General features: G+C 36.0%; 52 protein-coding genes, 2 pseudogenes and 1 riboswitch (1 of these 55 running past the window's edge). Of the genes and pseudogenes, 15 read left to right on the forward strand and 39 right to left on the reverse strand.

Features of this window, described 5'->3' with window-relative positions:
- Positions 1–151: 151 nt before the first annotated feature.
- A complete protein-coding gene (locus G4D61_RS07355) occupies positions 152–1036 on the reverse strand; it encodes a fumarylacetoacetate hydrolase family protein (RefSeq protein ID WP_025731301.1) in 885 nt (294 codons plus the stop codon).
- 347 nt (positions 1037–1383) lie between these two features.
- Here G4D61_RS07355 and G4D61_RS07360 point away from each other — a divergent pair, with 347 nt between their 5' ends.
- Positions 1384–2244: a methyl-accepting chemotaxis protein gene (locus tag G4D61_RS07360; protein WP_025731300.1), complete on the forward strand. Its 861-nt coding sequence runs from the start codon at positions 1384–1386 to the stop codon at positions 2242–2244.
- 258 nt (positions 2245–2502) lie between these two features.
- Here G4D61_RS07360 and G4D61_RS07365 read toward each other — a convergent pair whose 3' ends face one another.
- The 4 genes from G4D61_RS07365 to G4D61_RS07380 all read right to left on the reverse strand — a co-directional run bounded on the left by G4D61_RS07365 (position 2503) and on the right by G4D61_RS07380 (position 9261).
- The gene (locus G4D61_RS07365) at positions 2503–4542 is read right to left on the reverse strand and encodes a PAS domain S-box protein (protein ID WP_163173590.1); all 2040 of its coding nucleotides are present in this window, start codon (positions 4540–4542) and stop codon (positions 2503–2505) included.
- A gap of 224 nt (positions 4543–4766) precedes the next feature.
- Complete coding sequence (locus G4D61_RS07370) at positions 4767–6539, reverse strand: sensor domain-containing phosphodiesterase (RefSeq protein WP_163173592.1); 1773 nt, start codon at positions 6537–6539, stop codon at positions 4767–4769.
- Between the two features lie 641 nt (positions 6540–7180).
- The gene (locus G4D61_RS07375; protein WP_025731297.1) at positions 7181–8767 is read right to left on the reverse strand and encodes a sensor domain-containing diguanylate cyclase; all 1587 of its coding nucleotides are present in this window, start codon (positions 8765–8767) and stop codon (positions 7181–7183) included.
- A gap of 218 nt (positions 8768–8985) precedes the next feature.
- Positions 8986–9261, reverse strand: a complete 276-nt coding sequence (locus G4D61_RS07380) for a Parvovirus coat protein VP1-like protein (RefSeq protein WP_081750085.1) — start codon at positions 9259–9261, stop codon at positions 8986–8988.
- Between the two features lie 294 nt (positions 9262–9555).
- Here G4D61_RS07380 and G4D61_RS07385 point away from each other — a divergent pair, with 294 nt between their 5' ends.
- The gene (locus tag G4D61_RS07385) at positions 9556–9756 is read left to right on the forward strand and encodes a cold-shock protein (protein WP_025731296.1); all 201 of its coding nucleotides are present in this window, start codon (positions 9556–9558) and stop codon (positions 9754–9756) included.
- Between the two features lie 571 nt (positions 9757–10327).
- Here the strand turns inward: G4D61_RS07385 and G4D61_RS07390 are convergent.
- Positions 10328–10525, reverse strand: a pseudogene (locus G4D61_RS07390) (multidrug ABC transporter ATP-binding protein); the annotation flags it as partial.
- Positions 10526–10615: 90 nt separating this feature from the next.
- On the opposite strand from G4D61_RS07390, the gene msrA reads away from it, so the two are divergent.
- The 4 genes from msrA to G4D61_RS07410 all read left to right on the forward strand — a co-directional run bounded on the left by msrA (position 10616) and on the right by G4D61_RS07410 (position 14964).
- Positions 10616–11140: a peptide-methionine (S)-S-oxide reductase MsrA gene (msrA, locus tag G4D61_RS07395; protein ID WP_025731294.1), complete on the forward strand. Its 525-nt coding sequence runs from the start codon at positions 10616–10618 to the stop codon at positions 11138–11140.
- 411 nt (positions 11141–11551) lie between these two features.
- Positions 11552–11845, forward strand: coding sequence for a phasin family protein (locus G4D61_RS07400; protein ID WP_035355982.1), 294 nt, complete (start codon positions 11552–11554; stop codon positions 11843–11845).
- 22 nt (positions 11846–11867) lie between these two features.
- Positions 11868–13544 carry an ABC1 kinase family protein gene (locus G4D61_RS07405; protein WP_163173594.1) on the forward strand — a complete coding sequence of 559 codons (1677 nt, stop codon included), beginning with the start codon at positions 11868–11870 and terminating at the stop codon, positions 13542–13544.
- Between the two features lie 211 nt (positions 13545–13755).
- Positions 13756–14964: a CynX/NimT family MFS transporter gene (locus G4D61_RS07410; protein WP_052137953.1), complete on the forward strand. Its 1209-nt coding sequence runs from the start codon at positions 13756–13758 to the stop codon at positions 14962–14964.
- A 143-nt stretch (positions 14965–15107) separates the two neighbouring features.
- Here G4D61_RS07410 and G4D61_RS07415 read toward each other — a convergent pair whose 3' ends face one another.
- The 7 genes from G4D61_RS07415 to G4D61_RS07445 are packed head-to-tail and all read right to left on the reverse strand — an operon-like array spanning position 15108 to position 20036.
- Complete coding sequence (locus tag G4D61_RS07415; RefSeq protein WP_035355985.1) at positions 15108–15923, reverse strand: urease accessory protein UreD; 816 nt, start codon at positions 15921–15923, stop codon at positions 15108–15110.
- On the reverse strand, positions 15920–16534 hold the full coding sequence (ureG, locus tag G4D61_RS07420) for an urease accessory protein UreG (protein WP_035355988.1): 615 nt from the start codon (positions 16532–16534) through the stop codon (positions 15920–15922). Before ureG ends, G4D61_RS07415 begins: the two co-directional genes overlap by 4 nt.
- Positions 16535–16548: 14 nt before the next feature.
- Positions 16549–17235: an urease accessory protein UreF gene (locus G4D61_RS07425; protein WP_025731288.1), complete on the reverse strand. Its 687-nt coding sequence runs from the start codon at positions 17233–17235 to the stop codon at positions 16549–16551.
- Positions 17225–17674 (reverse strand): urease accessory protein UreE, encoded by a 450-nt coding sequence (gene ureE / locus G4D61_RS07430; protein ID WP_025731287.1) that lies wholly within the window; start codon positions 17672–17674, stop codon positions 17225–17227. The genes G4D61_RS07425 and ureE overlap by 11 nt, the downstream gene beginning before the upstream one ends.
- An 11-nt stretch (positions 17675–17685) precedes the next feature.
- Complete coding sequence (gene ureC, locus G4D61_RS07435) at positions 17686–19395, reverse strand: urease subunit alpha (RefSeq protein WP_025731286.1); 1710 nt, start codon at positions 19393–19395, stop codon at positions 17686–17688.
- A 6-nt stretch (positions 19396–19401) separates the two neighbouring features.
- The gene (locus G4D61_RS07440) at positions 19402–19716 is read right to left on the reverse strand and encodes an urease subunit beta (RefSeq protein WP_025731285.1); all 315 of its coding nucleotides are present in this window, start codon (positions 19714–19716) and stop codon (positions 19402–19404) included.
- A 17-nt stretch (positions 19717–19733) separates the two neighbouring features.
- The gene (locus tag G4D61_RS07445) at positions 19734–20036 is read right to left on the reverse strand and encodes an urease subunit gamma (protein WP_025731284.1); all 303 of its coding nucleotides are present in this window, start codon (positions 20034–20036) and stop codon (positions 19734–19736) included.
- Positions 20037–20392: 356 nt separating this feature from the next.
- Between G4D61_RS07445 and coaA the strand changes: the two genes are divergently transcribed.
- On the forward strand, positions 20393–21316 hold the full coding sequence (gene coaA, locus G4D61_RS07450; RefSeq protein WP_025731283.1) for a type I pantothenate kinase: 924 nt from the start codon (positions 20393–20395) through the stop codon (positions 21314–21316).
- 471 nt (positions 21317–21787) lie between these two features.
- Here coaA and G4D61_RS07455 read toward each other — a convergent pair whose 3' ends face one another.
- From G4D61_RS07455 to G4D61_RS07465, 3 genes are all read right to left on the reverse strand, one after another.
- Positions 21788–23923 (reverse strand): SpoIID/LytB domain-containing protein, encoded by a 2136-nt coding sequence (locus tag G4D61_RS07455; RefSeq protein ID WP_163173596.1) that lies wholly within the window; start codon positions 23921–23923, stop codon positions 21788–21790.
- A gap of 168 nt (positions 23924–24091) precedes the next feature.
- Positions 24092–24388, reverse strand: a complete 297-nt coding sequence (locus G4D61_RS07460) for a YxcD family protein (protein ID WP_035355374.1) — start codon at positions 24386–24388, stop codon at positions 24092–24094.
- Positions 24389–24391: 3 nt separating this feature from the next.
- Entirely contained in the window at positions 24392–24832 is a 441-nt protein-coding gene (locus tag G4D61_RS07465) for a hypothetical protein (protein ID WP_025729405.1), read from the reverse strand.
- Between the two features lie 260 nt (positions 24833–25092).
- On the opposite strand from G4D61_RS07465, the gene G4D61_RS07470 reads away from it, so the two are divergent.
- Positions 25093–25866 (forward strand): DUF1836 domain-containing protein, encoded by a 774-nt coding sequence (locus tag G4D61_RS07470; protein ID WP_025729402.1) that lies wholly within the window; start codon positions 25093–25095, stop codon positions 25864–25866.
- Positions 25867–25914: 48 nt separating this feature from the next.
- Here the strand turns inward: G4D61_RS07470 and hisIE are convergent, their stop codons facing one another.
- Genes hisIE through G4D61_RS07510 form a run of 8 tightly spaced genes read right to left on the reverse strand, consistent with a single transcriptional unit; the run spans position 25915 to position 32262 of the window.
- The gene (hisIE, locus tag G4D61_RS07475) at positions 25915–26589 is read right to left on the reverse strand and encodes a bifunctional phosphoribosyl-AMP cyclohydrolase/phosphoribosyl-ATP diphosphatase HisIE (RefSeq protein ID WP_025729400.1); all 675 of its coding nucleotides are present in this window, start codon (positions 26587–26589) and stop codon (positions 25915–25917) included.
- Complete coding sequence (gene hisF / locus G4D61_RS07480) at positions 26570–27340, reverse strand: imidazole glycerol phosphate synthase subunit HisF (protein WP_163173598.1); 771 nt, start codon at positions 27338–27340, stop codon at positions 26570–26572. The genes hisIE and hisF overlap by 20 nt, the downstream gene beginning before the upstream one ends.
- A complete protein-coding gene (gene hisA, locus G4D61_RS07485) occupies positions 27337–28041 on the reverse strand; it encodes a 1-(5-phosphoribosyl)-5-[(5-phosphoribosylamino)methylideneamino]imidazole-4-carboxamide isomerase (RefSeq protein ID WP_025729395.1) in 705 nt (234 codons plus the stop codon). The genes hisF and hisA overlap by 4 nt, the downstream gene beginning before the upstream one ends.
- A complete protein-coding gene (hisH, locus tag G4D61_RS07490) occupies positions 28038–28649 on the reverse strand; it encodes an imidazole glycerol phosphate synthase subunit HisH (protein WP_025729393.1) in 612 nt (203 codons plus the stop codon). The genes hisA and hisH overlap by 4 nt, the downstream gene beginning before the upstream one ends.
- The gene (hisB, locus tag G4D61_RS07495) at positions 28646–29233 is read right to left on the reverse strand and encodes an imidazoleglycerol-phosphate dehydratase HisB (RefSeq protein ID WP_025729391.1); all 588 of its coding nucleotides are present in this window, start codon (positions 29231–29233) and stop codon (positions 28646–28648) included. Before hisB ends, hisH begins: the two co-directional genes overlap by 4 nt.
- On the reverse strand, positions 29230–30522 hold the full coding sequence (gene hisD / locus G4D61_RS07500) for a histidinol dehydrogenase (RefSeq protein ID WP_025729389.1): 1293 nt from the start codon (positions 30520–30522) through the stop codon (positions 29230–29232). The genes hisB and hisD overlap by 4 nt, the downstream gene beginning before the upstream one ends.
- On the reverse strand, positions 30519–31139 hold the full coding sequence (gene hisG / locus G4D61_RS07505) for an ATP phosphoribosyltransferase (RefSeq protein WP_025729388.1): 621 nt from the start codon (positions 31137–31139) through the stop codon (positions 30519–30521). The genes hisD and hisG overlap by 4 nt, the downstream gene beginning before the upstream one ends.
- The gene (locus tag G4D61_RS07510; protein WP_163173600.1) at positions 31129–32262 is read right to left on the reverse strand and encodes an ATP phosphoribosyltransferase regulatory subunit; all 1134 of its coding nucleotides are present in this window, start codon (positions 32260–32262) and stop codon (positions 31129–31131) included. The genes hisG and G4D61_RS07510 overlap by 11 nt, the downstream gene beginning before the upstream one ends.
- A 181-nt stretch (positions 32263–32443) precedes the next feature.
- On the opposite strand from G4D61_RS07510, the gene G4D61_RS07515 reads away from it, so the two are divergent.
- Positions 32444–33616 (forward strand): alanyl-tRNA editing protein, encoded by a 1173-nt coding sequence (locus G4D61_RS07515; protein ID WP_163173602.1) that lies wholly within the window; start codon positions 32444–32446, stop codon positions 33614–33616.
- A 170-nt stretch (positions 33617–33786) separates the two neighbouring features.
- On the opposite strand, the gene G4D61_RS07520 is transcribed toward G4D61_RS07515, so the two are convergent.
- The 9 genes and pseudogenes from G4D61_RS07520 to allC all read right to left on the reverse strand — a co-directional run bounded on the left by G4D61_RS07520 (position 33787) and on the right by allC (position 45520).
- Entirely contained in the window at positions 33787–34725 is a 939-nt protein-coding gene (locus G4D61_RS07520) for a magnesium transporter CorA family protein (RefSeq protein ID WP_025729381.1), read from the reverse strand.
- Positions 34726–34796: 71 nt separating this feature from the next.
- The gene (locus tag G4D61_RS07525; RefSeq protein WP_163173604.1) at positions 34797–36980 is read right to left on the reverse strand and encodes a DNA topoisomerase III; all 2184 of its coding nucleotides are present in this window, start codon (positions 36978–36980) and stop codon (positions 34797–34799) included.
- A gap of 151 nt (positions 36981–37131) precedes the next feature.
- Positions 37132–37950: a LysM peptidoglycan-binding and 3D domain-containing protein gene (locus tag G4D61_RS07530; protein ID WP_025729377.1), complete on the reverse strand. Its 819-nt coding sequence runs from the start codon at positions 37948–37950 to the stop codon at positions 37132–37134.
- Between the two features lie 198 nt (positions 37951–38148).
- A pseudogene (locus G4D61_RS07535) lies at positions 38149–39671 on the reverse strand (FAD-dependent oxidoreductase).
- A gap of 66 nt (positions 39672–39737) precedes the next feature.
- On the reverse strand, positions 39738–40202 hold the full coding sequence (locus G4D61_RS07540) for a CBS domain-containing protein (protein ID WP_025729373.1): 465 nt from the start codon (positions 40200–40202) through the stop codon (positions 39738–39740).
- Between the two features lie 444 nt (positions 40203–40646).
- Positions 40647–41240: an energy-coupled thiamine transporter ThiT gene (gene thiT, locus G4D61_RS07545; RefSeq protein WP_025729371.1), complete on the reverse strand. Its 594-nt coding sequence runs from the start codon at positions 41238–41240 to the stop codon at positions 40647–40649.
- Between the two features lie 46 nt (positions 41241–41286).
- Positions 41287–41385: riboswitch (TPP riboswitch) on the reverse strand.
- Positions 41386–41525: 140 nt separating this feature from the next.
- Positions 41526–42905: an allantoinase gene (locus G4D61_RS07550; protein ID WP_163173606.1), complete on the reverse strand. Its 1380-nt coding sequence runs from the start codon at positions 42903–42905 to the stop codon at positions 41526–41528.
- Between the two features lie 37 nt (positions 42906–42942).
- Positions 42943–44184 (reverse strand): (S)-ureidoglycine--glyoxylate transaminase, encoded by a 1242-nt coding sequence (locus tag G4D61_RS07555; protein WP_163173608.1) that lies wholly within the window; start codon positions 44182–44184, stop codon positions 42943–42945.
- A gap of 94 nt (positions 44185–44278) precedes the next feature.
- Positions 44279–45520 carry an allantoate deiminase gene (gene allC, locus G4D61_RS07560; RefSeq protein ID WP_163173610.1) on the reverse strand — a complete coding sequence of 414 codons (1242 nt, stop codon included), beginning with the start codon at positions 45518–45520 and terminating at the stop codon, positions 44279–44281.
- Positions 45521–45740: 220 nt separating this feature from the next.
- On the opposite strand from allC, the gene G4D61_RS07565 reads away from it, so the two are divergent.
- From G4D61_RS07565 to uraH, 3 genes are all read left to right on the forward strand, one after another.
- Positions 45741–47396 (forward strand): PucR family transcriptional regulator, encoded by a 1656-nt coding sequence (locus tag G4D61_RS07565; protein WP_163173634.1) that lies wholly within the window; start codon positions 45741–45743, stop codon positions 47394–47396.
- Between the two features lie 196 nt (positions 47397–47592).
- Positions 47593–48102 carry a 2-oxo-4-hydroxy-4-carboxy-5-ureidoimidazoline decarboxylase gene (uraD, locus tag G4D61_RS07570; protein WP_025729361.1) on the forward strand — a complete coding sequence of 170 codons (510 nt, stop codon included), beginning with the start codon at positions 47593–47595 and terminating at the stop codon, positions 48100–48102.
- A gap of 117 nt (positions 48103–48219) precedes the next feature.
- A complete protein-coding gene (gene uraH / locus G4D61_RS07575; RefSeq protein ID WP_025729359.1) occupies positions 48220–48570 on the forward strand; it encodes a hydroxyisourate hydrolase in 351 nt (116 codons plus the stop codon).
- A gap of 110 nt (positions 48571–48680) precedes the next feature.
- Here the strand turns inward: uraH and G4D61_RS07580 are convergent, their stop codons facing one another.
- From G4D61_RS07580 to G4D61_RS18325, 4 genes are all read right to left on the reverse strand, one after another.
- Entirely contained in the window at positions 48681–49865 is a 1185-nt protein-coding gene (locus tag G4D61_RS07580) for an amidase (RefSeq protein WP_163173612.1), read from the reverse strand.
- A gap of 130 nt (positions 49866–49995) precedes the next feature.
- Positions 49996–51576: a gamma-glutamyltransferase gene (ggt, locus tag G4D61_RS07585; protein ID WP_025729355.1), complete on the reverse strand. Its 1581-nt coding sequence runs from the start codon at positions 51574–51576 to the stop codon at positions 49996–49998.
- Between the two features lie 81 nt (positions 51577–51657).
- Entirely contained in the window at positions 51658–52455 is a 798-nt protein-coding gene (locus G4D61_RS18320; protein WP_367613766.1) for an MFS transporter, read from the reverse strand.
- Positions 52410–52889 (reverse strand): MFS transporter, encoded by a 480-nt coding sequence (locus G4D61_RS18325; protein ID WP_268978345.1) that lies wholly within the window; start codon positions 52887–52889, stop codon positions 52410–52412. The genes G4D61_RS18320 and G4D61_RS18325 overlap by 46 nt, the downstream gene beginning before the upstream one ends.
- A 452-nt stretch (positions 52890–53341) precedes the next feature.
- Between G4D61_RS18325 and chrS the strand changes: the two genes are divergently transcribed.
- From chrS to chrA, 3 genes are read left to right on the forward strand one after another with little or no spacing between them, the layout of a single operon-like run.
- Positions 53342–53821 (forward strand): chromate efflux transcriptional regulator ChrS, encoded by a 480-nt coding sequence (gene chrS, locus G4D61_RS07595; RefSeq protein ID WP_025729351.1) that lies wholly within the window; start codon positions 53342–53344, stop codon positions 53819–53821.
- Positions 53822–53835: 14 nt separating this feature from the next.
- Entirely contained in the window at positions 53836–54438 is a 603-nt protein-coding gene (chrB, locus tag G4D61_RS07600; RefSeq protein WP_163173614.1) for a chromate efflux transporter ChrB, read from the forward strand.
- On the forward strand, positions 54435–54974 hold the full coding sequence (chrA, locus tag G4D61_RS07605; RefSeq protein ID WP_025729347.1) for a chromate efflux transporter ChrA: 540 nt from the start codon (positions 54435–54437) through the stop codon (positions 54972–54974). Before chrB ends, chrA begins: the two co-directional genes overlap by 4 nt.
- A 703-nt stretch (positions 54975–55677) precedes the next feature.
- On the opposite strand, the gene G4D61_RS07615 is transcribed toward chrA, so the two are convergent.
- Together G4D61_RS07615 and G4D61_RS07620 are read right to left on the reverse strand one after the other, a co-directional pair.
- Positions 55678–56982, reverse strand: coding sequence for a nucleobase:cation symporter-2 family protein (locus tag G4D61_RS07615; protein ID WP_163173616.1), 1305 nt, complete (start codon positions 56980–56982; stop codon positions 55678–55680).
- Between the two features lie 258 nt (positions 56983–57240).
- Positions 57241–57671: the 3' portion of an SOS response-associated peptidase gene (locus tag G4D61_RS07620; protein ID WP_163173618.1), read on the reverse strand. The gene runs 244 nt beyond the window's last position; 431 of the gene's 675 nt are visible here — the last part of the coding sequence; its start codon lies off the right edge, out of view — the gene reads right to left on this strand; the stop codon is at positions 57241–57243.

Consider the following 57671-nt stretch of genomic DNA (forward strand, 5'->3'; position numbering starts at 1 on the left):
AAAAACGATTAAACGGCCTTAGCCCGATGGAATATAGAGCTAAAGCCGCTTAAATCATTTTTATTATTTCCACTGTCTACTTGACAGGGGGCAGTTCAATTGCTAGCGGGGTTCCTTTCTGCCCGTAAATCATCGTCGAAATGACCGATGATCAAACGAGTACATTTGTCAATGTGCCGATATGTTCAATGCTAACTTCGATTTTATCATTTGCCTGCAGCCATTTCTGCCGTTCTGGCGGATATCCTAATATAACCCCATCTGGAGTGCCTGTAAAGATGATATCCCCCGGATTCAACGTCATATGTTTCGAAGCATAGCTAATAATTTGCGCACAATTAAAAATCATATTTTTCGTATTATTATGTTGGCGGGTTTCCCCATTTACCTTACATTCAATCACTAGATTATTACAATCAATTTCATCTTCTGTCACAATGTAAGGACCAATAGGAGCAAAACGATCTAATGATTTTCCAAGTAGCCATTGGCCTGTTTTAAATTGAAGATCTCTAGCTGATAGATCATTCCCAATCGTATAACCGAACACATACGACAATGCTTCTTCTTCACTTACATTTTTTGCTGTTTGTCCAATGACCAAAACTAGTTCAGCTTCATAATCACATTTCTCCGTAACTTCCGGAATAGGGATTGGTTCTTTATGGGCTGCTAATGCATTATTAAATTTGCTAAATAAAATAGGTGAAGTAGGAAGATCCATCTTTGATTCATTTGCATGGTCAACATAATTGAGGCCAACACAAATAATTTTTCCAGGTTGCTCAATCGCTGGACGATATTGAATGTCATCTTCATCAAGAAAATAAGTGGATTCTCCACTTTCATTTACAATCTTCTCTACGAATCTTTTAAGTGATCGGATTCCATCTTTTCCTTGCAGCACTAAATCATGCATCTTTTCAGGCTGTCGTTCACGAAATCCTTTCGCTGCTTCTGCAACATCTAATATACCACGAGCAGTTTTAACCCCTAACTTTGTTTGTTGATTTTTGATAAATTGCAGTAATTTCACTCTGTTCTCCCCTTTATTAGATAGCATTTATTAAAACAAATGACATTGTTTTCAAATTAGAAGATTCATAATATGAATATGTATGAAATTTAGATGGCACTTATTCTGATTCTTCTTATTATTTTACATCGAAAGGCATTCTTTTCCAATGATTTCATCCTATTGATGTTTCTAACTCTTCATCAATAAGAATCATTAATTTGACATTTTTCTACATTATTCATCTTTATTCAGGTAATTTTTACATAAATCACCATAATATTATAGTAATAAATTACTATATAGTATATAATATTGTTATTTCGAGTACACCTTAATATTAGAAATAAGCGAAGAGGGGATAATGAATGAACGTCGAACAAAAAATTGATGAAAAAGCAATGTTTACAGCAATTGAAGATTCTTTTGCGATGATACTATTTGACCCGTATGGAAAGATTTTATGGGCAAATGATAAATTTACAAATGTCCTAGGATATGATGTTACTGAACTAGTGCAAATGCACCATAGACAACTATGCTTGCCAGAATTTGTAAACAGCAATGGATATAAAGAATTTTGGGACCATCTTCGAGCAGGAAAACCATTTCATGATAAAGTTCAGCGTATGAGAAAAGACAAACATATTCTTTGGCTTGAAGCTTTCTACACACCAGTATTCGATGAAAACAAGCAAGTACAGTCTGTTGTGAAAATTGCCATGGACATTACCGATCGCCAAAATCTTTTGGAAAATAGTACGAATGAGTTTATTGCCGTTGTAGAGGAAATGACAGCTGCTACTAATGAAGTGCATCAAGCTTCTGAATCGATCGTTGAGAGTATCAGTGTATTAAACAAACAGTCAGAAATTGTAAAAATGGATGTTGAAAATATTCAATCTGTTATTTCTTATGTAAAGGAAATCTCCACTCAATCCAATTTACTTGGACTAAACGCTTCAATCGAAGCTGCTAGAGCTGGGAGTTCTGGAAGAGGATTTGCCATCGTTGCTAATGAAATAAGAAAGATGGCTGATAAAAGCAAAGATTCTGCCAATGATATTTCGAAGCAGTTAGAAGAAATCATCACTTCTGTAAATGTCATGATGGAAATGATCAAAAAGGTAACAGAAAAAATTGATAATAATTCAGAATCGATTGAAGAACTAAAAAAAGCTTATGAACATATCGCCAATACTGCTGAAAATCTTGCCACTATTATTTAACTTGGATTCATTCATAAATACATTCACTAGTACCATCAAATAATGTAAAAACGGGCTCGCTTCAACTGCACTCACAATCTACACTGCTGGAAGTGAGTCTGACTATGGTATTCCCCCTATATATTTTTTTGTTATGAAATTCAGCAAAATGAACCTAAAAAAGCTTGCCACAAAGTGTTGGATACTTTGAACAAGCTAAAGAATTCAATATTAATCGAATCAAGTTTATAAAATATCCTCTAGAGTATTGTTCTCGATTCATGTTGATCGTTTCATTGAGCGATACGTTTTTACATTGTTTCGGCCTGCTCGCTTTGCTTCATATAGGGCAAAATCTGCATGTTGCAACAATTTATGGCCGGTTACTCCGTCATCTGGAAAACATGAAATCCCAATGCTAGACGTGGTTTGAAAAGTATATTCACGTACTTTCCAAGGCTCTTGAAAAGTAGTAAGGATACTTTTCGCTATATTGACAGCCTCTTGCTCTTCTTTGATTTTAGTTAGAAGAATAATAAATTCATCCCCACCTTGCCGCGCAAATACGTCATCTTTACTTAAACAGTTTTGAACTTTATTCGTAAATTGTTTTAGAAGTTCATCCCCAACATCATGCCCTAAAGAATCATTAATTTTTTTAAAATGATCTAAATCTAAATACAGGACGGCAATTTTGTGACCTTGAGATTTGGCATTACTTAATGCCCGCTCTAATTGATGATTTATTACTCTTCTATTTGCTATACCTGTTAATGTATCATGATAAGCCATATGTGCTAATTGTTCTTCATACATTTTTCTTTCTGAAATTTCTCTAGAAACAAGTAAAAAGTGTTTAAAACGCCCATCCTTTTCAAAAATTGGTGTAACTTTCGCCTCCAGCCATAGCCAATTTTTTGTTACATCGCGAAAGCGGTATTCGAACACGCCAGCTTCCTTTGTTTTTATCATCTCATCTAATATCTTTCGAACTTTCAAGAAGTCATCTGTATGCATCCATTCTCTTCCCTTTTTCCCTACATAAGCTTCAGAAGGAAAGCCTAAGACCGTTTCATGAGATGGAGATGCGTATTTGAAATATCCTTCTTGGTCTAAAATACAGACAAGATCAGTCATGTTTTCTGCAATTAACCGATATTTCTCTTCACTTTGAAGCAAGGCTTGTTCTGTTTGTTTCCTCTTAGTTAAGTCGTGATACATCATAAGGAACGCTGGTTTCCCATAATGGCGAATACTAATGCCAGTAGCTTCAACATCAACTGACGTCCCGTTTTTTCTTATTAGTTTCTTTTCCGTCGTTTCCTGGACAATTCCGACTTCTTTAATTTGCTGGAATCTTTCTTCCGTTATTTGAGCAAAATCAGGGTGGACATAATTCATAATTGATTTATTTATTAGCTCTTCTAAAGACGAAACACCTAATAGTTTAATACAAGCAAGATTTGCATATAAAATTTTTCCTTTTTGATAAACAATAATCGGTTCTGGAGAGCTTTCCACCAATAATCGATAGCGCTCTTCACTTTCTTTCAGCGAAAGCTCTAGCTGCTTTTTTTCAGTAATATCGCGTGTAATGCCAGATGTTCCTATTATACTCCCATGCATGTCTCGTATCGGTGAAAAAGTCAAGCTGACATCAATATAAGAACCGTCCTTTTTTACACAAGTAACTTCCATGTCCTTATAATATTTACCTAATTGTTTCGTCCGGTCTACTTTCGATTGGAATCGTAGTCTATTATTTGAAGGGATTACCGGCAAAGGCTTTCCGATAATCTCTTCACGTTTCCATCCATATAATTCCTCAAAAGCAGGGTTAACATCAATAATATTTCCATCTAAATCTGTTATATCTATAGCATCACCAGCTGAATTAAAAAGGGATTTAAATTTGCCCTCCATCTGCTGTAAAGAATATTTCATTTTATAAAGTTCCGTCATATCTTTCGCTACAGTAAACACCCCAGCAATTTCGTCATTAACAAGCAAAGGTACATTCTTTACTTGTAAAAAAATAACGTCACCATTTTTCTGTATAGCCTTCGTTTCATATTCACAAGTTTCCCCTTGCAATACTTTTGAGAAATAACGCTTTGTTTCTTCTAAATTTTCCGGCATAACCATTTCTTCATATAACTTACCGATTAATTCCTTTTCCGTGTATCCAGACAGCTTTGAAACAGCTTGATTCACTTCCATCATTATTCCGTCTACAGAAAGAATAAAAATCGCATCTGGATTATATTGAATAATTGATTTATAAATTTCAATTGAAGATTCGCTAAAGAGCAGATTCATTATGTACTCTACCTCCTTCGGAAACAGGCCTACTGATGCTAAGACCTAAAGTGAACCCAAATATCCCCAACATTTGTAAAGATTCCATCGTATAGGTAGACATACTCCTAAACGCTGCTATATGATCATATTGCATCTTAAATGAAAATAACGTATATAGAAATAAATTTCTTGTTTATAAGTATGGTATCGAATCTCTGAATTTGACAATTATTTTGCTAATTTTATTTAGTTGGAGATTTAGCCCTCATCAATAGTTCTTGTATTTTTTTCTCTAATTCTTTAATTTCAAACCACGTATTTTCCATGTGATACGAACTAGATCGCTCAAGTTCTGTTTGTTCCATATATTTCTTCGCACATTCCAATTCTTGTTTAATCATATTGACGGACTGTTCAAATCTCATACGATTATCTAAAGGCGCTAAGTTAATTTCTTTTTGTTTTTCTTTAGTAATATCCCGAGCAACTACTACTAAATATTTGATTTCATTTTTTTCCATGACAGGGGTTATTTGTGCATCCACATACAACCAACTTCCATTTGCATGCCGATAACGAAATTCAGCTTCACATGGTTGTTTAAACTGAATGATTTTCATATATTTATCTTCAACAGCAGCAAGATCATGTGGGTGAATGAAGTCAAAAGCAAGACTTCCTATATGTTCACTAGATAAATAACCTAATAATGCCTCACATGAAGGTGATACATATTCCACCCTGCCAGTTACATCCAAAATCCCTGTAATATCGGGCATATTTTCAGCAATAAGACGAAACTTATATGCACTAATTTGTAAATGCTCTTCTAACTTTTTTCTTTTTGTAATGTCAATACATGAGCCAATCACTTCGACAACTTGTCCGCCTTTTCGCACTGGACGTAAAGTAGCAAGATAGTGGATACTATTTATTTCCCCTTCATATATGATGTGCTCCTCGCCTTCCCATGCTTTTTGATAAAATTGAAGTTTTTGTTTCGCGGCTTCTTCAGGTAAAAAATCTTTTAACTCACTACCAATAATTTGTTCAGGGGTATAGTCCATTTGATATAATAGATCCCCATCACATAAAGTATGAATAAATTTATCTTCCTGCTTAACAAACTTAAAGATAAACCCTTGATGCATTCTTACGGCATCATGCAATTCTTGACGTTTGCTTTGTAAGGCCTCTTCTCTCCATTTCTTTTTATTTTCTTCTTGAGAAATTCCTTTTCGTTTTACAATGCTTTCAACTTCATTTATTGTTCTAATAAATTCCTCTGAAGGTACTGGTTTACTAAATAAGTAGCCTTGACCTTTATTACAAAGATTTTGTTGGAGAAAAATTAATTGTCCCTTTGATTCGATCCCTTCAGCAATTACATCAATATCTAGTTCATGGGCCATCGCGATAATTGTTTTTACAATAGTTGCATCTTTTATATCCTCTGTACAATTACGCACAAAACATTTATCGATTTTCATACTATCAAAAGGAAACTCTTTTAAATAATAGAGCGAACTATATCCAGTACCAAAATCATCCAAGCTAATTTGCACACCGATTTGTTTCAGCTTCTTTACGATTTCGAGAACATATTCAACTTCCATCATCATGCTCTCAGTAATCTCCAATTCAAGATATTGGGGAGAAAGTCCCGTTTCCTTTAAAATGCGGGCAACCATCTCAATTAAATTTGCCTGATAAAGCTGGCGGGCAGACAAATTCACCGCCATTACCATTGGGGGGAAACCTGCTTCCTGCCAATCCTTATTTTGTTTACATGCGGTCCGTAGCACCCACTCTCCAATCGGTAAAATCAATCCTGTTTTTTCCGCAATCGGAATAAAATCCAAAGGGGAAATAAGCCCTTTTTCTTCATGCTGCCACCGTATTAAAGCCTCAACCCCAATTATTTTCCCTAACGTTAAATCGAGCTTAGGCTGATAAAAAAGACGAAATTCTCCTAATTTTAGTGCCTTCTTTAGATTTTTTTCTAAATTCGACATTTAATTAACCCCCAAATACCACAACTGTTTCGTTTACTCATTCAAAACATAAATCTATTTTATCTAGAAAATTATTTTCATTTGTTCAAAAGTTTCTATGAGAAAATCGCAATTTGTATTATTTAGCAAATATTAATATTCAGAGCATTATATATTTATTTAGCAATAGCTGAAAACGTATGTAACAGCTGATTGATCTCTATTAACAACAAAAAATTAGAACCTACAAACAATGTCAGCCCGAATTTCTATAGGAATCACGTGCTACTTTTCAATGAAAAATCTTTTATTAGCCTTGATGCTAATGTAAAAAGTGATATATCTTCTCTATTTTAATCATGAATGAGTGTAAATGTATATAACGAAATATTTCCTTTATTTTTAACTTCATCATCTGCTCTCTTTCATCCTAAAAATTTAGTATTCAAAATAAAAAAGACGAGGACAAAAGTATATTAACGAAAGAAAACCCGAATATTACGTTCCGTCCCCCGCTCCGAAAATATACTTCGCTTTCCGCAGGGCTAATGAGCCTCCCACAGGAGGCTACTTATATTTTCGGAGCTGATTTGGGCAATGTTCTTCTTTAGCTAACCACTTTTAAATTTTGTCCTAGCCTTTTTATTTCTTCATTCCTTTTTTCACTCTCTCACATTATGAGAAACTTCTTTAGGAACTATGTTATTTATGCCTTTCTGTGTTTTATCATATTGAGTCGTCTCCAGATTATTTCTTGCCTTATCTTTGTACATTTCATGATCAGCATAATGAATGATTTCCTGCAAAGACATATTTTGATTTGAATGATAATGGAACAAACCGTGACTTACAGAAATGCGATAAGGTTTCTGATTCTTATCATTAACTTCATCTAACGTGCGTTGAATGTTCGACCAAATATTTTCTACATACTCGATTGAATATTTAAATACGAGGATGAACTCGTCTCCACCAAAACGAAAAATGAGATCCCCTTCATTAAGCTGACTTTTCATTACTTCTGAAACTGTTTTAACAAGGAAATCCCCTTCTGGATGTCCATATCCATCATTAACTTTTTTTAAATTATTTACATCAACAAAAAGTAAAACAAATTCCAAGTTCTCTTCTTTGGCAGCAACCAATATTCTTTCTAGTAGTTCCATGCCTTTTCTTCTATTTAAAACACCTGTTAAAATATCAGTTGTCGCATGTTTCTCTAATTCCTGTTCGATTTTTTTCAGTTCTGTAATATCTGTAGACCCCGCAAGTATGCACTTTTCATTCATATAATCCATTAATTTATAATTAACAATAACCCATTTTATCGAGCCATCTTTAAATTTTTGCTCAACCATATAGTTTTCAACACTGCCAGTTTTTAAGAGCTGATCAATAATCTTTGCTCTTTCACCTTCATGTTTATAAAAAAAGTGCGGATCAATTGTCGCAAGCTCCTGTTCTGTCACATGATAAAATGCCAGTGCTTCATTATTTGCCAGCAATATTCTCCCACTGTTTAAGTTTGTAAGTGTAAGCGGGTATGGGTTTACATGAAATAATTCCAATAGATTTTGCTGGCTATGCTTGATATTTAATTGATTGTGAAAATCTTTCTTTCGCAATGAATAGAAAGATACGTCGATAATAAAAGCAACTACTACCGTCCCAGTTGAGTTAATTTGCTTTGAAAATAAATCATTAAGGTCATTATGCGCCATATTAGAAACGCCTATTAAAAATAGTATATGGGAGATCAATAGAACAAAGAAGAAATGCTTTGGATTAATAGGAAAAAGTGCAGATATGGCAATTAAAATAATTAGATAAGCATCAATATTGCCGTTGGATAGCTGACTATTAATAGAAAGGCACGCTCCGCTAAGTGCATAAAAGGAAATATAGATGTTAATAATTATGTACGGCCATTTAGACTGATACCGTTTTATCTCATTCATAATTCTTTTATATGAGAGTAAAAATGCAATAGACATAACTAAACCAAATACATGAATAGTCGTCAAATTGATACGATAGCTTTCCTTTTGGATGCCATGCAATTGAATAAAATCAACATAAAACAAATATACATATAGGACTAACAAAGTCATTGAAGCGATTTTTATTCTATTTATTAACAGTAATTTATTTGCTTTTATAAACTCTTCATCATGATTATTTATTTGACTATTCAGTAAATTATTCAGGTATTTACTGAATAGCACAATATTGTACGAAATTTTCTGCATAAAAACTTCAATCCTTTTTACGAAAATTGGACCAGAATTTCCCTCTAATATTAAGTATATTTATCTATTTTCAGAAAAGCAATCAAATATATTAGATTAAATACATGCAGATTCCGCACATTCCTACATCATTCAATTTGTATATGTCGAAGGCTAGATTTTTCACAAGCAACAATTTATCTAAAGAAACATATTTTGATCAAATTTCATACGAAGTTTTATGACTTAAATCGGAACGAGTTGCGAATTTTCATTAGATTATAAAATAGAGCTGCATCTCTACCTTTTTTTGAATAGCGATTGATTTTAGGACGAAGGCACTTCATAAATAACTCATCACAATATGCACATTGCCCGTATCTACGATAACATTGATCATGTAATTTACAGCATGCATCTACATCATTTGTCGGCGCACCTGGTCCGCTGCATCCTGGACCGCACCATCTGTAGCCCCGAACACAAAATCCTAGCCCTCTCTTTTTTCTTTCCATTGTCCTTCATCAGCCTTCCTTCAACTGTCATACGATAAAATATGTTGATGAATAAATACTTGCCAAGGCTGAAGAACTATAGATTATTTTTTACGTTAATACCTATTATTTTTCATTTAATAATAAAATAACAATAATGTTTGCATTTTCCTTCTTCTCATGTTATTCTAATAAAGAATTATTTTTGTTCGGTATTTCAGGAATAAAAGTGTATAAAAACCTTAACACTTGGATATATTAAGAGCAAGAATAGTTATACTTTTGTCTATTTAGACGTAATTAGGAGGCAATACATTGGAACAAGGTACAGTTAAATGGTTTAATAGCGAAAAAGGTTTTGGATTCATCGAACGCGAAGGTGGAGACGATGTATTCGTACATTTCTCAGCTATCCAAGGTGAAGGTTATAAAACACTTGAAGAAGGTCAAAAAGTAAGCTTTGACGTTGAACAAGGCGCACGCGGTCCTCAAGCTGCTAACGTTCAAAAACAATAATTTCTTTTAAAGAATCCAAAGATGATCCTTTAGGGATCATCTTTTCTTATTTCATTCTTCATGTTCACTCTCCATAAGCTATTCTATTCCTTCTACCACATTTATTCATCTATTTGTTTAAAAATTTCCTGATTCGTATTGGCGCGGCCAAGGAGCCGTTTAGGACGAAAGAGAGGTAGGGCTTTCGTTGTTTTAGGTTTAATGATGTTTTAATAAATGTAAAATGAATTGTCGCCTACTATTATTATTTCTTTGAAAAATGGTTTCTTACAAAGAAATGCAACAGTTGTACTCAGTCATCTAAGTAGCAACTAAACGAAGTACAACGGTTCAAGTATAATATGAATGGACATAAGACAAATAAACGCCCTACTGGAGAAGTAGGGCGTTTTTAAAAGGTAATAGCAAATGGTCTCCCTATTATAACACAATCTTTTCTCTTTACCAATGGAAAATCGAAAATTGATGTTTATTGTTTTTAGTTTACATAATAATATTATTGCGTTTGTATTAATAAGGAAATTCCTTGCTGATTAAATTTACTTTTATATAGATCATAATCCCTCGTTTTTTAATAACCCCTATGGGATCCTTGTTCCACAATTCTGCCTTTATTTAAAATAATAATGATATCAGCATCATCAATGGTATTTAAACGATGGGCAATTACAACACTTCTACGCTTTTCCATTAACCGATTCAACGCCTTCTGAATTTTTAATTCTGTCACAGCATCGATGTTACTAGTCGCATCATCTAAAATCAGTAAAAAAACTTCATGCACATTAAAATTGCTTAAATCTAAAGCAAATGGTAGTATTTTGATAGATTAATTTTTTTAACAACTTGGAGGATGATCATGGCAGAATTCGAAAAGGCAACATTTGCTGGCGGTTGTTTTTGGTGTATGGTAAAACCATTTGACCAGTTCGATGGTATCGAAAAAGTAATATCAGGTTATTCAGGCGGACATACAGAAAATCCTACTTATGAACAAGTAAAAACAGGTGAGACCGGTCATAAAGAAGTTGTTCAAATCACTTTCGATCCGGAGATCTTTCCTTATGAGAAACTGTTGGAGATTTTTTGGCAACAAATTGATCCAACAGATGATGAAGGACAATTTCAAGACCGAGGCGATAATTACCGTGCTGTTATTTTCTATCATAACGAAAAGCAAAAACAGCTTGCTGAGCAATCAAAACAAGCACTTGCGGCAAGCGGTAAGTTTAAAAAACCTATTGTAACACCAATTCTTCCTGCTGCCCCATTTTATCCAGCAGAAGATTATCATCAAGATTTTTATAAGAAAAGTCCAAAAGAATACAAAGAAGACCGACAAAAATCCGGTCGTGACGAATTTATCAACAGTCATTGGCAATGAATTACATCTAATGATCTGACACCTTATGTATGATAATAGATTTGTAACATTCAATATCTATATATCGCAATAAGATGTCAGATTATTTTTTTAGACTCTTTTCAAAACGATTGTTGCTTTTGATTTGAGCAGAAATCATTCTCTTCTATATAAAAATGATTGATATTCTAATAATGAATTCAATGCGTTTCGATTGGAGTGCAAGTCACGAAACGCTGTGAGGTTTGCGGAATGGCTGAGACCCCACAGGCGTAGAGCGCCGAGAAGGCTCAACTTTCGCCCGCGGAAAGTGAGTGTCTGGAGCGAAAATTAACTACATCATCTAAAAAAAAAATCATCTATGGTCATCATAATTAGCAAACATTGTGCAACAATAAACAGAGCATAAAAGCGATATAGGAGGAAATTATAATGAAAAATCGTGTCAATCAACTATTAACTCTAGGTTTAGGATTTGCAGTCTTAAGTAAAGAACAAATTGAAAAATCAGTTTCAAAATTAGTTGAAAAGGGAAACTTAACAAAACTAGAATCAAAACAACTGATTGATGACCTTCTTGAAAAAGGTGAACAATCAAGACAAGAAGTCAATAATATAATTAAGGATCGTGTCAATCAAATGCTATCGGAAATGAATATTGCCACTAAAAACGATATTCATGTGTTAACCGAACGTATCCAACAACTAGAAGAAAAATTGAAATGAAAAGGAATTGGAGGTCACTCCATTGTTCAAAAAGAAAGTTAAGCACGCCCGCCGTTATCAAGAAATTATTAGCGCAATCATTCGCAATGGATTTGGCTATCTGATAAATGATTTCGGATTAGCAGAAGTACTCTCAATTTCTCCTAAAAAAGTAGATGCATCAGCTAATTCAAACCGACGTCCGGTTGGCGAAAGAATTCGGCGTCTACTCCAAGATTTAGGACCAACATTTATTAAATTAGGGCAAATGGCAAGCTTACGGCGAGACTTAATACCGGTAACGATTATTACAGAGTTAGAAAAACTGCAAGATCAAGCCCCCCCCTTCTCATTTAATCAAGTTCAACAATTAATTGAAGAAGAATTTGGTACAAAATTAAAAGAGCTTTTTGCAGAATTTGATCAAGAACCATTGGCCACAGCCTCTATTGGGCAAGTCCATAAGGCAAAATTGCACACACAAGAATGGGTTGCTGTAAAAGTTCAAAAACCGAATATTAGAACGAATATCGAAACAGATTTAGAAATATTAGAAGATATCGCTGTACTTCTTGAAAGTCACTTTGATTGGGCAAAGCAATATCAATTAAGAGAAATCATTAATGAATTTGCACAGGCACTTTTAGCTGAACTAGATTACTACAACGAAGGACGAAATGCTGAACGAATATCGAAACAGTTCTCAAATGATGACTCGGTACATATTCCAAAAATATATTGGGACTACTCTACGAAAAAAATTTTAACAATGGAATTTATTGTTGGAAAAAAAATAAATCAGTTTTTAGACGAGGAGATTGTTGGTTACGATAAAAAACTCATTAGTGAACGCTTAATTTATTCTTTGTTTCGCCAAATTTTTATAGAAGGATTTTTTCATGGAGACCCGCATCCAGGCAATTTAGTTGTACTGCCAGGAAATATAATCGCCTATATGGATTTTGGTATGGTTGGACGTTTAACGGAGGACGCGAAACATCATTGTGCCTCACTTGTAATTGGTTTGATGCGCGGCGATACAGGCAATATTATAAAATCAGTCGATCATTTAGCGACGATCCCCGATGACATCGATATGAAAATGCTTCACGCTGATATTGATCAATTACGAGAAAAATATTATGATGTCCCATTTAGTCAATTAAGCTTGAAAGATGCCATAAATGATCTATTCCAAATTGCCTTTAAATACCATATTCATTTCCCTCCTGATCTTACTATTTTGGCAAAATCATTAATGACGATTGAAGGCGTTATTGAGGCACTAGCTCCGGATTTCAGTATAATTGAATGCGCCAAGCCGATAGGGGAACAATTATTAAAAGATCGTTATCACCCTAAGAAAATCGTTAAACAAGGCTGGAAAAAATTCCTGGATCAATTAGATATCGCTTTCCAAATACCTAAAAACTTACGTGATATTAGCGCTATTATGAGAAAAGGAAAATTTCGCTTGGAAATATCCATTCCGGATATCCATCTCTTCCTAATTAAACTTGATCGTATTAGCAATCGCTTATCTTTTTCCATCGTATTACTTGCATTTAGTATGATGATGACCGGATTAATTATTGGTACGTCCATTACTGGGCAATCCTCAATTTTGTGGAAAAATCCAATAATAGAAATAGGTTTTGGTGTAGCTACACTAATGCTGCTTTGGTTACTCTTTTCTATATTCAAATCTGGAAAATTTTAAAAAGGATTGGACATCGTTCTTTTCAATAGACATGTCTAATTCTTTTCTTTTTTTATTTCGCCCATGCGTAAATCAGATTATGATAAGAGAGTGCCTTGCGAATTAGCCACTATAATGTGCAACATTCCATTTATTCACTTATAATGGAAATTGGTTCCTTTTTCCTATGTGAGCGACTGAGTCTATCATCAAAATAAGGAGGGATACATACGTGAATACAGATGAATTACAACTTCATCAAGCAAAACCTGCGTTAAAAACTTTGCTTATACTAGGCATTATTTTAATAGCGGCTAATATGCGGCCGGCAATTACGTCTGTTGGTCCAGTCGTTCGTTCTATTCGAGAGGACTTACATTTATCCAACGGAGTTGCTGGATTTATTACAACGTTACCGTTAATTTCTTTTGCACTTATTTCACCGCTTGCTCCGAAAATAGCACAAAAATTAAGTAATGAACTTACTTTGTTGCTAAGTTTGCTAATTTTAATCTTTGGAATATGTCTACGTTATATTCCAACGCCTGCAACTTTATTCATTGGTACTGCTCTAATCGGAATCGGCATCGCAATTGCAAATGTGCTGTTGCCAAGCTTAATAAAACATAAGTTCCCCGCAAAAGTTGGTATTATGACAAGTCTATATTCAACATTTATGGGATGTTTTGCTGCACTTGCCTCTGGGATAACTGTTCCTCTTGCACAAGGTCTTCATTTAGGGTGGCGTAAAGCCTTATTTGTATGGGGAATTTTGGTCATCATTGCAATCGTCATATGGCTTCCGCAGTTACAGTCTCGTGAAACGTTTAGGAGAAAAGTAACGACAGGAGGTAATAATCGTTCAGTTTGGAGCTCTGGAATTGCTTGGCAAGTAACATTTTTTATGGGTCTGCAATCATTCTTATTCTATTCCACAATTGCTTGGCTACCTGAAATTCTCAATAGTCACGGTTTAAGTATGGCATCTGCAGGTTGGATGCTTTCGATTATGCAATTTATCAGCCTGCCAGCAGCATTCATCACGCCAATTGTAGCTGACAAAATGAATAACCAAATTACGATCGTTGTTGGAATTGACATTTTTTATATGGCTGGTCTACTTGGACTTCAATGGGGAGGAAACACCATTTTATTAACGATTTGGATCTTCTTGATCGGACTAGCACAAGGGGCAAGTATTAGCTTGGCACTTGCTATGATAGGACTCCGCTCGGAAAATGCCAAACAAGCTGGAGATCTATCAGGTATGGCACAATCTGCAGGCTATTTGCTTGCTGCAATTGGACCTATTTTTATCGGATTTCTTTTCGATCAAACAAACACTTGGAGTCTCCCAATTTACATGCTTATTTTTGTTAGTATCATCATGCTAATAGCAGGCATTGGCGCTGGAAGAAACCAATATTTATTTAAAAAATAAAGCTCTTTTTCTTATTGATTGTTGTTTTCCGAAAACGGTCAACAATCATTTTACAATATTCGTAAAGACATATAAAAACCTTGAATCCCTTTAACAATCAGCTATTGACAAAGGGATTCGATTTATCATCGTCTCATGCTTCATTAATATTTCCTTAAGATTGCTCCATTTTTACCAAGCAATGATTGACGTGCAAATAAATGTATATGTGCAATAATTTGTTCAATAATGGGAGTTCTATTTGCTAATACACGGAAAATAAAGCCATTAACTGGTAATAGGGATACCCCAAACCGAACATCCTCATGAAACATTTCTATTTCTTCGTAAACTCGATCAAGAAAGAGTTGATCTACACTATTATGTATTACTAAAAAGGTTCCGATATGGGTATAGCCATCTAGTTGCAAAATACCATCCATTTCTCCATCAGGTTGCAGCCATAAATGATCATATACAACGAGGCGGTCATATTTAAATATCTTCAATTTAGAGCGAATCCAATCATAGTAAAATAAACTGCCATCTTCCGCCCATCCTGGTGTAATGATATCACTAAGCATAAAACAAGCATCTTCATCTAAATGAACAATTGTTTCCTGTGAAAAACGTGATCCTTCGAAGCAAATTAAAGGATCTGGCAAATATTCAAGGACACTTCCCTTTTTCAGTTCAATATGAGTTCGCTGTAAAACAGGATGAACCGGTGTCTTATACACCTTCGTTGAAGATTGTGTAGTAACTATAAGCTCTGCCTCTTCTTCTAATCGGAGTGTCGTTACATACATATCTCCATCTACATATCCTCCACCGATATAAATAAGATATAGATTCGGTGTATGTTCCTCAAGATAAATCGGTCTACTTACTTTTAATGCCCCTTCATAATAACAATTAGAAATGATTGTCTTATTCTCCCTTGTTACAGCACATATTTCTAATTTTCCAGTACAACTCATGATTCTAGACCGAATAGGAGGGCATTTTTCTTAATCCATTCAATAACCTTATCTAAACCAATTTCTTCTTTTAAATTTGTAAAAATATATGGTTTATCTCCCCTTGCAGCAATTGTATCTTTCTCCATAATTTCCAAACTAGCCCCTACATATGGTGCTAAATCAATTTTATTGATAATAAAAAGGTCTGATTTAATCATCCCTTGCCCGCCTTTTCTAGGGATTTTTTCTCCTTGTGCAACATCAATAATATAAATGGAGAAATCAACTAATTCTGGACTAAACGTAGCAGCTAAATTATCTCCGCCACTTTCAACAAAGATTAAGTCTAGATCAGGGTGTAGCTCTTTTAATTCATCAATGGCGGCAAAATTCATGGAGGCATCTTCGCGAATAGCTGTATGTGGACATCCCCCTGTTTCCACACCTATAATTCGATCAGCAGGCAGTACCCCATTTTTCAGAAGAAATTGTGCATCTTCTTTTGTATATATATCATTCGTCACAACTGCCATACTTAATTTTTCGTACATAGTTCTCGTTAGTTTCTCCACTAGCATCGTTTTACCTGCACCAACAGGTCCGCCAATACCAATCCGAATTGGTTCCATGCCAACATCTCCTTTTATGACATAAATAATCGTACATGCAGTTTTTCATGACGCATTTGGGCAATTTCAAGCCCTGGTATTACCGCGCCAAAATCTTCAATCGTTAATTGAGTAATCGTTTGAATGCTTTCTTCTAAAATTGGCTGTACCTCAACTAGTATTTGTTGACCGGCTGACTGACCGATAGGAATTCCCCTCACCGCGTTTTGCACGAGAGAAGATAGATTAGCATATAAATAAGTTCCGACCGCCGTTTTCATAGGTACTTCTAAATGGTGGGCAACGATTGCAAATACAATAGCAGCATGTCCGTGAACTTGCTTATTTTGTAATTGATTCAAATAAGCAAGCAATTGTTCTGATGGATATAATTGGGCACAAAGCTTAAGCATTCGTTCTCCAATTCTTTTATTTGCCAACCTTGTTTCCTTTGCTAGACATGAGGAAAATAGCAATTGATCTAATTCAATCCAATCAGCATGATCTTGTATTTCAGCCAGTTCAAATGCTAGTTTACATGCAAGCCCCTCCGTATAAACAAGCTGTTTTTTAAGATAGGTGATTAATGCCTGTTTGAAACTATTGCTATCATAGATAACATGCTCTTGAATATAGGTTTCAAATCCAAATGAATGTGAGAATGATCCTGAAGGAAAATTCGAATCGCATAGTTGTAAAAGTGGAAACAAATTAAGCGTCATGATGGTGCCCTATATGGCGAAATGCCTGTTTTACTTTTCTTTTTTCTCGTTTGTAAGGAACCGACAATTGCTGCAGTAATTCTTCAACTAAACGGTCGTATTGCACAATCATCTCATTTCCTTCAAATTGCGCCGGTAAATGGCGGTTGCCGAGCTGGTGAGCAATTTCCCCCATTTGCTGAAGTGATGTAGGTAAAATCGACAAAACCTCATCCTCCAAAACAGATACAACAATGGCGTTATGTTCATCCATATATAAAATATCACCATCTTGTAATTCACGGTTTTCTTTTAAACGAATGCCAAGCTCATTGCCATGGTCTGTTACGACACGTTTCACTCTCTTCACTAAATCGTCGCTTTGCATGTAAACACGTTCAATATGTAAATGATGTTGATCGAATTTCGATATATTTCCAATTATTTTTTCAATAATCATCTATCCTCACCTCAAAATAGAAAATAGCGCTGTGCCATCGGAACAATTTGCGCAGGCTCACACGTAATCAGTTCACCGTCAACTTTTACCTCATATGTTTGCGGATCAACATCAATCGCTGGAGTTTGGTCATTCAATATTAAATCTTTTTTAGACAATTGACGGACTCCATGAATAGGCTTGATAACTTTCTTTAATCCCAATTGCTGGTGAATTCCGTTATCATATGCTGCTTGTGATACAAACGTAATCGCTGTTTTATACTTTGCATTTCCTTTTGCTGCAAACATTTCCCGATATAAGACGGGCTGTGGAGTAGGAATGCTGGCATTTGGATCTCCCATCGTACTGTATGCAATCATTCCTCCTTTTAACACAAGTTCAGGCTTAACTCCGAAAAAAGCAGGATGCCAGATGACGAGGTCAGCAAACTTGCCAACTTCTATAGAACCGACTTCATCCGATATACCATGTACAATTGCCGGATTGATTGTATATTTGGCAATATATCGTTTCACCCGAAAATTATCACCAATCCCCTTATCTATTTCTAGCTTTCCTCTTTGCTTTCGCATTTTATCGGCAGTTTGCCATGTACGAATAATGACTTCTCCGACACGTCCCATCGCTTGTGAATCAGAAGAAATCATACTAAAAACTCCTAAATCATGTAATATATCTTCAGCTGCAATCGTTTCTTTTCGTATGCGAGAATCAGCAAATGCAATATCTTCTGGAATATTCGCATCTAAATGATGACAAACCATTAACATGTCCAAATGTTCTTCCAAAGTATTTACAGTATATGGTCTAGTCGGGTTAGTTGATGACGGTAAAATATTTGGATAACTTGCTGCCTTAATAATATCTGGTGCATGGCCTCCCCCCGCCCCTTCAGTATGATACGTATGAATAACCCTACCGTTTATTGCAGCCAATGTATCTTCGACAAAGCCGCCTTCATTTAACGTATCAGTATGAATGGCTACTTGCACATCATATAAATCGGCCACTTGTAAACAAGTATCGATTGCCGCTGCTGTCGATCCCCAGTCTTCATGGAGCTTTAAGCCAATAGCACCTGCTTCAATTTGTTCCTGGAGCGGCTCCTTCGCTGAACAGTTTCCTTTGCCAAGAAACCCTAAGTTCATCGGGTATTCCTCTGCAGATTCAAGCATTCTATGAATATTCCACGGCCCCGGTGTACAAGTTGTTGCATTCGTGCCTGTAGCAGGTCCAGTTCCACCGCCAATCATCGTCGTAATCCCAGAAGATAATGCTGTTTCAATTTGTTGAGGGCATATAAAATGAATATGTGCGTCAATTCCCCCTGCTGTAACAATCATTCCCTCGGCAGCAATCACCTCTGTAGAAGCACCAATATTAATATTTACACCATCCATCAATAGCGGATTTCCTGCTTTCCCAATTGCTGAGATTAAACCGTCCTTTATGCCTATATCCGCTTTATAAATCCCTGTATAGTCTACAATGACAGCGTTTGTTAAGACGAGATCCGCACATTCTTTACTTGTTGCTAAAGGATGCTGCCCCATTCCGTCACGAATGACTTTCCCACCGCCAAATTTCACCTCATCTCCATAGACAGTAAAATCCTTTTCAATCTCAATAAATAAATCTGTATCCGCCAATCGAATAGCATCCCCGACAGTTGGTCCAAATATATCAGCATATTGCTTGCGAGACATCGAAAAACTCATATTCGTTCACTCCCTTATGACAGATCCGTTCGTTAATTGATTCAAGCCGAACACTTTTCGTTCCCCAGAAAAAGCAATGAGTTCAATCTCTTTTTCATCACCAGGCTCAAATCGAACAGCTGTACCGGCAGGAATGTTCAAATGCAAGCCAAACGTTTTCTCACGTTCAAATTGCAGCGCGCGATTGACCTCATAAAAGTGAAAATGTGAACCAACTTGAATTGGACGATCACCACGATTGATGACTGAAAGTTTCACACTTTTTTTACCTTGATTACATATAATCGGTTCTGTTTGCAATATATACTCTCCTGGTATCATGAACTCTCTCCCTTTCATTACCGAATCGGATTATGCACTGTTACAAGCTTTGTGCCATCTGGAAATGTCGCCTCAACTTGAATATCTGGAATCATATCTGCGATACCTTCCATTACATCCTCCTTTGTCAAAATTGTAGCACCGTATTGCATTAACTCAGAAACTGTTTTTCCATCTCTTGCACCTTCAAGCACTTCGTATGTAATAATTGCAATTGCTTCAGGATAGTTTAACTTTAGTCCTCTTTTTTGACGGCGTCTTGCAAGGTCTGCAGCAACAACGATCATCAGCTTATCTATTTCTCGGGATGTCAGCTTCATATCCATACCTTCTTCCAATTTTCAAATAGTCATTTCATCATTGTCTTGAATATTTTTATGAACTTGTTAAGTTTTATCACAATATAATGTAAATTCTTATAACACATGAATAATATCACACACATTTATTTTTTGTCAATGTGAAATATTCTGAACTATCAATATAATATTTTGCTTGATAAATAGGTTAATAATCATGTTTCATCATGGGCTGACAGAGTAGGATCATTCATCAAAAGGAATAGTAAATAATCTAACACTAGCAATATGGACTTCGATATGTTGTTATGAAGTATTATATAACTAATAAAATTTTGTTAAACTAATATACATCTAATGGTGAGGTAAAAGAATATATGAATCCTTTTTCAAACTATATTGAATTTAATAGAACAAAATGGGCTACTTTTCGTGATAAAACTCCATTGTTGTTATCAGAAGACGAACTACAGAGTATAAAAGGAACAAATGAAGTGATTTCGCTTCAGGAAGTTGAAGAAATCTATTTGCCCTTGACACGTTTAATTAATTTAAAAGTGCAGGCTTCGCGGCAATTACAAGGAGTCACAAACTCTTTTTTAGACTATAAGGCTAAAAAAGTCCCTTTTATTATCGGCATTGCAGGGAGTGTAGCTGTGGGGAAGAGCACTACAGCAAGAATTCTTCAAACCCTTTTATCAAGATGGGATATCCATACAAAAGTGGATTTAGTTACAACAGATGGTTTCTTATATTCTAAAGATACTTTAGAAAAGAAGGGATTAATGGGGAAAAAGGGATTTCCTGAGAGCTATGATACTCAAAAATTAATTGACTTTATGGTCAGAGTGAAATCAGGAGAAGACAAAGTCGAGTCTCCAGTATATTCCCACTTAGCTTATGACATACTCCCTAATAATATGGAATTAATATGTAATCCAGATATTCTAATAGTGGAGGGTGTTAACGTTCTCCAAGTCAACAAATCACATCATGTTTTTGTCAGTGATTTTTTTGATTTTTCAATCTATATCGATGCTGATGAGGAAAATATAAAGAAATGGTATATTGAAAGATTCCTTTTACTGCAAAAAACAGCCTTTCAAAATCGAAAATCCTATTTCCATCGTTATAATAATTTGTCTAAAGATGAAGCGATTAAAAAAGCAACGGAAATATGGGTAGACATTAACGCGAAAAACTTAAAAGAAAACATATTACCAACGAAGCGAAGGGCAAATATTATTCTTAGAAAAGACCTCGATCATAATATTAAAAAGATATATTTAAAAAAATTCTAGCCGCAAATAAAAATAAAGAAGAATGATAGCTAAGTTAGTACATAAAATTCCCCAATTAAAGTTGATGAAAAGCTATATTTAACTTACACGCGTCTTAATTGAAGTCCTATTGGTGTTGCATAACTTTATTGTGGCGAGAAAGGCTGAGACAAGGCTCTCGGCCCACGGCAGCGATCCCCTCCGTCTTAAAAAGTAAAAAAACTCCATTTCAAGGAGTTTTTTTTACTGTCTTTAAAAGGCTCTCTTCAAAAAAATGGTTGTTTGTAAATAAATGTTATGCACTTAACTAGTTGATAAGGGAGTTAAGTGGAGCGGAAGGTGCGAGACTCTTTCGGGATTAGCGGATTTGCTGAGATCCCGCAGGCATGTAGCACCAAGGATGCTTATCCTTCGCCCGCGGAAACGAGCATCCTGGAGCAGAATCCCTTTTCAAGACACAACTATCTCAACACACTCGCTTTTATGCCATTGCTATTTGATTGTGACATACTTGCTAGAAACATAGCCTTTACTTTTTCCATAAATAATTTCATACCAAGAACCCGTTTTTCCAATTGTTGTAGCTGTTTTATTTTTCTTTAAAGTTCCAATCACTTTTGAAGTTGTTGAAGGCTTTAAACGAACATGTAAAGAGTTTACAACTACTTTTGCAGCACGTTTTTTTAATGTGTATTTAGTAGAAATCGTCCGTTTATTATTACTTTGATCAACAGCAGAAATAGAAAATGAATAAGTTCCGTTACTTAACCTTGAAATATCCCATTTTTGCGATTGTTTTCCTGATTTTTTATATCTATTTTTTTCCACCGTTGCAATTGTATGCCCCTTCGAATCTTTTATTGTAATTGTAATATAAGCATTCTCATTTGTTGAATAAGTCATATTCACTTTATTTGTATCATCAGGAGATGGAACTTTTAACCCTTTAATGGTAGGGGCAGTTGTATCCTTTGCCAAATTATAATGAACAGATGATGTACCAACATTGCCGCTGCCATCTTTTGCTGCCATTACAAAAGTATACGTTCCATTTGAATATTTTCCGGCATTCCATTGAACAGTCCGTACACCTGCTTGTTGTGATGAATTATTTAACAACGTAGAAATGGTTTTTCCTTTGTTATCTTTCACGTATACAGTCATATTAGCTTTCTCATTTAATGTATACTCAAGCTTCACATATTTCATTTTGCTGTCGTACGTTATTTTGGAAACTTTAACGATTGGTGCATCTTGATCAACTGCTGGCTTTTCAACTGGTGATGTAGCGACGGGGTTCGTTATCACTGGTGCGGCATCCGAGTTTGTATTTGTGCTCGGAGATGTTTCATTTGAATACATTGCAGTTACACCCGTTCCATTAAAATAAAATGCAAGAATGTCCTTATAATTTTTTCCTTGGTCTGCTGCGCTTTTTGCTCCGTACTGGCTCAGTCCTACCCCATGTCCATTCCCTTTACCGGAAATTGAAATCATATCTTGATTAGTTTGAATACCCGTTACTAAATAACTTTTCATTAGGCTTATTCCTAACATGGCGCGAATACTTGTAGCAGATAAATCGTTTAAGTCTAGTTTATTTAAGATTGCCGTTCCCTTTGAATCTTTTACAGCATACTGGATAGAGATACTGCCTTTACTCACTCTGCCTCCGGAAGTTTTCCCGTATAGATCAAGACTAGGAATCGAAATGATTTTTATATCTTGATTAAGATACCCTTTCGTCTTTAACCAATTTTTTATGTTTGTGCTAATCGTTTGGTCCGTTTCCTTCTCAGTACTCCACCACGAATTTGCTTGCGTTAAATCCAAGTTAGTAAGATCAATTTGGGTTTTATGCACATTAACATTCCAAGGTGTTGCAGGGTCGTATGGATCTTGCTTAACAATTAAATACGGTAATGAAATTCCGCCCCAAACATTTGCATTGCTTTCAGTCATCCCGCCATTACTTGACGAAAAAAACGCCGCACTGCCGATAGATTTTCCATTATAAGTAATCATTTGTCCTTTTGTATCATCAACTGCTTCAGTAGAACGCGAATTCCACTCATATCCTCCATATACTTGATAGTTAATGGTATCATCTATAATTTGACCACTATGACCAGAAGCATATGTTCTCGCAGTGACCGCTTGTGCTTTTAAAGCCTCCATTGCCCATGAAGCAGGCATTTCAAATGGTACAACACCTTTTAAATAATTTTCCATTGTTACTGTATTAATTGGTCTAATGACCGATTGGCTTTCAATTGTAAATTCAAAACTTCCTAAATACGAGCGGCCATTAATTGCCATAGACGTATTGGCCGTTTCTGGTGTCGCTGAGACGGTGCTGGCATGTCCTAATTCTTTCGTGCCTTCCTTGATGCTTATAACTTGATTATTTAATGTTAATGTATATGTGTGCGTCGAAACCAATTGAACATTAGGAATATTCGTACTATAATTCCCGTTTGGAACTAGTGTAATTGTATTTTTATCCCCTAAATAATTTTTCAATTTAACTTTCACAACTGGTTCAGCCTCTGCACCATATGCAGGGAAAACAGGAAATAATGACAAAATCAGTATAATAGAAAGTAGTAATCTAGTGATGTTTCTCATTCCCTTTCATCAATCCCCCTATATTTTTATATAAGTATAGCAGGAAAAAATAGATAAAGAGAGAATTTTTTGAATGGTAATAATAGGTAGTTTGATAGTTTCGTCAAGTTGATAATACATAAAAAATCTCTTCTTCTAATAGATTAGAAGAAGAGATTTTTCTCTTGTTTATTCATTTACATATGCGACGATACCTTCAGCATCTTCAATATCAAGTCTTAAGCTTACAGCAAATGGATCAAGCTGATATTCTTCCTCAAGCCATTTACGTATTGCTTCAACTACTTTTGGTTCAGTTAAAGGCGATTGCATTTTTCCATTCACCTCAATTTCCGCACCATAGCCTTCATCATCTTCATACGTTAACTCAACCATTACATTTTCAGGATATACATAATGCTGATCTGCTACGTAAGTGCATATAGCATTTATAATTTCTTGCTCGTATAATTTCAATTCTTCCATCGATTACCAACCTCTTGGTTCTTTTTTTCTTGGGCGGAAAACAGATTGAATTAACTTCACGACTAGTAACACTAATACAATTAAAATTAGAATGTTAACAACTCCTGTTAACAATGTTCCTAATCCGCCTAATCCAAGACTGCTGAACATGTGACCAAACAATAATCCGCCTAGACCACCTAATAACATACCTTTTGCAAAGCTACCAAATGTTGAAGGTTTTTTATTTCCAAAAATAGAAGTTTTATTCGTATTCGTGCTTGTGTTTGTTTTTGATTGATATTGATTGTTCTGCTTTGTTGATGGTGTTGTCGTTTTCGGAACTGATTGGTACGACCTTTTAACTGAACGATACCCTCTTGCATCGACTGAGTGGGCAAAGTTAACGCCAACAACAGAAAAAACAAATGTTAGTGATAAAAGCAACATCATAATTTTTTTCACTGCTCGTTTCTCCTTTTTAACAAAAATATTTTTAAGTTCTTATGAACTTATTATATGATCTTATCTAGTAAAAATCAAGCATAAAATTTTTATCCTCTATCTATTTACAAAGCCAAAAGTGTACATTCCTAAAGGATACGCAGCAACTATTACAAAAAAATACATATTGTTTAACAAGCCTTACTTAAAAGAATTGACATTTCTGACCTTGAATCATACGATTATTCTTAGGAACTTTAAAGCGATGTGAGGTGCACTTAGTGGATTCATTTTTATTGACAAGAAAAGAAATGGCTGATCTTCTTCTATCCTTAAAAGGATGGGGAGTACAATCTCCCATATCCTATTTGCAGGAGCTTTGGATGAAGAAAAACGAAAAGTATGCGAAAGATGAGAATGCCATTCAAGCATTCGTTACGATGAGTATGCCCCCCATCTTTCAAAAAATACTGAAAAAATCTTCTTCTCCAATGGGTTTTTCTTTAAATGATATTGTTGCTTTAGGAAATCAAATTGAAAATACGAATTTCACACTTTCTGCTATTCAAAATTGGGTAAAGCGCGATATTAAAGAAATGATTGTAGCCCCTAAAAAGGGAAAGAAATATTCCATTGAACAGATGGCTTTATTATTTTTAGTGGAGGATTTAAAAACAGCTCTCGACTTTGATTCAATACGAAAATTATTAAAATTGATCGTTAATGATCCTGAAGATCAGGAAGATGATCTTATTAATCCTGTTAAATTATATGTTACGTACTCACAATTATTTGAGGAACTAAATGAGTTAAATATTTCAGAAAAAACATCATTAGAAAATGGGCTCAATATGATTACAGCAACAGAAAAAATGATTACGGAAAAAGCAGAAGATATTATTTCCGTCTATATATCAAATGATGATCCCAAAAAAGAAGCAATCAGAAATACGATTGTCATTGCCACATTATCAGTTTATACTGCTTATTTCCAAATGCTGGCACGGCGTTATTTAACTGCTACTCTATTCTTGCAGGAATTTCCAAATCACTAATAAACCCTCAATGCATTTATCTATTGAGGGTTTAACAGCCTTACTTATTCACCATTTTTCAATCTTTGCACGGTCACCTTTACTATTTCCCTTTTTATTTGTTCGATTCCATAGCTCCTGTTCAACTTCTTGCAAACTTACATGTTGATTGGCCAGTAAAACAAAGCAATGGTAAATAAGATCACTGCATTCATAAATCAATTCTTCTTTACTGTTGTTTTTAGCTGCAATGATCACTTCTCCGGCTTCCTCAATAAATTTTTTACTAATTTTATCGACTCCTTTATCAAACAAATAATTCGTATAAGAGCCTTCCATTCTCTCTTCTTTTCGGCTTTCAATCTCTTCCATTAATACATCATAAATTCTTTGGTTGTTTGTAATCTGTTCTTTTTCTTGCCCTTTCTCTTCTCCATCTAATGGAATTTCACGGTAAAAGCAAGTTTTTTCTCCTGTATGGCATGCAGGGCCTTTAGGATCTACACGAACTAATAATGTATCCGCATCGCAATCAACACGTATTGATTTTACAGTCTGTGTATTGCCAGAAGTTTCCCCTTTATGCCATAAACTTTCCCGCGATCGAGAGTAAAACCATGTTTCTTTTGTTTCAAGTGTTTTTTCATATGCTTCTTCATTCATATAAGCCAGCATTAACACTTCATTTGTTTGATCATCTATCACAACGGCAGGAACTAATCCTTTAGTAAAGTCCAATTTCACGAATACTCACTCCTTGATTCATACAACATTCTTTTACCTCTTGAATGGTAAAAATACCATCATGAAAAATTGAGGCAGCAAGAGCGGCAGAAACGTTTGTTTTTTGAAAAACTTCAGGAAAGTGCTCAAGCTTTCCACAGCCGCCAGAGGCAATAACAGGAATGCGAACAGCTTCAACAATTGCTTTTGTTAAAGAAAGATCGAATCCATCTTTTGTCCCATCTGCATCTACACTTGTTAGCAGTATTTCACCAGCGCCGCGACGCTCCACTTCTTTTGCCCACTCAACAGCATCTAGCCCAGTGTCAATACGCCCCCCATTAACGATTACATGCCATGTTCCATCTTCAACTTTTTTAGCATCGATTGCAACTACTGTACATTGAGCACCAAAACGAGCAGAGGATTGTGTTACTAAGTTAGGATCTTTTACAGCTGCAGAATTCATTGCAACTTTATCAGCTCCCGCCTGCAATAATCTCGTAACGTCATCTATACTTTTTACCCCGCCGCCAACTGTAAAAGGAACAAAGACATTTTCGGCAGTTTTCTTAACCATATCAACGACCGTATCTCTTCCCTCATGTGTTGCTGAAATGTCCAAAAAGATGAGCTCGTCCGCACCATTTTTTGAATACATCGTAGCAAGTTCCACAGGATCGCCAACTGTACGTAAACCTACAAAGTTTGTTCCTTTGACAACTTTTCCATCTTTCACATCAAGGCACGGTATAATCCTTTTTGCAATCATTGTAAAACTCCCTTCAGACTAATTTTCCCTTCATAAATGGCCTTGCCAACGATTGCTTCTTTTATATTAATGTCACTTAATTTTTTAATATCGGCTTCACTTGTAATACCGCCTGATGCAATAATCTCAATACTTGTCGCATCCATAAGTTTCTGCAAGGCATCTATATTTGGTCCTGTCATTGTGCCATCTCTTGAAATATCTGTATAAATAATGCGTTTAACACCGAGTTGCTCGATTTCCTTTGCAAAGTCGACGTCATTCATTTCTGTTGTAGACAACCAGCCGTTGGTAGCTACTTTGCCATTTCGCGCATCAATCCCTACAACAATTTGATCTGGAAATTTTTCAACTGCCTCTTTTAAAAATTCAGGATTTTCAATGGCTGCAGTACCTAGTACAATTCGTGAAACACCCATTTCAACATATTTTTCAACAGATTCTATGTTACGAATACCGCCACCAACTTCAATTGGAACGATTGCTTGCTTACATAATGTTTGAATAAGATCGAACTGCTTTGGACTACCATATCTTGCGCCATCGAGATCAACAACATGGACGATTTTGGCACCGTCCTGACTAAAACGATGAAGCTGTTCTACTGGATCGTTTGCTACTTTCGTTGTTTTTTCAAAATCGCCTTGATATAAGCGAACACATTTCCCATCTATTAAATCAATTGCCGGAATAATAATCATGATCGAACCTCCAAACTACTTTCTTCAAGAAACCATTTAATTAGATTCATTCCTACTTCCCCGCTTTTTTCAGGGTGAAATTGCATACCAACAACATTTTGATTACGTACAATTGCTGGAATTTCCGCACCATATTCCGTTGTAGCCACGATAAAACGATTTTCTGTCCTAGCTTGAAATGAATGAACAAAATATACGTGCTTATGTTGGAAAGCCTGAAATTCAGAGGCATTTTCACGGACATCTAATGTATTCCAGCCAATATGCGGCAAAATCTCTTCCGTTTCAATTTTCTCAATGATTCCAGGGATAAAGCCTAATCCATTTGTTACCGTTCCCTCTGTTCCGGTTTCAAACAATAGTTGCATCCCCAAGCAAATACCAAGAAATGGCTTTTCTTTCGCCAATTCTTGAAGAATTTCCCGTAATCCCCTTGCCTCTATTTCCTCAACAGCTGCTTGAAATGAACCGACACCGGGAAGAATAATATGAGTTGCTTTCTTTAACAGTTTTGGATCATCTGTAATCATTATTTCCTGCCCGAGTTTTCTAAAAGCATTTGCTGCACTTGCGACATTTCCCATTCCGTAATCAACAATTGCGATCATTCAATCAACCCCTTTGTCGAATTCACACCTTTTATTTCAGGATCTATTGATATAGCTTGATGTAGTGCTCTTCCTAGAGCTTTAAATAATGACTCTATCTTATGGTGAGTATTAGTGCCGTATAATACCCGTGCGTGAACAGTCATTGCTGCTTGAAATGAAAATGCCTGGAAAAACTCTTGGACAAGCTCCGTATCGAATGTTCCAAGCTTTGGATTATCAAATTGGGCATCAAAGTGAAGAAATGGACGGCCGCTTATATCTAATGCAACAAATCCTAGTGACTCATCCATTGGCACGTACGCTGAACCGTAGCGCGTGATCCCCTTTTTATCACCTAGCGCCTCTCTAATGAGTTGACCGAGGACAATCCCAATATCTTCTACAGTATGATGACTATCAATATGTAAATCTCCTTTTGCCTTTACTACTAGACCGATGCGACCATGTTTAGCAAACAAATCGAGCATGTGGTCAAAAAATCCGACACCTGTATCAATAACTACTTCTGTATGATCATCTAAATGAACTGAAACCTCAATAAATGTCTCCTTCGTTTTTCTTTCTTTGCTCGCTGTTCTCATTCTTTTCCCTCCTGCAAACGTTTTTCAACCGCTCTTAAATGTCCGACAAGCTGTTCTTCATTTGCAATCGCAATAACAGAAGGTGCTGCTTGCTTCAACGCTTCCTCTGAATAATATAAATACGTAATTTTTTTCACAAAATCATCCACAGATAACCCTGAAGAAAAGCGGGCAGTACCAGATGTTGGTAATACATGGTTTGGCCCTCCAAAATAATCACCGATTGCTTCTGGGGTATGCTCCCCTAGAAAAACCGAACCTGCATTTTGTACTTTACTTAAATGGAGCAACGGATTTTCTACTTGAATTTCTAAATGCTCAGGCGCAAGCTGATTGACAATTTCAAATGCAGTATGTATATCGTTTACAAGAAGTGCTGCACTTTGACTTTTAATCGCTGCAGTTGCAATTTCTTTTCTAGGTAAAACAGCACATTGCTTTTCCAGCTCTTTTTGCGTTTCTTCAATTAATTTCCGCGAAGTCGTCACGAGAAACGTTCTTGCATTCTTATCATGTTCTGCTTGGGCAATTAAATCTGCTGCAATATATACTGGATTAGCATGATCATCTGCAATAACGGCTACCTCTGACGGTCCTGCGATCATATCAATACCAACTGTTCCATATACTAATGATTTGGCAGCCGCTACATATGCATTTCCTGGGCCGACAATTTTATCTACATTCGGAATTGATTCCGTCCCGTAAGCAAGTGCTGCAATTGCTTGGATTCCACCGATTTTATAAATGGTATTGACCCCTGCAATATCAGCTGCAACTGATAAAATCGGGGCGATCTCTTTCCCGTTCCGAACAGGGGTTACCATGATGACTTCCTTTACACCTGCTAATACAGCAGGAATTGCATTCATCAATACTGTAGACGGGTAACATGCGGTACCACCTGGCACATAAATTCCGACGCGTTCTAAAGGCCGAAATAATTGTCCTGAAATGATATCTTCGCTCATGTCCATCATACGTGAATTTTGCAACTGTTTTCTATGAAAGTTCCGAATATTTTCGGCAGCTTTTTGTAATGCGGTAATCACATCTTCAGAAACTTCATTCCAAGCGTGCTTTCGTTCTTCCTCTGAAACTTCCCATTGTTCTGGAACTTTACCGTCAAATTTTAACACATATTTTCTTAATGCCTCATCGCCATTTAATTGGATTTCATCAAGCACTTTTTTTGCAGTTGTTAAAATTTCTGGATTTAACGCATTACTTTTATTGTTTGAAGAAAGGAATGTTTTCGTAAATTCCTCTCGTGTTAACTCCCTTATCATTTAAAAATCACCTCTTGCTGCAGCTTTTTAATAAATGGATCCAATGATGATTTTTTGATCTTCAATGCCGATCGATTGGCAATTAATCTTGCTGTAATCGGTTGAACTTCATCAAGAATCTCCAGCCCGTTTTCCTTAAGCGTCGTTCCTGTTTCAACAATATCAACAATTGCATCAGCCAACCCTAAAATAGGGGCCAATTCTACTGAGCCTTCTAATTTTACAATGTCAACGGATTCTTGCTTTTGGCGAAAATAACGGTGGGTAATATTCGGATATTTTGTTGCAATTCTTCTTTTCCGTTGGACATTTTCAAGTGACTTTTTACCAGCTAACGCAAACCGACATTTTCCAAAAGGAAGTGGTAATAAATCAAAAACATCTGGTTGATATTCTACTAAAATATCTTCACCTATAATCCCGAGATCACAAATACCATATTCAACATATGTAGCAACATCGACCCCTTTTGCAAAAATAAAGGTCATCTCCTCTGCCTCTACAAATAGTTTTCTTCCTTTATTTTCAAGAGGTTCAATATTAAAGCCCAATGACTTTAAATATTGCAAAAATTGTTTTTCTAGTCTTCCTTTAGTGAGCGCAATATTAATCTTCATATGAAGTCACCTCCCATTTGTTATCATCTTTCTTCATAATGATTAACATTTCATCATATTGGTTTGTTTTAGGAATATCATACCTAATATCAACAATTTTATTAGTTAAAGACTGTCTATGTTTTTCTGCATATGCTAATGTTTCATCATTAGCAATAATACAAATTTTTTCCATCTTCATTTCCGGTCTAATTTGTTCTGCAAGAATATCTACATCAAATGCGATCCCGACTGCAGATGTTACAAGCTGATATCGATCGTATAATTTATCATATCTGCCCCCAGAAAAACATGTTGCCCCATTTTGTTTTAAAAATCCTCTAAATAAAGTTCCTGTATAATAAGGTAAGTTTTTGACTCTCCCTAGGTCGATAATTAAATCTTCTATGCCAATGTTTCTTAAGGTCATCCCTAGTTGTTTTATATGTTTTAAAATAGAGATTAGTTTTGGCTGATCTTCCCATCTATCAAAATATTCATCTATCATTTCAAATGGACCATAGGCATCCACCAACGTTGCTAACACTTCTGCTTCTTTTTCATGGCCATTTTGTTTCGCAATTTCATAAACTTCATCTTTCCGTTTATCATGCATGGCATTTCTTAAACGGTCAACTTGCTCCTCTGAAAGATTAAGCTTTGTCACCCATTCCTCGAAAATACCTGTGTGTCCTAGTTCTACAATTACATCATTTATTTGTAACTGATTTAAAAATTCATAAGCTAGAAACAGGCATTCACTTTCCCCTAATAATGCAGGTAATTGTACAATTTCGATTCCAACTTGACGACTTTCAACCCCCGGTATTTCTTGACGGAATATTGATCCGTGATATGCCCATTTATGTTGATCCATATGATGATTTGTAAGTGCTCTAGAAATAGATGTAGTCCAATCCGGTCTTAATACTTCAATTGCCCCATCGCGGTTAAACCATTTCAACATATTTTGTAACGACATGCCAACATGATCATTTGTAAAAGTATCAGCATACTCAACAAGCGGTGTTGAAATTTCTGTATAATTACGGGATAGTGCAACTTGTCGAAAAGTTTCAAAAACTTTAAAACGATTTGCTACTACTTGCCCGATATCATCTTTACTGCCCTCAGGTAAAAACATCTCTCTTCACTTCCCACGTATGATTCTTTAGTTTGTTATCACTCTAATACACTAAAGGATTTTGATTGACCTAAATATACCATATTTTGTTCATTTACGTCAACTTAAATATTTACATTGGCTCATTCTTTAAAAAATTATGATAAAATAAAATCATTCTTCAGTAAAAGGAGCGAGAATCTTGACCGAAAGACTATATTATAGCTCGCCACGCACTTTTAAATGGGAAACAGAGATCACAAGTTCTTTTTTAAAGGAAAACGGGGGTTGGGCTATTACATTGAAAGCAACCGCCTTCTATCCTGAAGGAGGCGGACAGCCTTGTGATACCGGAACAATTGACGGCATCACGGTGCTCGATGTATACGAAGAAAATGATGAAGTCTATCATGTTGTAGCAAAAAGACCTGAGAAGTCGTATGTCGTTTGTGAAGTTGATCAAGAACGCCGTCTTGATCATACACAGCATCATAGTGCCCAGCATTTACTTTCAGCCGTTTGTATTGAATTATTTGAGGCCGTCACAGAAAGCTTCCATCTTGGACGTGATGCTGTCTCCATTGATCTCAGTATTTCCTCACTTAGTGACCAACAAATGAAAGAAATTGAAAAGAAGGCAAACCAATACATACAAGAAAACCATGAAATTAAAACCTATATTGTAACAGAAAAGCAATTCAGACAATTGCCTCTGCGAAAAAGACCTGAAATAACAGGAGACATTCGAATTGTTGAAATAGCTGGTATTGATGTTTCTGCCTGCTGTGGAACACATGTACAGCTCACTGGTGAAATTGGTTTATTAAAGTGTTTAAAAACGGAAAAGCATCGTGGGAAGACAAGACTTTATTTCATATGTGGTATGAGGGCACTTACAGACTACCAACAACAGCATCATATTCTTAATACAGTTGCTAACCATTTTTCAACTTCAAAAGAAGATCTGCCAAATCGGATCATCAAATTAGTAGAAGACACTAAAGCATTGCAACGAGATTTGGAAAATGTTACTGGTGAACTCGCGAAGCTGCAAGCGGCACAAATCATCCAGCAACAAACAGGACTCACCATTGCCAAAACTTTTATTGATAAGCCTATTAAAACATGTGAAATCATTGCGAAAGAAATACTAAAAGAACATCATCAGCTGATTGTTTTTTCATCTCTTAAAGACAAAAAAATCTTATTGATGCATAATGGCAAGCTGGAAGTCCATTGCGGAAACGTAATTAAAGAATATGCCCGTAAATGGAACGGAAAAGGCGGAGGCAACCAGCAAAAAGCACAAGCTATATTTCAACATGAAGCGGATCTTCAAGAAATGTTTCAGTTTTTATCAAAACATTTAGTATAGGAACAACAAAAAGAGCGTCCATAAAAACTGTTTTTTTTGGACGCTCTTCTTTGTTGCCTTTTTGTCAAAATATTTATCAAATTGGAGTGAAAGCTACCTGCTGGATGATCATTACGTGCGGAAAGTGTGTACCTTGGACCGAAATCAACTACTTTATAAAGAAAACATAACTATTTGAAAAACGTATGCTTTTTGTTTACTTTTAATATATCACCCGTCCACCCTTTTTTATATAAATAAATATAGAGCAATATCGTATTTAAACTGATGATTACAATGGAAAAAAGATATCCGTATTTCCAGCCTAGCTCAGGCATATGTTTAAAATTCATCCCCCATAATGCTCCCCATGCTGAAACAGGGGTAAAAAGAGTCGTCAACACTGTCAATGTTTTCATGATGGAGTTCCCTCTAAAGTTAGAAACAACGTCTTCTAAATTTACAAGCGCATCAATTTCTTGCTGATATTCGTCTAATAACATTGCACACCTTTTAATTTTTTTGTTGAAACGATTTATTTGCGGGAGATGAAATACATCCTCATCACATATTTCTTCAAGACCAATAAGAATCTCTTTCAAAGGAATAATCATATTTTTCCATATTAGTAATTCATGCCGTCTTTGATGAATATTTTCCAAAATATTGATATTATTATGCTTGCGAATGTCCCATAATAATTGATTTAATTTTAATTCGAAATCATCAATGTTATATAAATAATTTTTTACTAATTCACTTAAAATCACAAAAAAGGCCTCAATCGCATGATGAGATAGTTTCATTTCTGCCAAAACATGCTCTATCGTGCTATGTTCGAGCATTTCAAACTTGAGTCCGACAGTAACTAGCATCTTTTCTGTTATGTAAAAATGAAATAGCTCACTTTCTTCACGATTATGAACATGCTGATAGTAGACACATGAACCTTTCATAATGGGGGAATATGAAAGAAACGGTTCAACAGATAAAAAATTGCTCTCCTGGCTCTCCAATGTTTCATACCAAGCCATACAATCTTTATTTGATTGCAGCATCGACAATATATTTTGATCATGATCATCCTCAAAATGAAACCATGTCCAGTCGTTCGGAGATAAATGAATCATGAAAAACCTCCTCATCCATATTATGAATCAATATTCTTCAATCAAAACTGTCATCGTCTCAAATAACGTAATTAATCTTGATTAGGCAAAGATTTTGTTTCCATCCGACGTTCAAATAAAAATTGAAGTTTTTGATCGATTAATTTTAATTTTGCATTGAATGTACGGCCATTCTTCTTAAATCCTTTGATAAGATTCGTTTCTTCCCCTAATAGAAGTTTTTTTACATTCGTTTGACTAATCTTCTTGCCTAGGATCATTTTAGGTAAAGTAAATGAACATTTCGTTTGTTTATATTGGCTACAACCGTAAAATTTCCCTTTATCTATAATATCCCCATTACAAACGGCGCATTTACCAACTTTTTTCCCTAAAGTAAATTTAGAGTTTGTACGAATGATTTCCTCTGTTTTTAAACCTGAAAACTCCCAATTAGGGGATGATTGGATAGCGTCTTCCACGATCTTACGGGACAGTTTCTTTACTTGTTCCATAAATGTAGCAGCTTGTGCTGTTCCAACACCAATTTCAGATAAACGCTGCTCCCACTTCGCTGTCATTTCCGGGGACGCTAAAATTTTATTTCCAATTGCTCTAATAAGCACTTTTGCTTTATCTGTTGCGTAAACTTGATTTTTTTTAATTTCTATATATTTACGGTCCTTTAACAGTGTAATAATTCCTGCCCGTGTTGCTTCAGTACCAAGCCCCTCAACCTTTTTCAATACTTTTTCTAACTCTTCATTTTCCAAGTATTTCCCCGCTGTTTTCATTAAAATAATAAGCTGCCCCTCTGTATATCTTTTCGGAGGTTGCGTCTTCCCTTCTTTAACTTCTACTTTTTTGACCGTTCCATGTTGATTTTTTTCAACATTTGGCAAGAGCTCATCTTTTCCATCTTTTCCTTGATGCAAGACCTTTCTCCAGCCTTCTTGAATAAGTTGCTTCCCTTTTGAAACAAAAATGGCACGAGAATCGACTAATGTAGTAATGGTCGTATAGTCAAAAATTGCTTGTTGATAATGGGCAGCAATTAATCTTCTAATAACCAAATCATATATTTTTCTTTCATCAGAAGGAAGAGAATTTGGATTTACAACTTGTTCTGTGGGAATAATCGCATAGTGATCTGTCACCTTTTTTTCATTGACAAATCGTTTATTTTGAACAATATTCGTTTTTGGTAAGGGGAAATATGCTTCATATTCTGAAAAATGATGGATCTTACTTAAAATAGCAGGAAATGTCTCAGCCTCACCTTTCGTAACATAGTTAGAATCAGATCGAGGATATGAAACAATTCCTTTTTGATATAACGATTGTAAAATGTCTAATGTTTTTTTCGGCGGAAATTTAAATAACTGATTGGCTGTTGCTTGTAATGCCGAAAGATTAAATAGTAAGGGCGGCTGAAATTCTTTCCGCTCTGTTTTGACATCATTGACTACAGCTGTTTTTTGCTCACAAAATGCAGCAATTTTTTTGGCAAGCTCAGGATCTTGCAAACGGGATTCCCCATCTTTCTCCCATTTCCCAATATAACTCTTGCCATCAACGTGAAAAGTGGCAAACACTTCCCAAAAAGGTTGCGATTGAAATTGTTCAATTTCAATTTCCCTTTTGACAATGAGAGCAAGTGTTGGCGTTTGAACACGTCCTACTGAAAATACATCATTGATTCCTTTTTGTTTAAGAAGAATACTATACACCCGCGACGCATTCATGCCAACTAGCCAATCTGCACAAGTACGAGCATATGCTTCATAGTATAAAGCACGAGTATCTTGATCAGTTAATAATTGTTGAAATCCTTGTTTAATTGCTTCTTTCGTTAACGAAGAAATCCATAATCTTTTTAGCGGCTTATTCACACCAGTTAACATAATAATATTACGAACGATTAATTCTCCTTCTCTTCCAGCATCACCTGCATGAATAATTTCGGTTACATGCTCATCTTTTAGCAACTGTTTCACGATTTGAAATTGTTTATACTTTGATTTTGCAACCTCATATTTAAATTGATTTGGAATCATCGGCAACATGTCAAGCTTCCACTGTTTCCATTCTGCGTGATAAGTTTCCGGTTGCACTAGTTGTGTTAGATGCCCGATTGCCCAAGTACAATAAGCCCCATTGGGAAAAATTGAATTAGGTTGTATTTGGATATAGCCATTACGTTTTGTATGTGGAAATGGAGAGCAAAGTGTACTGCCTTGGTCCGGTTTTTCTGCAATAATTAACGGAAATGACATTAAACCGTTCATCTCCTCTCTTTTCTTATATAAATATACTTTACTATGATTTTAACAGTTTTCCAATGACTGCAGATCGCCGTGCAAAAATAAAAGCCTAATCCAGCAAACGGATTAGACTTATAGAAAATATTTATTCTATATTAATATATTAATCAAGAACTTTTACAGTTACTGTTTTTCTACCCCAGTTTTGAGCATCACTATTGTTCGGTACTAAAACATCAATACGATTTCCTTTAATAGCCCCGCCAGTGTCTGCGGCAATGGCAGTTCCGTAACCTTCTACATATACTTTACTTCCTAATGGAATTACATTCGGATCGACAGCAATGACTTTGGCATTTGGACTGTTTTTAAGATTCATACCTGTCGCTGACACGCCTGAACATCCAGCACAATCAGCAGTATAAGCCGTTGCGGTCACTGTAATTTGCTTACCACCTTGATCTGATGATGTATTACTACTAGATTGTGTAGGTGTCTCGCTGCTAGCTTGTGTAGATGCTGACTTTACTTCTACTGTTGGCTTATTTACGGTTACTTTTGTTTGCGTCGGTTGAACTTGTTGTGCCTTATGTACGGCCCCAGCTTCTCCGCTACTAGTATTTACCGTAATTTTATTTTTTGGGAAAATAACATCGGATTGTAAATTATTCCAGTCCTTAAGCTGATCCACTGTTACCCCGTATTGATCGGCAATATCTGATAAAGTGTCTCCAGCTTTAACAATGTAAACTGAATCTGAAGAATTTGTATTTGGAGAAACAACTATTTTTTGTGATGGGTAAATCATATTTGAAGATAATTGATTCATTTCTTTAATATCATTTATGCTCGTTTCATATTTTTGTGAAATCCCCCAAAGTGTATCTCCTTGTTTCACATCATATGTGTCAGCTGAAGCATTGGCAGCCATTACACCTGATAGAGTTAATACTGTGGCAAACGCTGTTACTGCTTTTTTCATAAATATTTTCCTCCTTTTTGTTAGCTGTTTATTTGCTAACAGTGAACATCCTATCACATGAACATAACAGGAAAATAACTAGGAGATGTATATTGTATTACATTAAAATGTTTCAGCTGTAACATTAAGCGTAAACTGTAATATTTGTAATGGTTTTTTTAGGCATATCAAAACACCGTCATTTTCTGACAGTGTTTGCTACTCTTCTATATTCAAAATGGTTAATGGCTGTTTAGCAGGACCTTCGATCACTTCACCTGTTATATTAAATCTAGAACCGTGACATGGGCAGTCCCACGTTCTATCTCCTGAATTCCACTGTAGTTCACAGCCTAGATGTGTGCATGTTGTATCCACAATAAAAAGCTTCCCATTTTTGTCTTTATAAGCCCCTGCCCGTTTTCCTTTTATACGAAAAATTGCCGCTTCATCTTTTTGGAGCTCACAAATGTTTTGGTTTTGTAAATCGAATTTGTCTTTAACAAAATGCTTTGCTACATCCAGATTTGTTGATAAAAATGTCCTTACCATCGGGGCAGCTTCAAATCTGATAGGTGAAAATAGTTCATTGTACGAGTTCCTTTTTCCTAAAATATAATCTCGTAATAGCATTGCCGCTAAATGGCTAGTTGTCATACCCCATTTTTTAAAGCCTGTTGCAATAAGGATGTTAGGATGTTTTTTCGTCATTGGCCCAATATAAGGAACGTTATCTAAAGTTGATAAATCTTGAGTTGACCAGCGATATAAATATTGTTCAATCCCAAACGTATTTTTTGCAAAATGACGTAATGCTTCATAATGCTGCATCTCTAAACTTCCTTGTCCTGCTTTATGGTTTTCACCACCAACTAATAAAAGCTTTTCATTATGATGAATGATTTCCGAAACGTACGTGTCGGATTTTCTACATTTACATACATTCCTCCAGGAAAAGCTTTTATTGGTTTTATTGCTAAAAGATAGGAACGTTCTGCGTATAAACGAGAAAAGTATAGACCAGCACGATCATAAAACGGAAAATGTGTGCATGAGCATACGTATGTACATGAAATCGTTTTGTCGTTTTTTGTAATCACTTTAATATTCTTTTCTTCTTTAATATCAATTGCTTCTGTATGCTCAAAAATCATAACACCTTGTTGATCTAGTTGCTTCACTAGCGCATGCATATATGTTAACGGATGGAATTGTGCCTGATGTTCCATTGTAATCGCTGCTTTTACAGGAATATTTATAGGAATATCATCCTTCAGTTCACCTTTTATATGTAGCTTATTGTATGCAGCATACTCTTGTTCTATTTTTTTTACATACTCTTGTGCGTTCGTATAAATATACGCAGTATGTTGATCATAGCTGCAAGCGATATTCAGCTTTTCTATTGTCGTTTGAATGAGTTCTGCCCCTTCTTGATTTGCTTTGAAATACATTTCTGCTTTTTCTTTGCCAAAATGCTTAATTAATTCGTGATAAACGAGGCCATGCTGTGCAGTAATTTTTGCCGTTGTATGCCCAGTGGTGCCTTTTAGCAGCTCGTCAGCATCAATTAAAACTACTTTCAAGCCTTCTTGCATGAGCACATAGGCGGTCGTAATACCAGCTATCCCACCGCCAATAACAGCTACATCTACTGAAATGTCCTCTTTGAGTGTTGGAAAGTGTGGAATGGTTTCGGTCTCAATCCATAATGACTGCGGAGTTTGCGGAAAGTATTGCATATCGATCGATTAACCTCCTAAGTAAATATTTTTTTATACTATTTGCTTAGGAGGCTAAAAATATAATCATTTGCGATTTATAATTCTATTGGAAATTTGTCGAACGATATCGCCTCTGCTTATTACTCCAACGACACGTCCAGCACCATTCACAACTGGAAGCTTTTTAAAATGATGCTTAGCTAAAATACTTAGTGCCAATTCAAAATCATCATCAGGTGAAACCTTGTAAATGTCTCTTTTTTTCATGACCTTACTTATCGGTAAATTAAGACTATAAGACAATTTCTCTTTAAAATCTTCGCGTTCATTCACCACAAATGTCATATATAAATCATAAACGGTCGTAGCTTTTGGCTGCAAATACCGAATAACGTCACCATCACTGATCATTCCAACTAATTTTTGCTCATCGTCTAATACCGGCACCCCGCCAATATTATGTTCACCTAAAAGTTTTAATAATTCCCGGATTGTTGTATCTTTCTTCACTGCAATTACATCGCGAATCATAAAATCTTTAACTTTCATCATCAACCCCCCAAATCAAAAAAAGATAACGTTTTCTTTATTGTATTCTTTTTTTTAATAAATGACAATTTCTTCAATAAATATCTTCATTTTCTTAACTATTGTAGGTTATTTTAAAAAAAACGCTTCTATTCTAATTAAAAATAATCATCTTTTCTTTTTAAAAACAGTTTTCGAAACATTATCGCTACTTTGGTTCGCTCCAGGATTATCGCTTTCCGCGAGCGGATGCTTAGCCTACTCGGCGCTTCACGCCTGCGGGGTCTCAGCAACCCCGCTTTTCCCGCAGGAGTCTCGCATCCTTCCGCTTTAAGCTTTATAACGGTTTCGTGGAAAAGCAATAAGTTTACGAAAGCAGCCTTTATTATTAAATGTTTATTTTCTTCATTTTAATGTCAAGAGAGTATTAAAAAAACGATCGATTTCTCGATCGTTTTCAATACTTTATGCAACTTTTTGATGATTATGTCGATGTTGTTTTAATAAATGTGGTGCAATCGAAGCCAATATTGTTGAAATAACAGAACATATAATAAAATTGCCAATCATCGTTCCACCATTAACGATTAATGAATAAATGACCGGGGATTGCCCTTTAGGAGCATAGGATCCCCAATAAATAACTCCTGCAATAAAGTGCCAAATATACCGAGAAATACATCCTACCAAAACCGCCAGCACGATCCAGCAATTTGCCCTTACTTTATGATGATTGGAAACATTTTTTTGAATGACAGTCTTAAACATCCCTGCAAAACCTATACAAGCAAATGCAATAAAATACTCAATGATTCCTTGAATAGGATTTAGAATATCATTGGCTGCATCACCTACAACAATTTGTAGCAACCCCCATACAAGCCCTGATGCAAAACTAGCTAAAAATCCCCATCGAAATGCAACAATGAAAATTGGAACCATTGCAAAAGAAACTTCAATTCCGCCAGGCAAATGCAAAGACGGAACTAAATCCAGCATCATTGCAAAAGCTGCAAATATTGCCGATTCAATCATCTCTTGTAAACTTAATTTCTTCATAAAACCCCACCTTTTTTAACTAAGAACATAACGAAACAAAGGGGAGATCTTATGAATACCACATCCCTACACTAGTGCTAACTAACAGGTTCTAAGGGTCAGAACAATCGTTCACTCTCAGCTTAAAGCTCCCCTTGTGGTTACGTTCTTTTATTTTTATTTATATTATACAGTCTTAATTATTTCATTTCTACAAATTTTTACTTTATTTCGATTTACTCAGCTTTTCAATTTTTGAATAATACAATGTATAATTTCTTTCGATTTCGCTTTCAATAAAAGCTTTTAACAACTTTTATTTGCATAGAACATTTGATTTACAGCTGGTTTCAGGCAATTCCCTTTTGTATGATAGGAAATTTCCCCATTTTGATATATGATATTTCCTTTTTGCATCGTTGTATCAATTGTGCATGGGAATGTATGATTTTCATATAAACTATATGGATGCTTTGCAAATAAATTTTCTTTTGAAACAAAAAATGGTGTATTCATAGCAACGATTGCTAAATCGGCATCGCTGCCAATTTGTATCGCTCCTTTTTTAGGGTACAGACCAAATCTTTTTGCTGGATGAGATGCTGTCCATTTAACAACAGATTCTAATGGAAGTTGATAATTCTTTGCTAGTTCAATTGCACTTAAAAGTGAAAATTGTCCGCCGCTAATTCCACCCCAAACTTTAAACATATTGTCCTGCTCTTTATATTCCCATGGACATGGCGAGTGGTCGGAAGAAATAAGATCAATCTCATTTTTCAACAAATGTTTAATAAGCTTTTCTTTATCCCTCTGTTTTCGAAGAGGTGGAGCGCATTTTGCGACAGAACCAAGCCTGCGAAAATCTTCATGACTATATATTAAATAATGCGGACATGTTTCTAGCGTAACATCAACACCTTGTTTTTTTGCATTCTGAATGAGATTCACTGCTTCACTGCTAGAAATATGGACAAAATGAAGCGAACACCCCGTCTGTTTTGCGAAATAAAGTGCGCGGGCAACTGCCTCAGCCTCTGCTTCTATCGGTCTAGATGCAGCATAATCATCAATTGAAGTTAAGCCATTCCTCATTTTTTTATGCTGCAAAAACGTCGTTAGTGGTCCGCTTTCAGCATGTAAAGCTAACACTTTATGTAATTGTGCAATCGCGTCCATTCCACGAAGCAATGTATCATCATCACAGGCCTCGAATTCATCATTCCCTGAAGGTGAAAGAAAAGCTTTAAAACCAATCACCCCTTCTTTCGCCATGTCTTCAAGCTCACACTCATTTCCAGGGACAAGACCTCCCCATAGACCAAAATCAATTAGCGACTTTTGTTTACCTAGTTGTGCTTTCTCGACTACAGCGTTCGCCGTAATCGTTGAAGGTGATCCATTTAATGGCATATCGAAAAATGTTGTGATTCCGCCAGCTGCCAACATGGCCGATCCTGTTTTAAACCCTTCCCACTCTTCATTTCCAGGCTCATTAAAATGCACATGGACATCAATCATCCCTGGAAAAATCGTTTTTCCACTGGCATCTATTCTGTTCCGCGCTGAACTATGAATGTCTCCAATATCACATATGACACCATCTTTAATCCCGAGAGCAACTTTTTTTACGCCATCTTCAAAAACAATATCGCCATTTTCAATAATAAAATCTAAAGTATCCATATAATCCCCTAATCCCCTTTCGCTTGCATCAAGTAAATTAAACGGTCATGGCATATTTACTGTATACGTCTAATGCAGCTTGAACAGCTTCCCCCCTATTGACGTTAACACCTTGACGAATCAAAACCGCCTCAAGTCCCGCTAAAACAAACAACACATTTTCCTTTCTGCAGCTATGTCCCATTGTTCCAATTCTCCATATTTTTCCTTGTAAAGGTCCAAATGAACCTGCAATTTCAATGCCGAATTCTTGTAAAAGTTGTTGTCGAACGATATCAGCATCTACCCCGTCCGGTACAGTTACACATGTCACTGTCGGTATTTTTGATTGCCTATTACCAAAAAGCTTTAATCCCATAGCTTCTATTCCGTTAGCAAGTGCTTGCTCATGAAGTTTATGGCGGGTAAATCGTTCTTCTAACCCTTCTTCAAGGATAAGTCTTAATCCTTCGTGTAAGGCGTAAATCATTGACGTTGCTTCTGTATGGTGGTTTAATCTCCGCTCGCTCCAATAATCTTGCAGCTGACTCAAGTCAAAGTAGTTACTTATTATGGATCGATGTGCAAATGTATGAAGATCCTTGTCCGTTGCTATACCTCTTTCAACTTTTTTTCTTGATAAAATCACCTTTTCCACGCGTTCATTATATGTAATTGGCGCCATACCAGAAGGTGCCGATAAACACTTTTGTGTACCGCCAATAACCGCATCAAGAAACCAACCATCCACATCTACATTTGTTCCTCCAAGCGAAGCTACTGCATCGACGACAAGAAGGGTGTCTAATTCGCGGCAAGCCTTCCCAATCTCCTCTAACGGCTGCATACATCCAGTTGAGGTTTCTCCATGAACAATTGCTACGATTTTCGGACGAATTTTTTTGATCTCCTCAATGATCATTTTAGGTTCGAAAACTTCTCCCCACGGACATTCAAGTGTATGTATTTCAGCACCATATCTTTCACTTATTTCTGTCAGTAAATGACCAAAGCGGCCATAGATCGGGATCAATACTTTATCCCCTTTTTCAATAAGACTGGCTAATACAGCTTCAATTCCCGCTCTTGATGTCCCATCAACGGGAAATGCCCAGCGATTTTTTGTTTTAAATACTTGCTTCAACATCTCCATTACTTCATTCATAATATTTGTAAACGCTGGATCAAATTGACCTAAAATTGGCGTACCCATCGCACGCAAAACTCGTGGATCAACTTCAACAGGACCAGGCGTCATAATTGTCCTCATCGGTATATATGGTTGATTAATTTTCATCATGTATTTCCTCCTCTTCCTTGACAGTTATATATTTATTTATCGATCTTCAGTTATCAATTCCCGTTTTCACAATAAAACCCTTTTGAAACTCTCATTAATAAGCGGCACGATAAAGCATTTCCATTAGCATGATAATGCCATTCTCCAAATCATCTGCCTTTGTATATTCTTTTGGAGAATGGCTAATCCCATCTCTACTAGGAACAAATATGAGTGATGTTGGACAATAAGTTCCAAACACTTGAGAATCATGGCCAGCACCACTTACCATCTTTTTATAGCTAATGCTTTTATCAGAGGCAATATTCAGTAATAATTCAGTTCCTTGTTCATCCATGTGGACCGGAGATATATCTACTGCTTCCGCTACTAAAATGTCCATCTTTTCACGTTTAGATATTTCGTCAATATACATCATGATGCTTTGGCAATAGGCGGCTAACACTTCCTTTTGATGATGACGAATATCTAATGAAAATAGGACATTTCCTGCAATCACATTTCCCACGTTTGGAACGGCTTCAATATGTCCTACTGTTGCAACAAGACCTGGAAATTTTTCGACTGCCAACTTAGATACAGCTACAATTAATTCCGAAGCCATTTTCAATGCGTCTTTCCTTAGATTCATAGGGGTCGTTCCAGCATGATTGCTTTCACCCTTGACTTCAATTTGCCAACGTTTTTGTCCGACTATATCGCTCACGATTCCTACTGACTTATCACTTTTTTCAAGTACTTCCCCTTGCTCGATATGAACTTCTATAAAAGATTCTATATTTGTTCTTTGTGGCGTTTTGTATCTTCCTTTACCAAATCCTAATCGAAACATCGCATCTAAGAAGGCAACTCCGTTTACGTCTTTGTAGGTTTGAACATCTTTAATTGTGTATCTGCCAGTAATATTGCCAGATCCCCAAAAGGCAAGAGGAAATCTACTTCCCTCTTCTTCACAAAGGGAAACTACTTCAATCGTTTTTTTAGGAGATCCATATTTTGCAAATAACGTCTTGGCAGCAAGCAAGCTGGCTAAAATCCCGTATGCCCCGTCATATTTTCCGCCATCAATGACGGTGTCAACATGTGAACCCGTTAAGATTACTTTCTCTCTATCCTCAGTTCCTTCCAATCTACCAAATAAATTCCCTACATCATCAAAGTATGTGGTGATCCCAAAAGTTTCCATTTTTTCTTTCAAGGCCTGCTGGGCGTCATACCATTCCTTTGTATAAAGCAGCCGTGTAACACCTCCGTTTTCTGTTTTTCCATAGGAGGCAAGCCATTCAATCATCTCACATATCTCATCCTTTAATGTCATATATAATGGACTGTTCATTAATCTTAATTCCTCCTTTCCCTTCCTTTTATAAATTGAATCCATTCTAACAAAGTTTTTTTTCACATCCATTATTAAATAATCCAAAAATGAAATTGTATTTTAGCTAACATAACTAAAAAAATTTTTGAATATTTACAGAACTTTTATAACATTTTTACTCTTTAAATGTTATAATTACGTTAGAAAATGTAACGTACAATGGGGTGTTTATATGACAATGAAGGTAAAAGATTTATTCACTATTCCTTCTTTTCACGATTTAAAATTATTAGCCGGTCAAAATGGAGTTTCACGAAAAATAGAAAACATCAACATGATGGACGCTCCAGACATTATTGACTTTTTAAAACCGAATGATTTACTTGTCACTACAGGCTATCACCTCCAGAATCATCCATCTGCCTTAATTGAGCTTGTTCATAAAATGAATGATCGCGGGTGTTCAGCAATTGGTATTAAAACGAAACGGTTTCTTCACGATATTCCTCGTGAGGTGATTACTTTAGCAAACGATTTATCGTTTCCTATTATTGAAATTCCTTTAGATATATCCCTCGTGGAAATTGTTAATGACACACTAAGCAGCATTCTCGAAATGAGAACGAACGAACTTCGCTACGCAATCGAAGTCCACCAAACATTCACAAATCATATTTTACATGGAAAAGGATTACAAAAATTATTAGAAAACCTTTCATCCATGATCGGTTACTCTACATGGCTTGTGAATCCATACTTTAAGCCATTAGCCGCTTCCGCAATAAAACAAACAGATACAAGTTTAAATCAAGCATTAGAAAAAGTATTTTTTAACGAACATCAATTTTTGTCACCTAAATCACCGTTTACAGTATTTTCGCTGCTTCAAGCTCAAACTGCTTATACAGTGTTTCCGATTTTAACCTATCAAGATTTTAGTTGTTTCCTCGTAATAGCAGGCGAAATCTCTCCCAATGACCGGTCGCTTGTATTAACAATTGAACAGGCAACAAATGTAATCGCATTTGAGCTAATGAAAGAAAATGCTTTAAAACAGTACTCTATCCGTGCAAAAAATGAATTTTTCAACAATTTCACGGAGGATAAATTTACATCGACGAAAGAAATTATGAATAGAGCGAAAGAGTTCCAAATTCAAAATGATCAAAAATTCATATGTGTTACCGGAAAATTAGATGTGAAGGAAGAATATGTAAGCTTTACTCAAAAACAATTGGAAGCGAACTATGTATATGACTTTTTAGAAAGCGAACTATCTGACACTCCTTTTCAATCCCATTTATTTTTAAAAGGAGAAATCATTGTTCTGCTATTTGAATCTAACGAGCAAATGCATCAAAATGACGTAACACCCTTTTTAATGATTCTTCAAAAGAAAATCCGGAAATTGTTTAACCGAACGATTTCTTTTGGCATAAGCAATGAATGTCAACAGTTTTTAGAAACCCGCATTGCCTATAAAGAGGCAATAGATGCTTTAAATACAGGATTTCGCGCAAATATTCATGAATTTATACGCGTTCATCAAACAAAAGATATCGAGGAAATTCTCCGGCTCGTGCCTACCGCAGATTTGCTGGAATTTTACCAACATACACTGAAGGTACTTTCAGAACCGGGGGGAGGAGAAGATGAACAAGTACTGCTAAATACACTCTTTGTCTATTTAGAGACCCATTGTCAAATATCCGAAACGGCAAAACGACTTTACGTACACCGCAATACGGTGATTTATCGTCTTGAAAAATGCGAAAACTTACTACATATCAGTTTAAAAGATCCAGAAGTAACATTTCGACTTCGATTTGCATTACGCATTAGAGAATTATTAAATTTGGCATCCTACCCAAATATTGCAGCGTCAAATGAATAAACATGTCGTGATGCATTCACTTTTTTCCATATATCGATTCATTTAATAAAATCATTGTTATATTTAAAATTTGTTTAAAGTAACTAATGACTTTTTTACAAATGTTGTTTACCATATGTGTAAGTTGAATATATTTAACACTAAATGTTATATTTCATTACACGTTATTTAAAATTATGGTAGGGAGTTGTCGATATTGTTCACCATTACAAATCTAAATGAAATGAGTGAAGTGCAGCTTGTTAAAGTATTAGGGAGTGTATTTGAACATTCTCCGTGGGTACCAAGAAAGGCCGCTCGTTTTCGTCCCTTTCTTTCTCTCGAGGATCTTCATAAAAAAATGGTTGAAGCTGTTAAATCCGCTACCCCAAAAGAACAATTGAATTTAATTCTTTCCCATCCTAACTTAGGGGCAAAATCGAACATGAGCAATCTTTCTAAAGGAGAACAAAACTCCGCTGGCATTGATCACTTATCGTTAAAAGACTATAAAAGATTTCTGATCGCTAATCATGACTATATGAATAAATTCGGCTTTCCTTTTATCATGGCAGTAAAAGGGCGGACGAAAGACGAAATTTACGAAGCAATGATGGAAAGATTGCAAAACTCAAAATCCAATGAATTGAAACGGGCATTGGAGGAAATCTATCAAATCGCCCTTTTTCGGCTTCAAGAAATGATTATCATAACAGAAGAAGTATAAATGGATGTTTTCTTAATCTGGACGAGAGACATCAGTCTATGAACACCATGAATCTCTCGTTCGTATATTTCGAACATAACGAATATAAAAATAAACAATAAGTGAGGATTATGAAGCATGACAGGTATTACGACACATATTTTAGATCTTACAATCGGAAAACCAGTAGCAAATATAGTGATTGAACTATTTTACTTACAAGATTCTAAAAAATTTATAAACAAAGGAATCACAAATGAGGACGGACGTATAGACAAACCGTTATTAGAGAAAACCGATTTGAAGGAAGGACAATACGAGTTACTTTTTCATATCGGTCCTTACTCAAGTTCAAAACACACCACCGTAACAAACCATCCTTTCCTAGATGAAATACCTGTTCGCTTTAATATTGTCGATGTCAACCAGCATTACCACATACCTTTATTAATTTCAGCCTGGGGATACCAAATATACAGAGGAAGCTAATCCATTCCTTTTTTAAGTGTGCAAATAAACGATTATTATTAAAAGAGGAAACAACTTGACTCTATTGTCGAGCTGTTTCCTCTTTTACGTACTATTTATAATTAAGAGATTTAATGATAACTTTGAACAAACCTTTGTTTCGCCCATTCTAAAAGCCGTAAATCTTGATTATATCCAGCGATAATCGATAATCCGATTGTTTTTCCCTTTTGATTAATAAAAGGAATCGTTAATTGCGGCAAACCAGATAATCCAGCGATACAACTAAGCTGCATTGTATGTGTCCTTGTCATTTCAACTTCATTTAATGACCTGCCGATAGCTGGGGCTGGTCCTGGCGTTGTTGGCATTACGATGCACCCTGTTTCCCCAAGCAGTTCTCTTAAATGTTGCTGTACTTTAACACGCAGCTGGTTGGCCACCTCCCATTCTTGATCTTCTCTAATGGTTGCTGCCCATTCAAACCTTTCAGCAATATCAGGACCGAATGCTGGTTTAACTTTTTCAATCCAATCGCCATGCGTTTTCCAAATCTCCCTTGCTTGCAGCAGGCGAAACGCATTACTCCAAGTTTCAAGTGATTCCTCCGCAATGTTCTTCCTTTTTATTTCTGCATGATTTGTTTTTAAACATGATAAATGATCTTGAAGAGTAATTTTTGTATCATCTTCAACTATTTTCCACGCATCATTTGCAATATATACTGTTTCAAAATCCGCTTCATACTCATTCCCATCCTGTAATAAAACACTTCCGACATTGCATAAATGCTTTATATCTCTAGCCATCCAACCAATTGTGTCGAACTGCGGCGCTAACGGAATGACTCCTTCCATTGAAATCACACCATGTGAAGGACGAAATCCAAAGACGCCACAATATGAAGAGGGAATTCTTACAGACCCTCCTGTATCAGTTCCTAACGCAACATCTACGCACCCCGCTGCTACAGCTACCGCTGAACCACTAGATGAACCCCCAGGAATACAATCTATTGAATGAGGATTTTTCGGCGTTCCGTAATGGATATTTTCTCCGTTTAGGCTATACATCAATTCATCTGTATGTGTTGCTCCTTTTAGCTGCGCTCCCGCTTTTAACATTAATTCAACAGAAGCTGCGTGCTGCTGAGCTTGCATATGAGTGTCGAGCCAATCTGGGTTTCCCGCAGCATTCGTGTGCCCCTTCACTGCAAAGACATCTTTTACAGCAAAAGATAACCCATTCAATTTTCCATTTTCTATCGGGCTAACAGTTAGTTCTGGTGCCATAAATGCATTCCATCTATCCTCCATTAAACATTCTCCTTTTTTTAAACTAGTCATATTGTTACTATTCATGTCAGTCATGTCAGCAGATTGTTCACATCTATAAAAATACAATTCTCTGACAAGAAAGATGAACTTCAATATCAATTGCCGATCATTACCATCCTAGCGCTGCCCCATCACAGCGGGGGTCTGTCCCACCTATTCGAAATCCCTGTTCATCGATTTGTATCGCATGAGCATGCCCCATTACCCCGTCATATGCGTGAACTTTACGAACGAGATGACCCGCTTTAACAAGTGCCGTGCACACATGATCATTTACTCTCTCCTCAATTTTTAACTCTTCCGTCTGTTCTCCCCACGTTCTTCCCCAAACCCATCGCGGTTCAGATACAGCTTCTTGTGGATTCATTCCATAATGAATGATCCGTGTTATTAATGCTGTTTGTGTTTGCGGCTGCCCCTCTCCTCCTTGAGTACCGTATAAAATACTTGGTTTTCCATCTAAAAACGCCATTGCAGGCATCAACGTGTGGAATGTACGTTTATGTGGCTGCAAATAGTTTACTTGCTTAGAATCTAATGAAAAAAACGAACCTCTATTTTGGAGCAAAATGCCAGTTGAACCAGCAACTATAGCCGAACCAAACTCAAAATATAGACTTTGGATAAAAGAAACAGCATTCCCTTCTTCATCTACAACCGCTGCATACGCAGTATCACTTCCTAATGGTTCCGATTGGAATTCATGTGCTTTATTATATTGAATTTCTTGCGCGAGCTCTGCACCATAATGTTTACTAAGCAATTTATTCAACGGAATATTAGAAAATTCAGGATCCGTCAACACTTCATTTCTATCCCGAAAAGCTTTCTTTAAAGCTTCTATTAATAAATGATAATATTCATAGGAGCCATGCTTAATTGTGCTGAAATCATAATTTTCCAAAATATTCAACGCCATTAAAGCTGTAAATCCTTGTGAATTAGGCGGAACTTGATAAACTGTGTAGTCATGATAAGTTGTCGAAATCGGTTCAACCCAATTCCCGTAATGATCTGCAAAATCGTCGAATAGCAAGTAGCCGTCATTTTCCCTCATGTATGTAACAATTTCCTTCGCAATGGCTCCTTTATAAAAGACGTCTCTACCATTTTCGGCTATTTTAATCAAAGACTCCCCCAAATCCTTTTGGACAAATTTTTGTCCAGCACTTGGAACTTTACCGTAAGGAAGATAAATATTAGCAGTGCTTTCAGTTTCTGCTAGTACACTCTGTGCTAGAGTTGTATTTTTATATTGATCCGGAGAAAACGGAAAACCATTCAACGCATAAGTAATTGCCGGTTCAAGCACCTCTTTGAAAGAAAATCTACCATATTCTTTCAAAATAGCATCCCAGCTATCAACCATACCAGGAACAGTAATCGCACTTCTAATCCCTCTCGTCGGAATCCTTCCTTCATCAGCATAGTGCTGCGCATCCAATTGATAGCCAGATCGACCGCTACCGTTATAAGCTCGAAGCTTTCCATCACGTTGATGCCAAGTTAGCCAAAAGGAGTCACCGCCAATCCCAGTCATATGGGGGTACACAACCGCTAAACAGGCACTAACCGCGACAGCTGCATCAAATGCATTCCCTCCCTTCTCAAGTATTCTTGCACCTGCAGCTGAAGCCAAATAATGTGGACTTACTACCATTGTCTTTGTACCAATTTTCGCTTTATTCAATGCCCTTCCCCCATCCTATTTAGTATCATTTATTTAACCATATATTTTTATATAAATCCATCTATTCTGATTATTTAGTTTTTATACTTTTTCAATCTCTATTCTCTTCAATTTCAACACAGTTGTGGCTGGCTTTGAATCTGAAAATAAAAATAGAAAACCACCTACTAGTAGCAATACACCCGAAACGTAAAAACCTATTTCAATTTTTCCTGTCGCTTCCGCTAAGTAGCCTGTAATATATGGAGCAAAAATGGATGAAGACATGCCAGCAAAATTAAAAATGCTGTATGCTCGTGAATACATGGATGAAGGTGTGTTATCAGCAATATAAGATATTAATACAGGGTCAAGTGCTAATTTTCCAATTAATCCGTAAACAATGAGCCCGACAATCATATACGAAAAACTATTTGTATACGGAATAACAAATTGGCATACTGTTCCTAATATCGAAAGTAGTACAATTAATATTTTCTTATTTTTTATTCTATCTGATAAGAAACCGAATAATAATGCCCCTGGAATGGATGCCCACGGAACTAACGATGCAATAATCCCTGTTTGCGAACCGGAAACACCTCTTTCTGTTTGTAAATAGTACGGAAGCCACGTCATCATACTAAAGAAGCCATATAACGAACAAAAAATTAAAATATAAGTAATGAGATGGTTTTTGCTAAACAGCACTTTCATATTTACATGTTCCATCATCTGTTTTTCTTTAGCACTTTGCTTATGTCTGTAATCATCTTTAACAAATAAGCCAATAAGCAGTGCTACAACTACTGTAAGAACGCCAAACACATAAAACGAAAACTGCCAATCTTTTTTTAGCGTAAATGTAAAGTAACTTGAAGCAATAAAACCTGCTGAAATCCCCCGATAGCCATCCCACTATTAATCATCGCCGAAGAAACACCGCGGTATTTCTTCGGGATGAAATTTGAAGAAATGCCGTACTGTGGACCATAATAGGTTCCTTCTCCCAAACCTGTGATCATTCTAATAAATAGAAACATAATCAATCCTGGCGCAGCACCACTAAGCAATGTTCCAATCCCAAATAGAATATATCCTGCTACAAGCACTTTTACCCTTCCAATCCGATCAGCTAAAAATCCTGCAGGTATTTGCATAACCGCGTATGCAATAAAAAATACTGTCGACATTAACCCAAGTTCACTCTTACTTAAATCCCAGTCATTTTGAATAGTCCCCATCACCGGTGATAAAATATTGCGATCTGCATACATAAAGGCCCAGCCCAGCGCAAAAAGAATAATTAAGACAACAGGATTTTTTGTTTTCAATTTTAATTCCCCCTTTTTGAATGTTATGATATCTCACTCATTCAGACAAAAAAATTATTTTTATTCTGTATTGTAAGATATTATAATCTTTAATGCTATTAAACATAACATAAACAAAATTGTCAATATAGTTAATTGCAAAAAGAAACTAAAAATTGATTCTTTATTGTTATTTAATTAAGAAAAGAGAAATATCCAACTTCAAATTGTTGGGTTTTATTTATTTTCTATTACAATACGAAACTAAATTAGATTCAGTAAGCGATTACAATCATTATTTCGTAAAAAAAATGATCGTAAACATAATTAAAAATCATCCTAATCTATATCAATTTGTAAGTTTAATTCGAATTTTTCATTGATATAGATTAATTGTTTCGTTATATTTAAATCATATAGAAATACAAATAACTATTTTGTTTACAATTTGAAAAAAGGAGGACCGGATAGATATGCAATCGAAACAAGATGATAAACATTCAATCCAACTAGATGAAATTGATCGCCACATCATCCAATTATTAAATGAAAACGGCAGAATATCTTTTACTGATTTGGCGAAGGAAATTAAACTTTCTCGTGTTGCCGTTCAAGCACGTATTAATGCGATGGTTGAAAATGGTGTAATTGAACGCTTTACCGCTGTTATTAACCCCGAAAAGATCGGTTTGCTTGTCTCAGCTTTTTTTAATGTTGAAGTAGAACCAAAACATCTGCAACAGGTTGCTGATATTTTAGCTGAAGACCCTGCCGTATCAAGTCTTTATCATATGACAGGTCCAAGCAAGCTCCACATGCATGGACTATTTAAAGATAACCGTGAGATGGAAAAATTTTTAGAGGAGAGATTATATCCTCTACCCGGCATTATGAGTGTGGATTGCCAAATATTAATCAAACGTTATAAAAGTCGAATTGGAATGAAATTATAAAGGAGGTTGTAGTTTTGAAACAATCAAACAATCAATACTTGCAACTATGCGCAGCTATGGTACGTACCGGAATCCTTGGCTATGGCGGCGGTCCATCTGTAATGCCCCTTTTTCGCTACGAAGCAGTGATAAGATATAAGTGGATTAATGATGATGAATTCGGGGAAATATTAGCAATTGCCAACGCTCTTCCAGGGCCAATCGCAACAAAGATGGCCGCATACCTAGGTTACAAACTAAAGCATACTACCGGCGCTATCCTCGCAATCATTTGTCATATACTTCCAAGTTGTATCGCAATGATTGCACTGCTTTCTGCCGTCAGTTTTTTAAGTACATCTAAAATTGTTTCCGGAATGATCGCTGCTGTTATGCCAGTTGTTGCTGTTATGCTTGGAATGATGGCTTACAAATTTGGTGAAAAATCGCTTAAAGGGCTCGGTATTATAATGGGAATAGCCGAATTTATTATATCGTTTCTGTTATTACAAGTCATTAATCTTAATTCCGGTGTTGTCATTCTTCTCTTTTTGGCTTACGGAAGCGTTCATTTTCGTGTTATTTCGAAATGGAAGAAAAAAGAAGAAAAGGATAAAGAAAGGAGTGCTGCAGGGTGACATGGCTCCATTTATTTCTCGGTTTTTTCATCGCTAATATACTAGGCTATGGCGGCGGTCCATCATCAATCCCGCTAATGTATGATCAAATCGTTAAGCATTATCATTGGCTGAATAATACAGAATTTTCTAATATGCTCGCACTCGGAAACGCTCTTCCGGGGCCGATCGCAACAAAAATTGCCGCATTTGTTGGCTATCATACAGGCGGATGGCTCGGTGTGATTATCGCTTTAGCAGCAACAGTCGTGCCTTCTGCGTTGTTGCTCGTAATCTTGTTAAAAGTTTTACATAAACATCGTGACTCCCTGGTCGTCAAAGGAATGACCCTTTTAGTTCAACCAGTTCTTGCGATCATGATGATCATCATCACTTGGCAAATGGCAAAAGACTCTTTTACATCCATCGGCATATGGCAGGCGTTAGGAATTGCAGCAGTTGCATTTTGGGCGATGGAAATAAGAAAAATACATCCAGCTATCATCATCTTGATCGCCTTTGCATATGGCGGCATTGTGCTTCAACATGTTGTATAAAACATATCGTCAACAAAAGGGTTCAGAATGAAACCATTCTGAACCCTTTTATCAAATCAAATTCATTTTGCTATTATTTTAAAAGATTACCTATTCTAAGGGAGTGTAAGATTATGATTTAGTACTTTATCATATAACAGTGCCAGCTATTGTTAAAGGAAAAAATTAAATAAAAATGGTGTTTAAATAATCTCAGTGGTCTCGAATAAGTTCAACTTTATCCGTCAAAGAAATCCAAACATAATGGAATATGAATCCTTCTTCACCCCCCTCCGCCTGTTGGTTCATAATCCCACTCATCTGGAACATTCGATTCTCAGCCTCAAAATTCTTCAATTTTCCTAATAATCGCATTATAAGTATCTTCCTCCGTATTCACCGTGCCTTTAGGTATCTGTATCCCTGCTTCAGTAATTGGCTGCCGAAACATTATCATTGCGTTTTCCTATGTTTCATTCTTGTTATGTAACCGTCGGCTTTTCTAATCGAATTCATATAATACCGCCCCGCTTATTTTTCTCTTATCTTAGTATAAAAACTGCAATTTCCTGTGAATTTAAAGTTAACTATCAATAAAAAAGGTATTCATTTTTTCTACAATTCTTTTTTCTCATACAAAATGCCACCTCCATTCTCTAAAATTAAGAAAATGCCGATGACATTCTGACAAATTTGCACCGAAACTATGTGGGATACCACAAATTCAGGAAATCGATCTTTCGCCAACAACCGCCTCAACTTCCTTACGAGTACGCACATGATAAAACCCATTTAACACAATAGCAACAAGACTTCCTACAACAATACCATCACCAGCAATCACCTTTAGTGTACTAGGTAATTTTTCAAATACATCTGGTACAACTGTAACCCCAAGACCTAGACCGATTGAGCAAGCAATAATTAACAGATTTTCTGTTGACTGTAAGTCGACGTTGCTTAACATTTTAATCCCATAAGCGATAACTGTTCCAAATAGCGCAACCATCGCTCCTCCAAGAACAGGCGTAGGGATAATCGTGGCAATTGCAGCGATTTTCGGCGCCAATCCGAGGATAACAAGTAACGTGCCTGTTACACCAACAGCCCTTACAGATTTATTACCAGACAATTGCACAAGTCCAACATTTTGCGAGAACGTCGTATATGGGAAAGCATTCATTAAACCGCCAATGATAATCGCAATTCCTTCTGCACGATAACCTCTTTCTAAATCCTTTTGTGTCACTTTTTGTTTACAAATGTCTCCAACAGCTAAATAGACCCCTGTCGCCTCTGTAAGACATACTAAACAAACGATACACATTGTGATAATTGGCGTAATATGGAATTCGGGACGTCCAAAATAGAAAAGATGCGGTAAATGAGTCCAAGAAGCTTCTTTCACAGGAGTCAAATCTACTTTCCCCATCATAATAGAAACTACTGTACCAACGATTAGACCAAGCAAAACAGAAATCGAGCGGATAAAGCCTTTCGAAACGCGATAAAGGATGAGGATCAATAGTAATACACCAAAAGAAAGGGCGAGATTGCTAATACTAGCATAATCTTCCGCACCTTCTCCGCCCGCCATATTCTTCAGCGCTTCAGGAATTAAAGATAAGCCAATGATACACACGACAGAGCCTGTCACAACAGGTGGGAAAAAGCGTATTAACTTACTGAAAAATTTTGAAACGAGGATCACAAAAACACCTGCCACTAATATGGCTCCATAAATAGCGCCTAAACCGAAATTAGAACCGATTGTGATCATCGGAGTAACAGCAGTAAATGTACAACCGAGGACAACAGGTAAACCAATACCGAAGTAGCGATTTTTCCAAATTTGCAACAAAGTGGCGATACCGCACATGAATAAATCAATACCTACTAAGTAAGTCAATTGTTCCGAACTTAATTTCAATGCTCCGCCAACAATCAAGGGTACAAGTACCGCTCCCGTATACATCGCTAACGCATGCTGAATCCCTAACGTCAGTGTTTTAAACTTTGCACCTTTCATTCACATCCGCTCCTTTTTTATTTTCTTAAGTAAACAAACATTCATGATTGTAATCTTGTTATAAAATATAACATTAATAGTAATATTTAATCACATTATAAAGAGGGGGGTTATAAATGTCATTGACTTTATTTCTAAATATTCAGTCATAAATTAGATGAATTGAACAAAAAGTAAAACAATGACAACAATGTAGACACTCTCGGAATATCAACATTTCCATATATAGAAAAAAGAAATGGAATAGCTCGAACTCGTCTACTCCATTTCTTTTAGAAGTTCAGGGAAATTATGCTTTGGTGAATTTACTAAATTCGAAACTTTATAGGCCTCCATATCAAAGGTAGGATACGGCTGAAGTAAAGATTGGATTGTTTGAACATCAGTTATTCTTGGATTTAACCAAGTTTGTTCATCTTCTTTATTTAAAATCACAGGCATACGGTGATGAATTGAAGACATAAATGCATTTGCTTCCGTCGTTATAATTGCACAAGAAAAAATAGCTTCCCCTGTAGGGCTTATCCATTTTTCCCAAATTCCTGCCATCGCAAATAGTTGTTCCGATTGTAAAGAGATCCTCATCGGCGTTTTAGTGTCATGATTTTTCTTCCATTCGTAAAAAGAGTCTGCAATAATCAAACACCGTCTATGTTTAATTGCTTCCTGAAAGCTTGCCTTTTCGGTAA

Origin of the sequence: Heyndrickxia ginsengihumi, from assembly GCF_011008565.1 — a bacterium.
In the GTDB taxonomy this organism is placed as follows: Bacteria; Bacillota; Bacilli; order Bacillales; family Bacillaceae_C; genus Weizmannia; species Weizmannia ginsengihumi.

What these genes read in the sequence shown, in the direction of transcription:
- G4D61_RS07415 (WP_035355985.1), bottom strand. Translation starts at nt 15,923, where the DNA reads ATGAGTTGTACTGGAAAATTAGAAATATGTGCTGTAACAAGGGAGAAT.
- hisA (WP_025729395.1), bottom strand. Translation starts at nt 28,041, where the DNA reads ATGATTATTATTCCGGCAATTGATTTAATAGATGGGAAATGTGTTCGC.
- uraH (WP_025729359.1), top strand. Translation starts at nt 48,220, where the DNA reads ATGACAGGTATTACGACACATATTTTAGATCTTACAATCGGAAAACCA.
- chrS (WP_025729351.1), top strand. Translation starts at nt 53,342, where the DNA reads ATGCAATCGAAACAAGATGATAAACATTCAATCCAACTAGATGAAATT.
- G4D61_RS07540 (WP_025729373.1), bottom strand. Translation starts at nt 40,202, where the DNA reads ATGAAAGTTAAAGATTTTATGATTCGCGATGTAATTGCAGTGAAGAAA.
- G4D61_RS07510 (WP_163173600.1), bottom strand. Translation starts at nt 32,262, where the DNA reads ATGTTTTTACCTGAGGGCAGTAAAGATGATATCGGGCAAGTAGTAGCA.
- msrA (WP_025731294.1), top strand. Translation starts at nt 10,616, where the DNA reads ATGGCAGAATTCGAAAAGGCAACATTTGCTGGCGGTTGTTTTTGGTGT.
- G4D61_RS07380 (WP_081750085.1), bottom strand. Translation starts at nt 9,261, where the DNA reads ATGGAAAGAAAAAAGAGAGGGCTAGGATTTTGTGTTCGGGGCTACAGA.
- ureC (WP_025731286.1), bottom strand. Translation starts at nt 19,395, where the DNA reads ATGAGTTTTTCGATGTCTCGCAAGCAATATGCTGATATATTTGGACCA.
- G4D61_RS07615 (WP_163173616.1), bottom strand. Translation starts at nt 56,982, where the DNA reads ATGAAAGGTGCAAAGTTTAAAACACTGACGTTAGGGATTCAGCATGCG.
- G4D61_RS07555 (WP_163173608.1), bottom strand. Translation starts at nt 44,184, where the DNA reads ATGATGAAAATTAATCAACCATATATACCGATGAGGACAATTATGACG.
- G4D61_RS07455 (WP_163173596.1), bottom strand. Translation starts at nt 23,923, where the DNA reads ATGAGAAACATCACTAGATTACTACTTTCTATTATACTGATTTTGTCA.
- hisF (WP_163173598.1), bottom strand. Translation starts at nt 27,340, where the DNA reads ATGATTGCAAAAAGGATTATACCGTGCCTTGATGTGAAAGATGGAAAA.
- hisD (WP_025729389.1), bottom strand. Translation starts at nt 30,522, where the DNA reads ATGATAAGGGAGTTAACACGAGAGGAATTTACGAAAACATTCCTTTCT.
- allC (WP_163173610.1), bottom strand. Translation starts at nt 45,520, where the DNA reads ATGAACAGTCCATTATATATGACATTAAAGGATGAGATATGTGAGATG.
- G4D61_RS07460 (WP_035355374.1), bottom strand. Translation starts at nt 24,388, where the DNA reads ATGGAAGAATTGAAATTATACGAGCAAGAAATTATAAATGCTATATGC.
- G4D61_RS07445 (WP_025731284.1), bottom strand. Translation starts at nt 20,036, where the DNA reads ATGAAGCTGACATCCCGAGAAATAGATAAGCTGATGATCGTTGTTGCT.
- G4D61_RS07565 (WP_163173634.1), top strand. Translation starts at nt 45,741, where the DNA reads ATGAAGGTAAAAGATTTATTCACTATTCCTTCTTTTCACGATTTAAAA.
- G4D61_RS07525 (WP_163173604.1), bottom strand. Translation starts at nt 36,980, where the DNA reads ATGTCATTTCCGTTAATTATTGCAGAAAAACCGGACCAAGGCAGTACA.
- coaA (WP_025731283.1), top strand. Translation starts at nt 20,393, where the DNA reads ATGAATCCTTTTTCAAACTATATTGAATTTAATAGAACAAAATGGGCT.
- G4D61_RS07370 (WP_163173592.1), bottom strand. Translation starts at nt 6,539, where the DNA reads ATGTCGAATTTAGAAAAAAATCTAAAGAAGGCACTAAAATTAGGAGAA.
- G4D61_RS07425 (WP_025731288.1), bottom strand. Translation starts at nt 17,235, where the DNA reads ATGACGCTTAATTTGTTTCCACTTTTACAACTATGCGATTCGAATTTT.
- G4D61_RS07580 (WP_163173612.1), bottom strand. Translation starts at nt 49,865, where the DNA reads ATGGAGGATAGATGGAATGCATTTATGGCACCAGAACTAACTGTTAGC.
- G4D61_RS07365 (WP_163173590.1), bottom strand. Translation starts at nt 4,542, where the DNA reads ATGAATCTGCTCTTTAGCGAATCTTCAATTGAAATTTATAAATCAATT.
- G4D61_RS07550 (WP_163173606.1), bottom strand. Translation starts at nt 42,905, where the DNA reads ATGGATACTTTAGATTTTATTATTGAAAATGGCGATATTGTTTTTGAA.
- ureE (WP_025731287.1), bottom strand. Translation starts at nt 17,674, where the DNA reads ATGATTATTGAAAAAATAATTGGAAATATATCGAAATTCGATCAACAT.
- hisB (WP_025729391.1), bottom strand. Translation starts at nt 29,233, where the DNA reads ATGAGAACAGCGAGCAAAGAAAGAAAAACGAAGGAGACATTTATTGAG.
- hisH (WP_025729393.1), bottom strand. Translation starts at nt 28,649, where the DNA reads ATGATCGCAATTGTTGATTACGGAATGGGAAATGTCGCAAGTGCAGCA.
- ureG (WP_035355988.1), bottom strand. Translation starts at nt 16,534, where the DNA reads ATGGAACCAATTCGGATTGGTATTGGCGGACCTGTTGGTGCAGGTAAA.
- G4D61_RS07400 (WP_035355982.1), top strand. Translation starts at nt 11,552, where the DNA reads ATGAAAAATCGTGTCAATCAACTATTAACTCTAGGTTTAGGATTTGCA.
- G4D61_RS07530 (WP_025729377.1), bottom strand. Translation starts at nt 37,950, where the DNA reads ATGAAAAAAGCAGTAACAGCGTTTGCCACAGTATTAACTCTATCAGGT.
- thiT (WP_025729371.1), bottom strand. Translation starts at nt 41,240, where the DNA reads ATGAAGAAATTAAGTTTACAAGAGATGATTGAATCGGCAATATTTGCA.
- hisG (WP_025729388.1), bottom strand. Translation starts at nt 31,139, where the DNA reads ATGAAGATTAATATTGCGCTCACTAAAGGAAGACTAGAAAAACAATTT.
- G4D61_RS07360 (WP_025731300.1), top strand. Translation starts at nt 1,384, where the DNA reads ATGAACGTCGAACAAAAAATTGATGAAAAAGCAATGTTTACAGCAATT.
- G4D61_RS07440 (WP_025731285.1), bottom strand. Translation starts at nt 19,716, where the DNA reads ATGATACCAGGAGAGTATATATTGCAAACAGAACCGATTATATGTAAT.
- G4D61_RS07375 (WP_025731297.1), bottom strand. Translation starts at nt 8,767, where the DNA reads ATGCAGAAAATTTCGTACAATATTGTGCTATTCAGTAAATACCTGAAT.
- G4D61_RS07520 (WP_025729381.1), bottom strand. Translation starts at nt 34,725, where the DNA reads ATGATTCATTTATCTCCGAACGACTGGACATGGTTTCATTTTGAGGAT.